Annotated in this window: 55 protein-coding genes (2 of these 55 cut by a window edge); 25 read left to right on the forward strand and 30 right to left on the reverse strand. The window is 60.6% G+C overall.

Translation table 11 applies throughout. From position 1 onward, the window contains the following. Positions 1–44 carry the beginning of a hypothetical protein gene (locus AC1DSF_RS01110; RefSeq protein ID WP_478182180.1) on the reverse strand. Its footprint begins 199 nt before the window's first position, so 44 of the gene's 243 nt are visible here — the first part of the coding sequence; its start codon is at positions 42–44; its stop codon lies beyond the left edge, outside the window. A 232-nt stretch (positions 45–276) separates the two neighbouring features. Between AC1DSF_RS01110 and AC1DSF_RS01115 the strand changes: the two genes are divergently transcribed. The 3 genes from AC1DSF_RS01115 to AC1DSF_RS01125 are packed head-to-tail and all read left to right on the forward strand — an operon-like array spanning position 277 to position 2,015. Next, positions 277–516, forward strand: a complete 240-nt coding sequence (locus tag AC1DSF_RS01115; protein WP_478182181.1) for a hypothetical protein — start codon at positions 277–279, stop codon at positions 514–516. Positions 517–531: 15 nt separating this feature from the next. Then, the gene (locus AC1DSF_RS01120; protein ID WP_478182182.1) at positions 532–804 is read left to right on the forward strand and encodes a hypothetical protein; all 273 of its coding nucleotides are present in this window, start codon (positions 532–534) and stop codon (positions 802–804) included. Positions 805–821: 17 nt separating this feature from the next. Then, positions 822–2,015: a tyrosine-type recombinase/integrase gene (locus AC1DSF_RS01125; protein ID WP_478182183.1), complete on the forward strand. Its 1,194-nt coding sequence runs from the start codon at positions 822–824 to the stop codon at positions 2,013–2,015. A 387-nt stretch (positions 2,016–2,402) separates the two neighbouring features. On the opposite strand, the gene AC1DSF_RS01130 is transcribed toward AC1DSF_RS01125, so the two are convergent. Then, positions 2,403–2,597 (reverse strand): hypothetical protein, encoded by a 195-nt coding sequence (locus tag AC1DSF_RS01130; protein ID WP_478182184.1) that lies wholly within the window; start codon positions 2,595–2,597, stop codon positions 2,403–2,405. A 429-nt stretch (positions 2,598–3,026) separates the two neighbouring features. On the opposite strand from AC1DSF_RS01130, the gene AC1DSF_RS01135 reads away from it, so the two are divergent. The 7 genes from AC1DSF_RS01135 to AC1DSF_RS01165 all read left to right on the forward strand — a co-directional run bounded on the left by AC1DSF_RS01135 (position 3,027) and on the right by AC1DSF_RS01165 (position 15,372). Next, the gene (locus tag AC1DSF_RS01135) at positions 3,027–4,481 is read left to right on the forward strand and encodes a class I SAM-dependent DNA methyltransferase (RefSeq protein WP_478182185.1); all 1,455 of its coding nucleotides are present in this window, start codon (positions 3,027–3,029) and stop codon (positions 4,479–4,481) included. Further along, the gene (locus AC1DSF_RS01140; RefSeq protein ID WP_478182322.1) at positions 4,481–5,752 is read left to right on the forward strand and encodes a restriction endonuclease subunit S; all 1,272 of its coding nucleotides are present in this window, start codon (positions 4,481–4,483) and stop codon (positions 5,750–5,752) included. The genes AC1DSF_RS01135 and AC1DSF_RS01140 overlap by 1 nt, the downstream gene beginning before the upstream one ends. Further along, positions 5,749–8,097 carry an EcoAI/FtnUII family type I restriction enzme subunit R gene (gene hsdR / locus AC1DSF_RS01145; RefSeq protein WP_478182186.1) on the forward strand — a complete coding sequence of 783 codons (2,349 nt, stop codon included), beginning with the start codon at positions 5,749–5,751 and terminating at the stop codon, positions 8,095–8,097. Before AC1DSF_RS01140 ends, hsdR begins: the two co-directional genes overlap by 4 nt. Positions 8,098–8,167: 70 nt before the next feature. Continuing rightward, positions 8,168–10,471, forward strand: coding sequence for an argonaute/piwi family protein (locus tag AC1DSF_RS01150; protein ID WP_478182187.1), 2,304 nt, complete (start codon positions 8,168–8,170; stop codon positions 10,469–10,471). Then, positions 10,468–11,673: a PD-(D/E)XK nuclease domain-containing protein gene (locus AC1DSF_RS01155; protein ID WP_478182188.1), complete on the forward strand. Its 1,206-nt coding sequence runs from the start codon at positions 10,468–10,470 to the stop codon at positions 11,671–11,673. The genes AC1DSF_RS01150 and AC1DSF_RS01155 overlap by 4 nt, the downstream gene beginning before the upstream one ends. A gap of 85 nt (positions 11,674–11,758) precedes the next feature. Continuing rightward, entirely contained in the window at positions 11,759–13,705 is a 1,947-nt protein-coding gene (locus tag AC1DSF_RS01160) for an ATP-dependent nuclease (RefSeq protein ID WP_478182189.1), read from the forward strand. Continuing rightward, positions 13,702–15,372: a UvrD-helicase domain-containing protein gene (locus AC1DSF_RS01165; RefSeq protein WP_478182190.1), complete on the forward strand. Its 1,671-nt coding sequence runs from the start codon at positions 13,702–13,704 to the stop codon at positions 15,370–15,372. Before AC1DSF_RS01160 ends, AC1DSF_RS01165 begins: the two co-directional genes overlap by 4 nt. Here AC1DSF_RS01165 and AC1DSF_RS01170 read toward each other — a convergent pair whose 3' ends face one another. Beyond that, the gene (locus AC1DSF_RS01170; protein WP_478182191.1) at positions 15,373–15,942 is read right to left on the reverse strand and encodes a hypothetical protein; all 570 of its coding nucleotides are present in this window, start codon (positions 15,940–15,942) and stop codon (positions 15,373–15,375) included. It lies immediately after the preceding gene. Positions 15,943–16,200: 258 nt separating this feature from the next. Here AC1DSF_RS01170 and AC1DSF_RS01175 point away from each other — a divergent pair, with 258 nt between their 5' ends. From AC1DSF_RS01175 to AC1DSF_RS01190, 4 genes are all read left to right on the forward strand, one after another. After that, complete coding sequence (locus AC1DSF_RS01175) at positions 16,201–16,395, forward strand: hypothetical protein (protein WP_478182192.1); 195 nt, start codon at positions 16,201–16,203, stop codon at positions 16,393–16,395. Beyond that, the gene (locus AC1DSF_RS01180) at positions 16,392–16,709 is read left to right on the forward strand and encodes a hypothetical protein (protein ID WP_478182193.1); all 318 of its coding nucleotides are present in this window, start codon (positions 16,392–16,394) and stop codon (positions 16,707–16,709) included. Before AC1DSF_RS01175 ends, AC1DSF_RS01180 begins: the two co-directional genes overlap by 4 nt. Positions 16,710–16,803: 94 nt before the next feature. Continuing rightward, positions 16,804–17,148: an H-NS histone family protein gene (locus AC1DSF_RS01185; protein ID WP_478182194.1), complete on the forward strand. Its 345-nt coding sequence runs from the start codon at positions 16,804–16,806 to the stop codon at positions 17,146–17,148. 11 nt (positions 17,149–17,159) lie between these two features. After that, entirely contained in the window at positions 17,160–17,780 is a 621-nt protein-coding gene (locus AC1DSF_RS01190) for a PIN domain-containing protein (RefSeq protein ID WP_478182195.1), read from the forward strand. Here AC1DSF_RS01190 and AC1DSF_RS01195 read toward each other — a convergent pair. The 3 genes from AC1DSF_RS01195 to AC1DSF_RS01205 all read right to left on the reverse strand — a co-directional run bounded on the left by AC1DSF_RS01195 (position 17,777) and on the right by AC1DSF_RS01205 (position 20,782). Next, positions 17,777–18,070 (reverse strand): hypothetical protein, encoded by a 294-nt coding sequence (locus AC1DSF_RS01195; RefSeq protein WP_478182196.1) that lies wholly within the window; start codon positions 18,068–18,070, stop codon positions 17,777–17,779. The genes AC1DSF_RS01190 and AC1DSF_RS01195 overlap by 4 nt on opposite strands. A 118-nt stretch (positions 18,071–18,188) precedes the next feature. Further along, the gene (locus AC1DSF_RS01200) at positions 18,189–19,475 is read right to left on the reverse strand and encodes a hypothetical protein (protein ID WP_478182197.1); all 1,287 of its coding nucleotides are present in this window, start codon (positions 19,473–19,475) and stop codon (positions 18,189–18,191) included. A 284-nt stretch (positions 19,476–19,759) separates the two neighbouring features. Continuing rightward, positions 19,760–20,782 carry a hypothetical protein gene (locus tag AC1DSF_RS01205; protein WP_478182198.1) on the reverse strand — a complete coding sequence of 341 codons (1,023 nt, stop codon included), beginning with the start codon at positions 20,780–20,782 and terminating at the stop codon, positions 19,760–19,762. A gap of 462 nt (positions 20,783–21,244) precedes the next feature. On the opposite strand from AC1DSF_RS01205, the gene AC1DSF_RS01210 reads away from it, so the two are divergent. Continuing rightward, positions 21,245–22,180: an ArdC family protein gene (locus AC1DSF_RS01210; protein ID WP_478182199.1), complete on the forward strand. Its 936-nt coding sequence runs from the start codon at positions 21,245–21,247 to the stop codon at positions 22,178–22,180. Positions 22,181–22,305: 125 nt separating this feature from the next. Here the strand turns inward: AC1DSF_RS01210 and AC1DSF_RS01215 are convergent, their stop codons facing one another. Further along, on the reverse strand, positions 22,306–22,830 hold the full coding sequence (locus AC1DSF_RS01215; protein ID WP_478182200.1) for a hypothetical protein: 525 nt from the start codon (positions 22,828–22,830) through the stop codon (positions 22,306–22,308). Between the two features lie 80 nt (positions 22,831–22,910). Here AC1DSF_RS01215 and AC1DSF_RS01220 point away from each other — a divergent pair, with 80 nt between their 5' ends. Next, positions 22,911–23,306: a hypothetical protein gene (locus AC1DSF_RS01220; RefSeq protein ID WP_478182201.1), complete on the forward strand. Its 396-nt coding sequence runs from the start codon at positions 22,911–22,913 to the stop codon at positions 23,304–23,306. A gap of 38 nt (positions 23,307–23,344) precedes the next feature. On the opposite strand, the gene AC1DSF_RS01225 is transcribed toward AC1DSF_RS01220, so the two are convergent. After that, positions 23,345–23,977, reverse strand: a complete 633-nt coding sequence (locus AC1DSF_RS01225; RefSeq protein WP_478182202.1) for a J domain-containing protein — start codon at positions 23,975–23,977, stop codon at positions 23,345–23,347. Then, on the reverse strand, positions 23,974–24,654 hold the full coding sequence (locus tag AC1DSF_RS01230) for a hypothetical protein (protein WP_478182203.1): 681 nt from the start codon (positions 24,652–24,654) through the stop codon (positions 23,974–23,976). Before AC1DSF_RS01230 ends, AC1DSF_RS01225 begins: the two co-directional genes overlap by 4 nt. Positions 24,655–24,740: 86 nt before the next feature. Between AC1DSF_RS01230 and AC1DSF_RS01235 the strand changes: the two genes are divergently transcribed. Together AC1DSF_RS01235 and AC1DSF_RS01240 are read left to right on the forward strand one after the other, a co-directional pair. Then, a complete protein-coding gene (locus AC1DSF_RS01235; RefSeq protein WP_478182204.1) occupies positions 24,741–25,580 on the forward strand; it encodes a hypothetical protein in 840 nt (279 codons plus the stop codon). Next, on the forward strand, positions 25,573–25,989 hold the full coding sequence (locus AC1DSF_RS01240; protein ID WP_478182205.1) for an ankyrin repeat domain-containing protein: 417 nt from the start codon (positions 25,573–25,575) through the stop codon (positions 25,987–25,989). The genes AC1DSF_RS01235 and AC1DSF_RS01240 overlap by 8 nt, the downstream gene beginning before the upstream one ends. Positions 25,990–26,009: 20 nt before the next feature. On the opposite strand, the gene AC1DSF_RS01245 is transcribed toward AC1DSF_RS01240, so the two are convergent. Then, a complete protein-coding gene (locus AC1DSF_RS01245) occupies positions 26,010–27,443 on the reverse strand; it encodes a type IV secretory system conjugative DNA transfer family protein (protein WP_478182206.1) in 1,434 nt (477 codons plus the stop codon). Positions 27,444–28,255: 812 nt separating this feature from the next. Between AC1DSF_RS01245 and AC1DSF_RS01250 the strand changes: the two genes are divergently transcribed. From AC1DSF_RS01250 to AC1DSF_RS01270, 5 genes are all read left to right on the forward strand, one after another. After that, positions 28,256–28,582 (forward strand): hypothetical protein, encoded by a 327-nt coding sequence (locus AC1DSF_RS01250; protein WP_478182207.1) that lies wholly within the window; start codon positions 28,256–28,258, stop codon positions 28,580–28,582. After that, complete coding sequence (locus tag AC1DSF_RS01255) at positions 28,579–30,117, forward strand: relaxase/mobilization nuclease domain-containing protein (RefSeq protein WP_478182208.1); 1,539 nt, start codon at positions 28,579–28,581, stop codon at positions 30,115–30,117. The genes AC1DSF_RS01250 and AC1DSF_RS01255 overlap by 4 nt, the downstream gene beginning before the upstream one ends. Positions 30,118–30,230: 113 nt before the next feature. Beyond that, positions 30,231–32,078, forward strand: a complete 1,848-nt coding sequence (locus tag AC1DSF_RS01260; protein ID WP_478182209.1) for a type II toxin-antitoxin system HipA family toxin — start codon at positions 30,231–30,233, stop codon at positions 32,076–32,078. 129 nt (positions 32,079–32,207) lie between these two features. Beyond that, positions 32,208–33,845: a peptide chain release factor 3 gene (locus AC1DSF_RS01265; RefSeq protein WP_478182210.1), complete on the forward strand. Its 1,638-nt coding sequence runs from the start codon at positions 32,208–32,210 to the stop codon at positions 33,843–33,845. Then, on the forward strand, positions 33,845–34,684 hold the full coding sequence (locus tag AC1DSF_RS01270; protein ID WP_478124900.1) for an HAD-IIB family hydrolase: 840 nt from the start codon (positions 33,845–33,847) through the stop codon (positions 34,682–34,684). The genes AC1DSF_RS01265 and AC1DSF_RS01270 overlap by 1 nt, the downstream gene beginning before the upstream one ends. Here the strand turns inward: AC1DSF_RS01270 and AC1DSF_RS01275 are convergent. From AC1DSF_RS01275 to AC1DSF_RS01300, 6 genes are all read right to left on the reverse strand, one after another. Then, positions 34,678–34,899: a SlyX family protein gene (locus AC1DSF_RS01275; RefSeq protein ID WP_478124901.1), complete on the reverse strand. Its 222-nt coding sequence runs from the start codon at positions 34,897–34,899 to the stop codon at positions 34,678–34,680. The two genes, AC1DSF_RS01270 and AC1DSF_RS01275, sit on opposite strands and share 7 nt — an antisense overlap. 156 nt (positions 34,900–35,055) lie before the next feature. Beyond that, positions 35,056–35,793, reverse strand: coding sequence for an amino acid ABC transporter ATP-binding protein (locus tag AC1DSF_RS01280; protein ID WP_478125278.1), 738 nt, complete (start codon positions 35,791–35,793; stop codon positions 35,056–35,058). A gap of 24 nt (positions 35,794–35,817) precedes the next feature. Continuing rightward, entirely contained in the window at positions 35,818–36,483 is a 666-nt protein-coding gene (locus AC1DSF_RS01285) for an amino acid ABC transporter permease (protein ID WP_478124902.1), read from the reverse strand. A gap of 1 nt (position 36,484) precedes the next feature. Next, positions 36,485–37,210, reverse strand: a complete 726-nt coding sequence (locus AC1DSF_RS01290) for an amino acid ABC transporter permease (protein ID WP_478124903.1) — start codon at positions 37,208–37,210, stop codon at positions 36,485–36,487. Between the two features lie 89 nt (positions 37,211–37,299). Then, entirely contained in the window at positions 37,300–38,202 is a 903-nt protein-coding gene (locus AC1DSF_RS01295; RefSeq protein WP_478124904.1) for an amino acid ABC transporter substrate-binding protein, read from the reverse strand. A gap of 322 nt (positions 38,203–38,524) precedes the next feature. Further along, positions 38,525–39,496, reverse strand: a complete 972-nt coding sequence (locus tag AC1DSF_RS01300; protein WP_478124905.1) for a LysR substrate-binding domain-containing protein — start codon at positions 39,494–39,496, stop codon at positions 38,525–38,527. A 58-nt stretch (positions 39,497–39,554) separates the two neighbouring features. Between AC1DSF_RS01300 and AC1DSF_RS01305 the strand changes: the two genes are divergently transcribed. Next, positions 39,555–41,009: an amidase gene (locus AC1DSF_RS01305; RefSeq protein WP_478124906.1), complete on the forward strand. Its 1,455-nt coding sequence runs from the start codon at positions 39,555–39,557 to the stop codon at positions 41,007–41,009. Here AC1DSF_RS01305 and AC1DSF_RS01310 read toward each other — a convergent pair. Then, on the reverse strand, positions 41,006–41,944 hold the full coding sequence (locus tag AC1DSF_RS01310) for a 2-hydroxyacid dehydrogenase (RefSeq protein WP_478124907.1): 939 nt from the start codon (positions 41,942–41,944) through the stop codon (positions 41,006–41,008). The genes AC1DSF_RS01305 and AC1DSF_RS01310 overlap by 4 nt on opposite strands. A gap of 22 nt (positions 41,945–41,966) precedes the next feature. Then, positions 41,967–43,802: an ABCB family ABC transporter ATP-binding protein/permease gene (locus AC1DSF_RS01315; protein ID WP_478124908.1), complete on the reverse strand. Its 1,836-nt coding sequence runs from the start codon at positions 43,800–43,802 to the stop codon at positions 41,967–41,969. A 40-nt stretch (positions 43,803–43,842) separates the two neighbouring features. On the opposite strand from AC1DSF_RS01315, the gene AC1DSF_RS01320 reads away from it, so the two are divergent. After that, positions 43,843–44,265 carry an acyl-CoA thioesterase gene (locus AC1DSF_RS01320; protein ID WP_478124909.1) on the forward strand — a complete coding sequence of 141 codons (423 nt, stop codon included), beginning with the start codon at positions 43,843–43,845 and terminating at the stop codon, positions 44,263–44,265. On the opposite strand, the gene AC1DSF_RS01325 is transcribed toward AC1DSF_RS01320, so the two are convergent. The 12 genes from AC1DSF_RS01325 to AC1DSF_RS01380 form a co-directional block, all read right to left on the reverse strand. Beyond that, the gene (locus AC1DSF_RS01325) at positions 44,266–45,030 is read right to left on the reverse strand and encodes an enoyl-CoA hydratase (protein WP_478124910.1); all 765 of its coding nucleotides are present in this window, start codon (positions 45,028–45,030) and stop codon (positions 44,266–44,268) included. A gap of 24 nt (positions 45,031–45,054) precedes the next feature. After that, positions 45,055–45,651 (reverse strand): DsbA family protein, encoded by a 597-nt coding sequence (locus AC1DSF_RS01330; RefSeq protein ID WP_478124911.1) that lies wholly within the window; start codon positions 45,649–45,651, stop codon positions 45,055–45,057. A 6-nt stretch (positions 45,652–45,657) separates the two neighbouring features. Further along, positions 45,658–46,488: an acyl-CoA thioesterase gene (locus AC1DSF_RS01335; protein WP_478124912.1), complete on the reverse strand. Its 831-nt coding sequence runs from the start codon at positions 46,486–46,488 to the stop codon at positions 45,658–45,660. A gap of 78 nt (positions 46,489–46,566) precedes the next feature. Next, positions 46,567–47,766, reverse strand: coding sequence for an acetyl-CoA C-acyltransferase (locus tag AC1DSF_RS01340; RefSeq protein WP_478124913.1), 1,200 nt, complete (start codon positions 47,764–47,766; stop codon positions 46,567–46,569). Positions 47,767–47,777: 11 nt separating this feature from the next. Next, positions 47,778–50,177 carry a 3-hydroxyacyl-CoA dehydrogenase/enoyl-CoA hydratase family protein gene (locus tag AC1DSF_RS01345; protein WP_478182211.1) on the reverse strand — a complete coding sequence of 800 codons (2,400 nt, stop codon included), beginning with the start codon at positions 50,175–50,177 and terminating at the stop codon, positions 47,778–47,780. 129 nt (positions 50,178–50,306) lie between these two features. Continuing rightward, positions 50,307–50,738, reverse strand: a complete 432-nt coding sequence (locus tag AC1DSF_RS01350) for a DUF2147 domain-containing protein (protein WP_478124915.1) — start codon at positions 50,736–50,738, stop codon at positions 50,307–50,309. Between the two features lie 5 nt (positions 50,739–50,743). Then, the gene (locus AC1DSF_RS01355; RefSeq protein WP_478124916.1) at positions 50,744–52,540 is read right to left on the reverse strand and encodes an acyl-CoA dehydrogenase C-terminal domain-containing protein; all 1,797 of its coding nucleotides are present in this window, start codon (positions 52,538–52,540) and stop codon (positions 50,744–50,746) included. A gap of 84 nt (positions 52,541–52,624) precedes the next feature. Continuing rightward, on the reverse strand, positions 52,625–53,314 hold the full coding sequence (locus tag AC1DSF_RS01360; protein ID WP_478124917.1) for a TetR/AcrR family transcriptional regulator: 690 nt from the start codon (positions 53,312–53,314) through the stop codon (positions 52,625–52,627). Between the two features lie 130 nt (positions 53,315–53,444). Continuing rightward, positions 53,445–53,966 (reverse strand): hypothetical protein, encoded by a 522-nt coding sequence (locus AC1DSF_RS01365; protein WP_478124918.1) that lies wholly within the window; start codon positions 53,964–53,966, stop codon positions 53,445–53,447. Continuing rightward, a complete protein-coding gene (locus AC1DSF_RS01370) occupies positions 53,963–54,493 on the reverse strand; it encodes a hypothetical protein (protein ID WP_478124919.1) in 531 nt (176 codons plus the stop codon). The genes AC1DSF_RS01365 and AC1DSF_RS01370 overlap by 4 nt, the downstream gene beginning before the upstream one ends. 167 nt (positions 54,494–54,660) lie before the next feature. Then, on the reverse strand, positions 54,661–55,509 hold the full coding sequence (locus tag AC1DSF_RS01375; protein WP_478124920.1) for a fumarylacetoacetate hydrolase family protein: 849 nt from the start codon (positions 55,507–55,509) through the stop codon (positions 54,661–54,663). Positions 55,510–55,534: 25 nt separating this feature from the next. Beyond that, positions 55,535–55,559 carry the 3' end of an SDR family NAD(P)-dependent oxidoreductase gene (locus tag AC1DSF_RS01380; RefSeq protein ID WP_478124921.1) on the reverse strand. Its footprint extends 722 nt past the window's final position, so only the last 25 of its 747 coding nucleotides appear in the window; its start codon lies off the right edge, out of view; its stop codon occupies positions 55,535–55,537.

Here is a 55,559-nt window from a genome sequence, read left to right on the forward strand (position 1 = left end):
AAGCGCTCGCAAAGATCCCGGGTCGAAAGATATGAAGTTGACATCGAGGCCTCCAAGGTCGTGGTCCGATGTCTGCACTTTAGGTTCGCCTGCCGGCGCCCTTCCTCTCCTGTTCCTCGCGCTGCGGGCGTGCCCGGACCGCAGCGGGCTGCCCCGGACTGACCACCTCGCTTTTCTGTTGTGCCATGCAACCAGAAATATGTGAAATTAAGGAATCCTCAACTTTCCACAGTCAGACTCAAATTAGATCAATGGCTTGGGAGGCGATGTCCTTAGATGCAGATCACGATACGCGGCGAGCTCACAATGGCCCAACTTCGGCAGGCCATCTTCGAACAGTTGGTAGAGCTGGAAAGCGTCCATGCGCTGGCGTTCTCGCAGGGTGCGACTCTTTATGTGAATCCAAGTGACGGCCGTGGTTCGCCTGTTGAGCTGAAAGCCAAGGACGGCCGCAAGCTCAGCAAGCTATTTAGCGACGGGCCGTACCGCAGCGCCGCTGAAGATTACAAAATCTGAGTCAGGGAGGACCGGATGAGCACACCAACGTATATCGGCATTGAAGGAGCGCGGCTCGCGCTCGCAGACATTGGCATCCATCTCACCTACCGGCAGATCAAGCGCGCCGCTGACCCGGACCCCAGCGGCAAACGAAAACTGCCCTTCTTCGTCGACCCGATCGACAAGCGTCTCAAGATCGACAAGAACACGCTGCTCGACATCTATATCCGCATGCAGGTCAACGCCGAAAACAACGCGAAGATAAGTGTCGCGACCTTGCGAAAAGGACTTGAACCGGGACTCTGAGGCAGGTATGCAGAATCATGTCCGACATCAGGAAGAAGACAGGCAGAAAAGGCGTCACGTACCAGGTCCGCTATCCCGATAGCGGCAGCAGCAACGGCTATTCATACAAGACCTTCGAGACGCTCAAGGAAGCGCGCGCGTTTCGTGAATCTCCGAAAGAAACCTCGGCCAAACCGCACTCGCTCACCATCCCCCAAGCTGTTTTGCTCTGGCTCGACGTGTGCGAAAAAGAAGGCCGTGACGGCCGCCCGCCTGTCACAAGAGCCACGCACAAGTACTACCGCTACGTCGCTGAAATCATGAAGGCCTACGAGTGGCCCGCTGATCTTCGTGGCCTGACCAAGCCGCATGTTGTTGCATTCAGATCCTGGCTCATTAAAGAGCATGGTCGCTATCTCGCGGCGAAGACGCTGACCTACTTCCATGGCGTTCTTTCCGAGATGGCGACGCGCGGCGAAGTCGACATCAACGCGGCAAGCAATGTGAGTGTTCGCAAGGAAACGCGATACGACGAGCCGGTTGCTATCCCGACCGAGGCCGAGATCGCCGCGCTGCTTCAGGCGGCGGACGATCTTGCCAACTCACCGAACCTACGCGTCGCCAAAACGTGGAAGCGTTATCGCCCCATGCTGTACCTCGCCGTGGACTCCGGCATGAGACCGCAGGAATATGTTGCGGTAGCCGCGAGCAGCTTCTTCGACGGTGGCGTGACGATCGAACGCGCAGTCGATAAAAGCGGAGACCTCACAGTCCCCAAGACGCTTGCGGCACGGCGCTTCATCGAACTCAGCGACGTAACGATCGAAATGGTCCGTGAGTACGTTGCCACATTAGACCAACCAAATAATCATAATCTGGCGTTCCCAACCGCCACCGGACATTGGCAGTCACAGGACAACTGGCGGAAGCGGTGCTTCGATGAAGTCTGCCGCAAGGCTGGCCTTGTGGAGGTCTCCATCGAGGCGGGGAAGGACGTCGTGCGGTCCAAGTACGCGCCATACGCCCTACGGCACTACTTCGCGTCGGTGCTCATTGCACAGGGAACCGACCTTGCCAAGGTCAAGACGCTCATGGGGCACACCGACATCAGCACGACCTTCGATGTCTATGCCCATCTCATACGTCGCGCCGAGGATAAAAAGAGCCGCAGGCAAGGGATGATCTCCACCATGAAGCGTGCGCCGTCCGAGTTGCTTGACTCTCTCGTTTAATTATCTGTAGGCTAATTGAAGATGCCCAATTCACGACCGGTATTGCCGGTTATGGCAAGGTCGCCCATTTTCTTGTGGCAAATCTGTGGCGAGACCCGGATAGAAGCCTGTAATTTCAAGTACTTATCTGGCTTCCCAAGCTGTAGGTCGCGAGTTCGAGACTCGTCGCCCGCTCCATTTAAAATCAATGGCTTAGCCCATGATTCTGGAAAGAAAATGGAGAAGTCAGCACTTTTTGCCACAAAAATGAGTCCGTTTTAATCCGCAGAAATCCGCCGTTTTCTCCAGTGGCATTTTTGGGCTTGTGGCGAGTTTGTGGCGAATCTGTCGTGCAGGCCATTGCCAGAAGTTCGCTTCGCATAGGGCTTCGATGCCGATCAGGCGACCTCAGATTTCAGGTTTATGTAGTGACTTCAGGGCCACCCGGCAGTTGACCGCCGTCTGGCGCGCTGCGTCGCATTCCTGTTCCTGGGTGCTGGTTTCCGCTGAAAAAGCCGCTTCGACTGCCTTGCGGAAAATCGCGTTCAGTTCGTCCGTCGTCTTGCCCAGCAGCGTTTCGATGGTTGGGATGTGGGTGTTCATGTCTTCCTCCTGTGTCGGAGGCCGCCCTGTGCGGCCTTGTAAGGCCGGTAGAGCTCCAGGCTGGATGCCGGGCACCCATGGGTCGAAACGGAGTGGAGAAGCGCGTCGCGCTTGCTGGCTCAAGACGGACTGGTGCTAGACCAAGGACAACAAGGCCCTCGGGCGGGCTGACGGCGGGAGGGCAGGAACGCCCTTCCGACCTTCTGAAAGCAGGTGCTGAGATGCGAACTTCGTCGCGTTTTCGCCGCGTTTGATAGGCAGGAATCGGCCCCAGGCCCATCCGGCGTTTTCGACTATCAACAACCGGTTACCCTCCCAAGCGACCGAAGGGCTCGAAAGCGCCTTTACACCTCCCCATCACCCCGATAAACCAGATGGATGGCGCTGCACCCGAAGCGGTGTCACAACCAGAGAGAGACTTTTCAGAGCATGTTTGAGCAGACCTTCAAGAACATCGACGACATCCTGCACAAGGATTCCGGCTGCACGAGCGAACTCGACTACACAGAGCAATCGTCCTGGCTCCTGTTCCTCAAGTACCTCGACGCCCTGGAGCACGACAAAGCGTCGGAAGCAGAGCTTGAGGGACGGACGTACAGCTTCATCCTCGATGAAGCTTTTCGCTGGGAAGCATGGGCTGCCCCAAAGAACGCCACAGGGAAGCTCGACCACAACGCCGCCCTGACCGGCGACGACTTGCGCGACTTCGTAAATCAGAAGCTTTTCCCCTACCTCGGCGGCTTCAAGCAGCGCGCCAGCGGCCCGAACACCATCGAATACAAGATCGGCGAGGTCTTCGGCGAGATCAAGAACAAGATCCAGAGCGGCTACAACCTGCGCGACGTGATCGAGCTGGTGGACGAGTTGCGCTTCCGGTCGCAGACCGAGAAGCACGAGCTGTCGCACCTGTACGAAGCCAAGATCAAGAACATGGGCAACGCCGGGCGCAACGGCGGCGAGTACTACACGCCCCGTCCGCTGATCCGCGCCATGATCAAAGTGACCGATCCGAAGATCGGCGAGCGCATCTACGATGGAGCATGCGGCTCGGCAGGATTCCTGTGCGAGGCTTTCGACTATCTGAGCCCGAAGGCGACCAAGGCCGACGACCTTAAGACGCTGCAGACGAAGACTTTCTACGGCAAGGAAAAGAAGAGTCTCGCCTATGTCATCGCGATCATGAACATGATCCTGCATGGCATCGAGGCCCCGAACGTGATCCATGCCAACACGTTGGCCGAAAACATTGCCGACATTCAGGAGAAGGATCGATACGACGTGATCCTTGCAAACCCCCCGTTTGGCGGCAAGGAACGGAAGGAAGTTCAGCAGAATTTCCCAATCAAAACTGGTGAAACGGCCTTCCTGTTCCTACAGCATTTCATCAAGTCACTGAAGGCTGGCGGTCGTGCGGCTATCGTAATTAAGAACACCTTCCTTTCTAACAACGACAATGCCTCTGGAAGCATTCGCAAGCTCCTGTTAGAGAACTGTAACTTGCACACAGTGTTAGATTGCCCCGGCGGCACGTTCCAGGGCGCTGGCGTCAAGACTGTTGTGCTGTTCTTCGAGAAGGGCGCGCCCACGCGCAAGATCTGGTACTACCAGCTCACCCCGGGCCGCAGCCTCGGCAAGACCACCCCAATCAACGATGACGACTTAGCGGAGTTCGTCACGCTCCAAGCCAGTTTCGCCGACTCACCCAAAAGCTGGTCGCTGGACTCAGCCGCCATTGACACGGCCAACTTCGACCTTTCGGTCAAAAACCCAAACGGCAGCGACGATGTCGAATTGCGAAGCCCGCAAGATGTCCTAGATGAGATCGCCGCACTCGATACGGAGAGCGCCGATGCATTGGCAACGATCCGGGAGCTCGTGGCGTGATGGACGGATGGAATCGAATTCGTTTAGAGGACCTCTGCTCAATTGAACTTGGGAGGACTCCTTCGCGAGATGACCCGCGCATGTGGGATAACTCTAGAACTAGCGGAAATATATGGCTTTCAATCGCTGATTTGCTAAACCAGGAGGACGGCTTTGTCACCGACAGCAGGGAATATCTGACGTACGCCGGGGCATCCGCTGGCAAAATTGTTCGAACCGGAACGTTACTTCTCAGCTTCAAGCTAACAATTGGAAGAACTGCATTCGCTGGCCGGGATTTATTTACGAACGAGGCAATCGCGGCAATTTCGGTGCGCGATCCAAATCTCATAGACGCCAGATACTTAAGATATTTCTTTGACGGGTTTAATTGGGAACTGGCGACACAAGGAGATCACAAGATCAAGGGCAGAACCCTTAATAAGGCAAAGCTAAAAGAGCTTGAAATCTCATTTCCTCCAATCAATGAACAGCGCCGGCTCGTCGCGATCCTCGACGAAGCCTTGGACGCAATGGGCATAGCTAAGGCGAATACTGAAAAGAACCGGCAAAGTGCCCGCGACCTTTCAACCGCTGGATATGGCAGCATCGTCGAGAAATACGACCGTTCGGCCTGGCCAATTCTCAAGGTCTCTGCCATCGCGGCTGCTCACAAAGGTGCCATGCGGACTGGCCCGTTTGGCAGTCAGCTATTGCACGGCGAGTTCGTAGAAGAAGGGGTCGCCGTTCTCGGCATCGACAATGCTGTTACCAATGAGTTCCGGTGGGACCGAAGACGCTACATCACGGCAGAAAAGTACCGCCAGTTATCCCGCTACCGTGTGCTGCCCGGTGACGTGTTAATCACGATCATGGGAACGTGTGGTCGATGCGCGGTAGTGCCTGACGACATTCCGCTTGCCATTAATACCAAACACCTTTGCTGTATCACACTGGATCAAACGACGTGCTTGCCGGATTTCCTGCATGCGTACTTTTTGCACGATCCGCGCGCCCGCGGCTATCTCAGTTCCCAAGCCAAGGGTTCGATCATGGAGGGCCTGAACATGGGGATCATCGCTGACTTGCCTGTCGTGGTGCCTCCACTTCCCATTCAAGCCGACATCATTCATCGGTTCGATCGGCTACGCCAAGAATGTACAAGACTGGCTGGGATTCAATCTCAAAAGCTCACCGCCCTTGATGAACTTAAGAAGTCACTCTTACATCAAGCATTCACCGGCAAGTTAACGGCTAGGGCGGCAGGCAAGCACTTGGAAGCCGTGGCATGAACGAAGCAGAGACCCGTGCCGAGTATATTGACCCTGCTCTAAAGACCGCTGGCTGGGGCGTCATCGAAGGCAGCCGGGTCCTGCGCGAACACGGCATCACACAAGGCCGTTTGCAGGGGGGCGGCAAGCGCGCCAAGGCTGAAATCGCCGACTACGTTCTTGTTTACCGCAACACCAAGCTTGCCGTGATCGAGGCCAAGGCTTGGGACAAGCCGTATACCGAAGGGGTCGGCCAGGCTAAGAGCTATGCGGCCAAGCTGGCGGTGCGTCACACCTATGCGACCAACGGCCAGGCCATCTATGGCATCGACATGCACACGGGCGTTGAGGGTGATGTTGCCGCGTATCCAAGTCCGGACGAGCTGTGGGAACTGACCTTCGCTGTCGATAACGTCTGGCGTGACCGCTTCGCGGCCATCCCGTTTGAGGACAAGGGTGGCACATGGCAGGGCCGGTATTACCAGGACATCGCCATCACGCGTGTCCTCGAAGCCATTGCTTCAGGGCGTGATCGCGTCCTGCTGACGCTCGCGACCGGTACGGGCAAAACGTTCATTGCGTTCCAGCTTGCCTGGAAGCTGTTCCAGAGTCGGTGGAATGTTGCTGATTGGAAGAGCGGGAGCGAGCCGACACGCCGTCCGCGCATTCTCTTTCTGGCTGATCGCAACATACTGGCCGACCAGGCGTACAACGCCTTCTCGGCGTTTCCGGACGATGCGCTCGTGCGCATCGATCCTGCCGACATCCGGAAGAAGGGGCGTGTGCCGAAGAACGGCAACATCTTCTTCACCATCTTCCAGACCTTCATGAGCGGCCCCGGTGGCGCGCCGTATTTCGGGGAGTACCCGCCGGACTTCTTCGACTTCATCGTGATCGATGAATGCCATCGCGGCGGCGCGAATGATGAAAGCACCTGGCGCGAGATCCTCAACTACTTCTCGCCTGCGGTGCAGCTTGGCCTCACCGCTACGCCGAAGCGCACCAACAACACGGATACCTATGCGTATTTCGGGGAGCCGGTGTATGTCTACTCACTGAAGGAAGGCATCAACGACGGCTTCCTGACACCGTTCAAGGTCAAGCAGATCGCGACCACGCTCGATGAATATGTCTACACAGCTGACGACGATGTCGTTGAAGGACAGATCGAGGTCGGAAAGCGATATGAAGAGAAGGACTTCAACAAAATCATCGAGATCAAGGAGCGAGAGGCGTACCGCGTCAAGCTCCTGATGGGAATGATTGACCAGCGCGAGAAGACCATCGTCTTCTGCGCCAACCAGGCCCACGCACTGGCCGTGCGTGATCTGATCAACCAGATGAAGACCAGCAGCGACCCGCTTTACTGCGTCCGGGTCACGGCCAACGATGGTTCGCTTGGTGATCAGCACCTGCGTGAATTCCAGGACAACGAGAAGACGATCCCGACGATCCTCACTACGTCGATGAAGCTCTCGACCGGCGTTGATGCCCGCAACGTGCGCAACGTCGTCCTGATGCGGCCCGTCAAATCGATGATTGAGTTCAAGCAGATCATCGGGCGCGGGACGCGGCTCTATGACGGTAAGGACTACTTCACGATCTACGATTTCGTGAAGGCTCATCATCACTTTAGCGATCCCGAATGGGATGGTGAGCCCATCGAGCCGGAGCCGCCGAAAGGTGGCGGGGGCGGAGGCGGAAATCCACCGGAGCTGCCTGGCCCTCTGCCGGAGCCAGAGCCGCCGCGTCAGAAGATCAAGGTGAAGCTGGCGGACGGCAAGTCGCGCAGTATCCAGAGCATGACGGCGACGACGTTCTGGAGCGCTGACGGTCGCCCGATGTCGGCGGCGCAGTTTCTGGAGGTGCTTTACGGCACCTTGCCAGAGTTCTTCAAGGACGAAGACGAGCTTCGGAGAATCTGGTCAGCGCCTGACACGCGCAAAGCGCTTCTCGCGGGTCTGGCGGAGAAGGGGTTCAGCAAAGAACCCCTCGCCGAAATGCAGAAGATCATCGAGGCCGAGAACAGCGATCTGTTTGATGTCCTGGCGTTTGTCGCCTTCGCTGCGGACCCCGTCACTCGTGCCGAACGCGCTGAGGCCGCCAAGGTCGCCAGCGCCGCCGCGTTCACTGACAAGCAGACAGCCTTCGTCGATTTCGTCTTGGCGCAGTATGTCGCGCAGGGCGTCGATGAGCTTGACCAGGAAAAGCTCTCGCCGTTGCTGAAGCTCAAATACAAGAACGCCCTTGCCGATGCTTTCGCAGAACTAGGCAAGCCGGAGCAGGTGCGGCGTGTGTTCGTTGATTTCCAGAAGTATCTGTACGCTGCCGCAGGTTCGGCAGGTCCAGAAGGCGGCATGCAATGACCGCAAATCACCTTAGTCGTAGCAATCTGCAACAAGGCAGTCGTATTTGACGTTTCGTGGAACCCCAACAATGCCAAAGCTTCTTCTCAATGCCGTATCGGTTTCCACACCGCCTGACGTGAAGGTGGTTGTCGGCCTACAACCGTACGACAAAGAAGCATTGACAGCGCTGCGGCGAAAGCACTGTGGTGACTACTTGTTCAAGCGCGGAGGGAAGACGGGAAACTTGATTCAGTCCGTCGCATTAAAAGCCGATCTTCCGATGCTCGGCACCGACACAGAAGAAGTGGTGCTGGCGGAATCGCCGTGGCTGTTGGCGCCCCTAACACTTGAGACCTTACTCCGGACGTTTGTGGAGCTGCAACGTCCCGTCTTGAAGGTTCATCCTCTGAGCGTCCTTTCGCAACGCCCGGCCAATTTGTTTCCACCCAATGACTTGCTTCCCCCTTGGCTCCAGCGACGGGTCGTGTTGGATTTCGAGACCCGAAGCACGCATGCAAGAAATGATCAAAAGGAAGTGGTCCTCGCATGCGGCGTTCGCACAAGAAACTTCATCGACGCTGACTGTGCAATATTGTTAGAGGCACAGGTGCCCCTTGTCGGTAGATATGTCGCAACAAGGCGTCCGGCGGATGACGTTCGGGTCCAAGGTCATCTGCGCCTGGCCGGACGTGTCACGCAATGCGTCGGGACCAGGCTAGAGCTTGAGGACTATGGCGATGGGCCCGCAAGTCTAGAAGCGGCCGAAGCCTATCTTGAGCCGCGCAAGGAGAACGTCGTTTGGTGTGCCCGCCATTTCCTCGGTGCAAATGCAGAACGTGTTCTAAACGACGCCGACAACGCCGCCGCCAAACATCTCGTCGGGCCCGAACGCCTTGGGCTTGTCCGCAGGATGTTTGACTACCTAAGGAGTCAAAACCTCCAACTTGCACCCGGTGCGCAACTCATTTTGGGTCCACTCGCAGGATCTGAAAAGGGCAGTTGGCCCTTTCGGACCGAAACGATCCAAAAGCCCTCACTCGTTTTTGATCCAAGCGGAACACGAACGGACAGGTGGAACGAACGGGGCCTCGACCAAAACGGCCCTTACGACCAGCGTACGTTCACTCCCAAGAAGCTTCGCATCGCTGTGGTCTGCCAGGCGCCTTACGAGGGACAGGTGGACGCCTTCTTGGCGAAGTTTCTTGATGGCCTCCCGGACGTGAAGAGTGGGTACGGCGACTTCGCCCGTGCGCCATATGGAAAGGGCTTTATCCGCCGCTATGGCCTGGAGACGCCAAAGGTTCAAACCTTCACATCGAGAGGCTCCAGTGCGCAAGACTACGCAAATGCTTGTCGTGAGGCAGTTGAAGCTGCAACGAGTGGAGGATTTGAATGGAATCTCGCCGTCGTACAGATTGATCAAGACTTTAAAGAGAGACCCGACGCTGCAAATCCATACTTTGCGACGAAAGCGGTCTTCCTGAAGCATCGCGTGCCGGTTCAAGAAATCACGCTCGAAACGATGCGTTTTGCCGACCAGCAGTTGGTTTTCGCTCTGAACAATATGAGCGTGGCGACCTACGCGAAAATCGGCGGGACGCCTTGGCTGCTCAAGTCCCAGCCGACTGTCGCGCACGAACTTGTGGTCGGTATTGGCTCTCAATCATTTTCAGCAGGCAGGCTCGGCGCGCGCGAGCGGATCGTCGGTCTTACGACGGTGTTCAGCAGCGATGGTAAGTACTTGCTGGATGACCGGACAGCTGCCGTTGACTATGAGCAATACGCAGAAGCACTCTTTAAGTCTCTGGAACGTTCGATCGAGGCTGTGAGGAAGGCGGACAACTGGCGAAGCTCGGATGCCGTTCGTCTCATCTTTCATGTCTTCAAGCAGGTGGCGGATCATGAAGCTGACGCCGTCGGGATGCTTGTCGAAAAACTTGGGCTAACAGAAGTGAGGTACGCCTTCCTGCATGTCGTCGATCAACACCCTTTTGCTCTCTTCGACGAGGCAAATCCGGGTTCAAAGAATCGAAGCGGTGGCGTCAAAGGGGTGTTTGCACCGGAACGCGGCCTCACGGTGAATCTTGCCTCCGACGAAACGCTTCTCTGTTTCACTGGAGCGCGTGATCTGAAGCAGGCACGGGACGGTATGCCATTGCCGACGCTGCTTCGCCTTCACCGCCGTTCGACCTTCCGGGACATGACGTATTTGACGCGCCAAGCGTTCGACTTTTCCTGTCATAGCTGGCGCATGTTCACGCCAGCGCCTCTCCCAATCACGATCCACTATTCGGAGCTCATGGCACGTCTTTTGACCGGGCTACAGCATGTTCCCACATGGGACCCAGACACGATGCTGGGACCGATAAGCCGAACACGGTGGTTCCTGTGACTGAGTTGAGCCATTGGGCGCTAAGGAAGACTTTGGCAGAGGCTGCTGCGGACACTTCCGGGCAACCACCGCATGCCCGGGCTTTTGCAGCTTGGGTTCAGAACGAAAAGCTTGTACACGGGCCGTTGCTCACGCAGCTCGCCGCTGAGGCTGCAGCCGCACTCGGGCCTGCGCGTCAAAGCGCGCACGCGGCAGTCCTTGGCTATGCGTTCAATTTTGATGTCTCGCATGAGGAATCTTTTGCTGACGCTGTCAAATGGCTTATGGAGCGGCAATATTTTGGAGCTGGCCGCCCGCTGACCTTCGAGGTTGACGGTCTCGCCCTGATGGGAATCGCAGTCGGGGTAGTGAGCATGGGCAAGGCGAACGCCTCAGCTCGAAGTTGGCTTCAAGACCTCCTGAGACAGTCACTTCGCTCGAACCGTCCGTTGGATTGGAACGAATCACTGATCAGGGCTGCGTACGCAGTGCTTTCCGATGATGGCAATGCGCCCGTCGAGCTAATCGCAGATGATCTGCGAGTAGCGCTAGCCGCGAAAGCGCTTTTGCCTGCTCCTGAGGCCTCTCGTGAAAACGCATGGGGCGTAATTTCGGGCCTGGGTGGAGTCACGGATGGAATGACGCGCGCGGCAGCTCAAATCGCGGCCCTGACGTACCTTTTGCGCGAAGCTTCGACCCTTCGCCTTGGATCGACATCGGTCGATGATGTCGCGCGACTGTTGGCGGGCATCGACCGCTCGATGAGACGGTGGAGTTGGGACGCCGCCCCTCGTACCCCCAACTCAGTCGCAGCTCGTTGGGAAATAGAGAACGAGTATCACGTCCAAGACATGCTGTGGGCCATTCTGGCTCCGGTGTTTCCTGACCTAGATGATGAGGAGTGGCTGAAATCGCTAGGTCATCACCATCCGCGCGCGGACCTGTCCATTCCTTCGCTTGAACTGATCATCGAGGTCAAATTCATTCGCAAAGGGGGGAAGTCCATTTTCTCGAAGGTCATACAAGAAGTTGCTGCCGATGCCAGCACCTACCTTCAGGCCGACAGTGGATACAGGCACATCATCGCCTTCATCTGGGACGACGAAGCCCGCACAGAAGAACACGCCGAGCTTCGCCAAGGCTTGATACGCATTCGCGGTGTTGCCGATGCAATCGTCTTATCTCGTCCCTCCAAGATGAATCGCGACCAGCGGGCGGCGTAACGGTAGGCGCTTGATTTACTGCTGAGTTGCTGAGCTACGAGAGTTGATAACAAGCCCATGTGGGCACATCCAATGGAGGAAACCAATGAAACTTGTCCGCGTGCGCCTGTCGAATTTCCGTTCGTTCGGTGCCGACACGACCGAGGTCGATCTCGACGACATGACCTTTCTACTCGGCCCCAACGGGACGGGCAAGACTGCAGTTCTTCAGGCGCTCGCCAGGATGTTCAGCTTGGACCCCGCTCAACGCAAGGTCAGGCGCTCAGACTTTCATGTGCCCGCAGACGAAGACCCGGCTGACCCGCCAGAAACCCGTGAACTGTGGGTCGAGGCGGACTTCGAATTTCCGGAGCTGGCCGAGGAGGATGCAGATGCAGAAGACTTCGCCGCAGTTCCGGGGAATTTTGCGCACATGCAACTTGTCGCCGAGGATGGCCCGACTCAGGTTCGATTCCGTCTGAAGGCAACACTTGATCAAGACGATGAAATCGAGGAGAACCTGACATACGTCATCAAGGTTGATGAAGACGACAAGCCGACTGAGGAAGGTCGAGTAGCGAAGCAGGATCGCAACGCGATCCAGGTTCACTACCTGCCAGCGCGTCGTGATCCAGCTGACCATATTTCTTACTCTGCCAATGCGCTGCTGGGACGAGCCCTGCGATCAGCAGATTGGAGCGCCGAACGCGCCCAGGTCAAGATTTTGACCGAGCAGATCAGTGAATCACTGGCGGGGAATGGTGCGATAGAAGGCGTTGCGGAAGCTTTGACCGGCCAATGGGAGGCTTTGCATAAGGGCGAGTACTATGCCAATCCCTCCATCTCGTTCCTGAGTAGCGAGATGGAAGGCTTGCTCAGGCATCTGAGCATCGGCTTCACGCCCGGCCACGCCGAATCTCTTGTGGACTTCTCCAGACTGAGCGATGGTCAGCAGTCATTGCTGTACGTGTCGCTCGTCCTCGCGATGCACGACATCGGCAGCAGGGTTCTGAGTGGCGAACTGGGCGACGCATTCGATGTCGATAAGTTGCGGCCGGCTGTTTTCACGCTCGTCGCGATTGAGGAGCCGGAGAACAGCCTGTCTCCTCACTATCTGGGGCGTGTCGTCAAAGCTCTGACGGCATTTGCCGAGGGGCGGGATGCCCAGGCACTTGTCGCGACACATTCACCCTCGCTTCTGCGCCGTGTTCCACCGGAATCGATTCGCTACCTGCGCCTCAACGAGAGCAGAGCGACCGTCGTGAAGCGCATCGAACTGCCCGAAGACGAGGCGGCGCACAAGTTCGTCCGCGAAGGCGTCCAAGCGTTCCCGGAACTCTACTTTTCGCGTCTTGTCGTGTTGGGCGAGGGAGACAGTGAAGAGATCGTGCTGCCGAGACTGCTGGAAGCAAAGGGCATCCTTGCCGACGACGCGTCGATCTCAGTGGTTCCGCTGGGTGGTCGGCACGTCAACCACTTTTGGCGCTTGCTCAACGATCTAGGGATTCCTCACGTCACGCTGCTCGATCTGGATTTGGCTCGGTATCAGGGCGGCTGGGGTCGGATCAAATATGCCGCAAGCCAGATGCTGAAATATTCAGAGGTCTCCGAGAACGACTTGACCGCAGATGAGATCGCCGAGATCCCAGCTTGGAATGGGGAGCAGGGCCTGATGTTGGACGATGACGGCTGGATCTCCCGGCTCGAAAACTTGGGCGTCTTCTTCTCGACCCCGCTCGATCTGGACTTCATGATGATGCAGGCGTATCCAGACGCATACAAGATCGCTGATGAAGATCTGGAGAGGCCTGACAAGGCCACTATAGTCGCCGTGCTCGGCAAGAAACACGACGCGCTGGGAAACCAGTACTCCGAAGACGAGCAAACCTACTTCGACGCCTACCACAGGATTTTCAAACTAGGCAGCAAGCCGACTGCGCACATCGAGGCCATGGCGACTATGGACGACGAGGATCTGGTGGCCGAAATGCCCGAGGTTCTCGCTCGCATGTGTGGTCGCATCGAGGCCGAGCTTGAGGATTTGCCTGAATGATCCGTCCCGATCAATGGGCACCATCGGACGGACTGTCCCTGGAGCCGAATGCGATGACGGCAGCGAAGGAAGTTGATCGCAATCTTGCGCTCACGGCCGGACCCGGTGCTGGGAAGACGGAGATGCTGGCACAGCGCGCAGACTTCCTGCTACGAACTGGTTCTTGCCGCTATCCCAAACGCATCTTGGCAATTTCGTTCAAGGTTGATGCGAGCCAGAATTTGCGGGCGCGCGTGAAGAAGCGCTGTGGCGCTGAGCTGGCGGCGCGCCTTGATAGCCACACGTTTCACGCATTCGCGAAACGCATCATTGATCGGTTTAGAACGGTCCTGAAGGGGCGGGACGCTCTCGATCCGGACTATTCAATCGGGCCTCACCGCGTTCAGCGAAAGTCGATCACGTTTCGCGACATGGTGCCCCTTGCCGTCGCGATTGTTGAGTCCAGCTTGATCGCACGGAACGCCATCAGACAGACCTATAGCCATGTGTTTCTCGACGAGTTTCAGGACTGCACCGATGAGCAGTACCGGCTTATTAAGGCCTGTTTTCATGAAACCAAAACAAAACTGACTGCCGTCGGTGATACCAAGCAGCGGATCATGGGCTGGGCCGGTGCACTTGAGGGCATCTTCGAGACGTATGCCGGCGACTTCGATGCTCTACCTTTGAACCTGTATCAGAACTTTCGCTCGAAGCCTCGACTTCGCCGCATGCAGAACGCAATGGTTCGGGTCATGGACCCTCCGGCAGCACTCCCCGACAATGAACTAGAAGGCGAAGAAGGCGAGATTGAAGTCCTGCGATTCGCTGACGACGACGAGGAAGCCGACCATCTTGCCGATGTCATAAGCAGCTGGATCGACGATGAGGGTGTTGAGCCATCCGAGATCGCGGTTCTCGTCAGCAAGCAACAAAACTTGTATTGCCAGAAACTCTGCGCAGCGCTCGAAGCGCGTGGCGTCCCATTTCGCGAGGAAGACGGAGTGCAAGACCTGGCCTCGGAGCCGGTCGCTTCGCTCATCGTGGACTTCCTTCTTGTGATTGCCGGAAACCGTCAACCAGACCCGTATCGACGGCTTTTGGATCTGGTGGTCTTCAACCATGGATTCGACGAAGAGCGCGAATACCAAGTGCGTTCCCGATGGGATCGCTTCATTGGCGATTGCAAACGAAGACTCACCGAGGAAGACGTAGACATCACTGATCGAGATGATCTTGCTGCCCTTGCGAACGGGCTCCTAGACCTCATCGGCAAGGATTCAATCGTCGCCTTGTCGCATGACTATGGTCACGGCGACCGGCTCCAGCAACTGGTAGGCGAAACCATCGACCGAGCGCATCAGCTAGTCAACGAAGGCGATGATGCTGCAAAGGCCCTTGCTCGCTTCTCAGGTGACCGTGCTGTGCGCATCATGACCATTCATAAAAGTAAGGGGCTTGAGTTCGATACTGTCGTGATCCTGGGTGTCGAGAAGGAAACGTTCTGGGGCAAACAGGACGAAGAGCGTTCGGCGTATTTTGTTGGCATCTCAAGAGCCAAGCGTCGCCTTTTTCTGACCACGTGCGAAAGCCGGGAATGGCCGCAGGGAGCGCCCCGCTGGAATACGGACAGGAACGAACACGACGAATTCCTTGGATACGCGACGCCCTATCTATCCGAAGTTTGATCAGCTCCAACCCAGCTCGGCGGCGATCAATTCTCGATACGCCGTATTGACTTGATGAGGCGTTTGGCGGACGTACTCTTCTGCGGCTGCGCGCTCCTCGCCTTCAAGGCCACGCAGATGCGCGACGATCTCTGCGCCGCCTGGCATGAGGCCGGGGCGAGCCTTGAATCCGCAGCCTAAATTCGTCCAGACGACGTCTTCAAGATCCCGCGTTTCGGCCCACGCGGCAATCGTGTCGGCACCTTCGCCGTGCGAGGTGCCGGTGGACTTGTCCCAGAAGCCGATATTCGCCTCGATCCATTTTGGCTTGGCTGCGTCGTATTCGCGCAAACCGAGGCGCTGTCTTGCGGTCGCGATGCCTTCGACATCCAGCAGCGTCCAAAGTGTCTGGACTTCCGGCACGTCCCCGCAGATCACCAGTGTGATCTTGCGACCAGCCGACTCCCTTGCAAACTCGACACGAAGCATCGGGCCGTCCCGGTGCCAATCGCCTTGGCGAGGGAGCGTTCCCGGGTTCCAGATCAATGATCCCCAGCCGATGCATGCAATCTTCTTCTGATGCGGTTTCATGAAAATCTTGTTAGCGCGTCTCCTCGCAGCTTGCCAGATTCCGGATTGGGTTTGGCGGTCGTCTTCCTCTTCTTGTCCTGATCGTTTGCGCGTTCCGGTTTTTGCCCCGGGGCGCGCGGACCGTCAACGGGCGAGCGCTTCGCATCGTCCTCGCTTCCGCGCCTTCGGCTTGTGCAGCTCCGGTGCGACCCATGAGGTCCTTGCTTGATCCGCGTGGCGACCCTTTCACGTCGCAACGATCAACAAAGGAGAAACGACATGACGACCAAACAAAAACCAAGCCTCATCGCCTACGCCGTCAATGGTGACGGGAAACAAGCCTTCTGGACCCGCATCGGCAGCGCCTGGCCGCACAAGAGCGGCGAGGGGTTCAGCATCGAGCTGAGCGCCTTTCCGGTCAACGGACGCATCGTGCTGATGCCGCCGAAGGCCGAGACGGAGGACGCATCATGATCAGCAGCGTGTTTGTCCAGCGCATCGACTGGCGCGGGATCGCCGTCGAGATTTCCTACGAGCCGAACTGGCTCGGTGGACTTTCTGAAGCCTTCGGTGAGCCCCTGGCCCATCTGCAAATCCGAAGCGTGTCGCCCGAGAGGGCGGCACTGCCGGTGACCGAAACAGGATACCGGTCAGCCTTCGTGGTTGGCTCGGTCGTCCGTGCGGAAGGCGGGCCGATCACGTTCGTTCGGGAATGGCTCGGCGAGGCGGCGCAGCTCGACGGGTGGCGCAAGCATGAAGAAGGCGCGCGCCAGCTGAGCCTCCTTTAACGCGGGTGCCCCCGCGAATTTCGCGGGGGTATTTCCGGCCTCGGCGGTGCCGCGCTCGCCCTTATGATTTCGGTTCACAAAACCAAAATCAGCAATGGCAACTTCTTCTCTCACCGACATCCAGGCGCAGATCAGGGCGCACGAGGAACAGCTCGCGCAGCTGAAGGCCACGGCAGCGGAGCTGCGCGCGGAAGAGATCGGCGCGGTCGTGCAGGATCTACGGTTGAAGATCGCCGAATACGGCATCTCTGCGAAGGAGCTCGGCTTGACCGGCAAGGCTGCGCCATCGCTGGCCCGCCGTGTCGCCGCCGCAGCCTCAGGCCCGACCTATCGCGGCCCGAACGGTGAGACCTGGATCGGCGGCACGCGCGGGCGCAAGCCGCGCTGGCTTGCCGAGGAGCTGGCAAAGGGCAAAACCCTGTCCGATCTCGCAGCGTAAAGCGGCGGTTGTTGCCTGATTGCACAGCCATGGGCCTGCGCGTCAATTACGTCCTCATCGACTACGAGAGCGTCCAGCCGGAGGCGCTGTCGGTTCTGCATGAGGATCATTTCAGATTGATCGTTTTCGTCGGTGCGACGCAGGCCAAGGTCGCGTTCGAGACCGCCGCCGCCCTTCAACGCATGGGCGAGCGGGCGTCGTACATCAAGATCGCCGGGAGCGGGCCGAACGCGCTTGATTTTCATATCGCGTTCTATATCGGGCAGCTGTCGCTCCAGGACTCGAGTTCGTACTTTCACATCATCTCGAAAGACACCGGGTTCGATCCGTTGCTTCAGCATCTGAAGGACCGGAAGATCCTGGCGGCGCGCTGGCGCGACGTGAGCGAGATCCCGCTGCTGAAAATTTCGAACGCGAAGCTGCCGGGCGAAAAGGTCGTCCTCATCGTCGCGCATCTGCAGTCGCGCGGATCGGCGAGGCCGCGCAAGGTCAAGACCTTGTCGAACACCATCAATGCGCTGTTTCAGAACCAGCTTGCTGAGTCGGAGCTCGTCGCGTTGATCAACGAGCTGCAGGCGCAGGCGCTGATCTCTATCAGCGATACCAACGTCAGCTATAGCTTGCCGGGCTAGCCCTGCTTCTTCGCCCAGAAGGGCTCGGCAATCTGTCGCCAGGTCTTGTAGGTTCCGGCAGCGCTGATGACGCTGCCGCGCTGCTTCAGGAATCCTTGCGCCGTGTAGATGTCGGCGAGCACCTCCGGGTTGCCGTAGTAGGGAGCCGGCCCCTTGGCTTCGCCAACGGAGATCACGCGGGCGCAGAGGTCATTCCAAGTCGTGCGCGTGATCCAGAGCGGGTTCGGCTGGTCCGCGAACCACATCTGGTACACGTTTGGCTGCGGGTCCTGTTTGAGGATGTAAAACATAGAGCGATCCTAATCTGGCCTGCCGGGGCTCAGCCGAATTGGGAGGAGTACACTTTTGCGCGATGGCCGACAGATAGAGCTTCGGCGTCAAATTTTTCTCCGGCACGAAGCGTTGAAGTCACGGAACTTCCAAGTCACCCATCCAAGTGAAGTTCGTCTTCGTGACGATTGGCGCTCTGCCGTCCGGCAGCTGCGAAAACACACGATCGACTCCCTCGCGCAGTCGCTTCAGATAGTTGCGACAACTGGCCTCATTTACCCCCGTCGTCGCAGTTGAACTGAGCGTCAAGGGGTCGATATCGGTCTCAAGCTCCTTCGCGTGCATGAATCCGTTCCGTGCAACTCTCACAGCATCCAGTGCATCGAAAGTCGGATCTCCGGCTTGCAGCGGCACATACACAACGCCGCCATTAGCGCAAAGTCGCGAAGCAGCGTCGTTAAGTTTGGCGAGAGGCGGACGTTTGTCGCTGTAGGTCGGATGTACGCCGCTTTGCAGGAAGACCAGCTTGTTCGCTATAGCCTCGATGCAGGCAGCAACCGCCACGACGCAGTAGACCCCGTTGCTGAAACTCTCGTCCAACTGGCCTTTGCTCTCGCAAGTCTTGAGGTCGTTGAAAAGAATTAAGGCCTTCTCGTAGTGCAGCAGTGCGTACGACACTTCGATCTTCGGAAGTCCCGAAGCATTGTGCGTGGGTCGATCGTACCGGGTCAGAACCGGCGCGCTGTAGTCGACTGAGGTCATTCCGCGCGACTGCATATCGTGGTACGTCGTTGCGGCGGCTAGGCTCGCCGCATTCTGGACGAAGGTGTCGTCAAGCAACGTCGAGAGCGCTTCCAGGTCGACATCTCCGTCCCTGCGCTGAAGGTATTCGGTGTTGTATCGATTGCGAAGCGCGACAAGTGCGGCGAAATCAAAGTGCTCAGAGCGCGGATGGCTCGGACCGTCGTTTGTGACAAGCTCTGCGAACGTGTGCTGGAACAAGTCATCGTCATCCACGAAGATGAAGTGAGTGCCCTCGGCACACCATGGCGTCGTCCCAATGGTCAGCGGGGCATTCCAGTTCATCATGAGCTTTGCCTTCGCATTTGCTTTGCCCTCAACGAAGGCGCGCGATTCAGGTCCGAACCCGGCATTCGTGCCTCCCCCTGCGATTAAGCCTATGAGGCGAGGGCCAAGGTCTTCGGAGCGAAGGTTCTGCCAGAGTTGGCCGCTCGAAAACACCGCAAAGCGCTGAAGCGCGCGGCCGTGCGCGTTGACGAGATCACCATCAATCGCGAGGTATGGCCAGCGTGGAATGACGCGCCATGCGGCACGCTCAGTTTGAAGAGCGAACTCGACCTTCAGCTGGTCCAGCGGAGTCGGCAGGGCGATCGTCGTCCCGGACGTTGACAGATAAGTATCCATTCAAACGATCCTCGGACTTCCGAAGAAAGTCGTCAATATGAATGTGACCGAAGGCGTTCGATGTCACCCCGTCCGAGGATCGCTCGATCGCAGACTATTGCCCTTCAAGAGGCATATGTGACGGTCCACCCCGGCCAGAGTCGCGGAGGCTCGGTTGTGGCTCGATGATGCCGCGCAGTCAACTGTATGGAAAGTCCGGCAGTATGCGATGCATCAGCTCGCGCAGTTCTGAAGAAGACGCCCTCATGCTCAGGCATGAGGGCGTTCTCTTGTCGCTTGTGCCGTTAGACGCCGAAGAAGGAGCACGGCATACCGGGGCCGAGGAAGGTCATTGGATTTTTCGGTCCGAGCACGTATTCGGGATAGCGGTCGGCGAGCACCTGAACCGTTGAGTCCGGCATCTCGTCGAGTCCAGGGGCAAGCGTGTTCATGGCCGCGTCGTGAAATCGCGCGACGATCTCTTTGACCTTGTCGGCACCGAGGCAGGCGGGCAGCGTGAAGCGGAACGACTTGCCTCCTCCATCCAGGCAGATATGCGCCACATGGCGATGATCGGCCCGCGTGGCCTCCAGAAGGCGTGGGAAGTGATGATGCCGCCGGCCGCGGGCGAAGATCATCACGTCGTACAGAAATCCCGGCTTCCCTGCGATGGGCGTGGCCCATTTCGCCCATGGCATGGCGAGCACCTCGATCGTCATCGTGATGCGCTCGCCCGGATCGACGCTCCCGAGCCGCGCCCACTTGCCATCGCCCGTTTCGCCCCAGGGGAGCAGGTCGAAGACTAGGAAGTGGTCGACGACCGGGTCATTGCTCTGCGGCAGCACCGGCGAAGGGTCGTTGTACGACGTGCAGAAACGCCAGAAGCCGTTGTCGATATCGCGCAGGAACTGCGTGACCCGCGCAAGATCGTCGCGGTGCAGCGACCGGAAGTGCGCCACGCGGTGGCGTATCGCCATCACCTCCGTGAGCTTCGCGTCCCAGATCGGTTGTGGCGGCAGGTATGAGGCGAAGAGGTTCCAGTGGTCCGCGACGACACGCTTCAGCTCCGAGAGTTGCACGAAGCTCAGCACATCGTCTTCGGACGTGGGCATGTGAGTAAGGTCCTTGTCGTGCTTCTTGGGGAGCTTGGCCTTCGCGGTTTCGATCTTGGTTTCCCAGGCATCGCCATCGAGCGCGCGCAGCTGGACGTAGACAAGGCGTCGGAGCCAGGTCTCGAACTGCCACAGGCGCGCATAGGTCTCCAGCACGCTGCCGGACAGCTCCGGGACGCCGAATGGGCGTTCATCGCTGGCAAGGTCATCTGACATGTATTCCTCCGGACATTCCGATCCAAGCACAACTATCACAGAAGACATTGAGGGGCGAGCCCGCTCGCGCATGCGCCAGCGGTCCGGGCTCTATGCGCTAGAAGCGCACCGGGCCTGATGGTCCCGGCCATCCGGTAACGATCCCTCTCGCGAATCCCGAAATCAGCAGCGTCGGGCCTAACGGCCCCACGCTGAGCACCTGACGTGCCGGGCACAGCCCGGAAGGATTTTCACTTCCTATGGCTAAGGGGCCAGCCCCTCGCGCTCTTCGCGGTAAAGCCTTCGCCCAGCCTGGCCGGTATCCCCATGTTTCGCTAAAGCTGCAACACGGCTTCGCCGCCCCTTCGGGGTGGGTGATCCCCCTCCGGCCAGTCTGCCTCTCCGATTGCGTCCCCGGTTTCGCCAACGGGCAGGGGTGATGCGCATTTGCATCGACCCCAAACCCGAAAAGGAATGAAGACCATGAAGACCGTTAAAGCAGACAAGCCAAAGCTGGATGTTTACGCCCGCGTGACAGACCGGATCATTGCAACGCTGGAGGCCGGCACCCGCCCATGGCTGAAGCCGTGGAGCACACCGCAAGGAACGGTGTCCGCGATCATGCCTCTGCGCGGTAACGGCACGCCCTATCGCGGGATCAATGTTCTGCTGCTGTGGGGCGAGGCGATGGACAAGGGCTACGCCTGCAACACGTGGATGACCTACAAGCAGGCCGAGGAGCGCGGCGCACAGGTCCGCAAGGGCGAGAAGGGCTCCATGGTCGTCTATGCTGACCGCGCGAGCACCACGGAGACCAACGACAAGGGCGAGGAAGTGGAKCGCGCCTTTGCGTTCATGAAGGCTTACACCGTATTCAACGTAGAGCAGATCGACGGACTGCCGGAATCGTTTTATGCCAAGGCGGAAGTGCGGGAAGAAGGCCAGCTGCTGGAGGCAATCGCCGAGGCCGAAAGGTTCTTTGAGAAGACCGGCGCCACGTTCCGCCACGGCGGCAGCCGCGCCTTTTACACGACAGGCGGTGACTTCATCCAGCTGCCGCCGCTGCAGGCCTTCCGCGACGCCGAAAGCTACACCGCAACCAAGGCACATGAGCTGGTGCACTGGACAGGCAACGAGACGCGCATGGCGCGGACCTTTGGCAAGCGCTTTGGTGATCAGGCCTATGCGTTCGAGGAGCTGGTCGCAGAGCTGGGCTCTGCCTTTCTCTCTGCGCTGCTCGGCATCACGCCGGAGCCACGCGACGATCACGCCGCCTATCTGGCAAGCTGGCTCAAGGTTTTGAAGGAGGACAAGCGCGCGATCTTTTCGGCTGCAGCGCATGCGCAGCGCGCCGTCGACTTTCTGGACGGGCTGCAAGGCCAGATCGCGGCAGAGGAGGAACTCCTCGAAGCAGCCTGATGCGGCTTCGCAGTCTCATGAAGTCGCCGGGCTCGCCCGGCGATTTTATTGCGCCCCTGGCCTTGCCGGCCACCCGCGCCCCCCACCCGGGGCAGGCGGCGAGGTCGCCGCGCCAAAGAGCAGGCTCAGAGCTCGCGCTCCCCGCGTTCCGGAGCGGAGGCACGCTCAATCGGCTCGGGGTTTTCTCTGGCGTTTTCTTCCCGTGCATCGGTTTGCTGTGCCGATTTTCCAGTGTCGCGCTCGCTCCCGTATTGACGGACATCTTCGCGAACGATCGCCATGACAAGGGATTCTTCGAGAAGGTAGGTCTTGCGGATTGCCCTCTCGTTGTCCTGATCGACGTTGCGCTCCGCCCGCTCGGTCAGCTCGGATTCCGATTCCAGCTGCGGACGATGTCCGCGCAGGAAATCCTCACCGGGCCTCGGCTCCGGCTGCTGCTTTTTCAGCAGCAGTCTTGCCTTCTCGTCCGCAACGTCCTTGGCCCAGTCTTGTTCCTGCTCTTCGCGCATGGTCCGACGCTCGCGCTCGGCCGCGATGTGGATCTCTTCAACGCGGCGTCTTGCCTCCTCTGAAACGTAGAGGCGGTCATGCGCGGACTGATCCCGCGCTTCGCGGAAGGCGGCCGCAGCCTGGTTGACTTGATTGTTCATAGGACAGCTTCAGTTTCGAATTTGCTGGACAGCGGAATCGCTCCATGCAAGGTTGAAAAGAACCTTGATGGAGGCAGACGATGTGGACCGAGGATCTTTCTCTTTTTATGCTGCGCGCCGATGGCGAGTGCCCGGACGCTGAAGACCGGCTGCGCCAGCTTCTCGTCCAAATGGAGCGCGACGGTATTCCGCCGCGCCAGATCGCCGCTGCGCAGGCGCGCATGCTTCTCGGCTTTTGCGCCGAGCATGCACGGGCCGACGAGCACACCGCATGGGCTCAGTTTTTCCTGGGCGCCGTCTCGTCGCTGATGCAAAAGCAGAGCGAGAAGCACCATCGCGATTGGGCCAAGCGCTTTCTCGCGCAGGCCCACCGGCTCTACGAAGTTGCACGGTTTCAGATGAAGGCTGACCGCGATCAGCCGCCGCCGCTGCCGCCCTTCGCCGTCGACATCGCCAAGCCTGAAGGGAATGCCTGAGCGCTTTCGCTGCAGGAGGGATTTCCTTTGCGCAGCCATCAGGCAACCCCGTGTTCCTTGCGCACGATCTCCATCGCTTCATTGACCATCTGGCTGAACCACCGGCTCGGCATGCCTTTGTCGGGGTGCACTACTGACTGAATCTCCCGGTAGCGCTTGCGCACGGCCGGCATCGAGGCGGCCTCGTCGCGGGTCAGGCCGAGGATGGCGAGCGCCCGGTCATAGGCCGGCAGGTCGTCGATGCTTGGACCCGCCTTGTGCGGCGGCTCGTCGCCCTCTTCGTCCTTCATCGCTGCGCGGTATTCCGCAAAGCTCTTGAATTCACGATAGCCGCTCCGCGCATAGTGGTTGAGCATCAGCAGCAGCTTCCCGACCTTACGGCAGTTCCGGGCGAGAGCCCGGCACGGCGGACCCGCTGTCACCAGCAGGCCCGTCCAGAGCACGAAGCTGAAAAAGCGAGCGCCAGTGATGGCAGCGCAGACCGAGGCGCTCCCGGCGCGCGCGAGAATCGCGGCGAGCGCGATGCAGCCCTTGCGGGATTGGATGGCGAGCTCGCGCAGGACGCTGACGGCGTAGGCGACCGCAGCCGCCATGATGGCAAGGCCTGCGATGATGAGGAGGGCCAACTGCCAGAGCGGCAACCGGACGAGCAGCTCGATGATGAATGTCATGCCAGACCTCCCGGATCGTTGGTCCAGTTGGCGTCGGAACCGCCGACCTTCCCGTTTCCCGATCGCGCGACGTGGTCGAGGGCCGCGTCCAGGTACTGCAGCCGCCGGATCACTGCATTGGCCTTCTTCGCGCCGTAGATGGTCGCAAGGTCGACACGCTGGTCGCCGTTGAAAAACACGACGTGGAACGAATCGCCGAAGAGAGGCTTCTTCCTCAGCACCTTGCCACGGTGTGCGGCTTCCGCCTGCGCAAGCTCGTGCGCCCGCTGCTCGTGAATGAGCAGGTCGTGGGCGAACATCGCGAAGCCGCCGTTCTTGCGGTCGTAGCGGCGACTCCAGAACGGGAAGGGGTGGGTCTTGACCTGGCCGACCGACAACGTCAGTTTCGTCCTTCGTTGAAGGACGAACTTGAGCGCCAGCGAGACGCTGTAGTAGGCGACAGCACCGGCAGCGCCGCCGATCGCCATCGTGTGCAGGTCGAAGTCCGTGCGAAGGGCGACCGCGCCGAACGCAACGGCAAGGCCTGTGCCCCAAACGTCGAGTAACGCGTCGATCAGCCTTATGCACCCCGGTGTCGGGGCGCGAAAGCTGATTTCGTAGGCTAGGCAATCGTCAGCGTCAGTGATCTGCCGGGTGGACGGATAGCCGTCGAGGGGAGAGATAGTGCGTGCGGGCATTTGAACCTCCATTGATGGTGGAGGTATGCTGGGTTCCGCAACAAGCGTTTCTCCACTCGCGTTCCACCCGCTCTCATGGAGGCACCGTGCATTTTTCGCCCTGGCAGATCGATCGCATGCGCCGGCAACTGAACCGCTACCAATACTATGGCGGTCCTAACAATTCCGCGTTGTCACTGACCAAGGTGTATCAGCGGCTCATCCAGTCGCCTGCCGTGGACCTCACCGGTAAGCACGGCAAAGCTCTTTATCAGTACGAGGCCTTTCGACGATTTTTGAATGAGGCCAAAAAGCAGGACTCTTTTGTCCTTGAGAATATATTTAAGTTTCTGGTTGCCGAGCGTTGGCTGAACCATGATGCATTTCTTAAAGAAGATGAGATAACAATGGAGATGCTTGAGGTCACCAAGCATCTTGCATTGTCTGATAAACAGACAAAAGAAATGCTTGCGGAACTCCCTGAAGGGTATAAGGCCCAAAAAACCTTGGGTAAGTCAGGCGGCGAGCCGACCAAATCAATATCAATCACGGTCGAGACCATGCTGAATGCAGATGGTTACAGCTTCCTTGCGGCGGAGCAGTACGCAGTCACAGACACAGACACAGACACAGACTCCGAGTCAGTTTGGATCAAAAAGGAAAACTACCGCGTTATTAATCCTCGGAGGCGTGGGTACGGATACTTCTTCGGTCAAATGAGGCTGCTGACAATAATCCTAGTCGGACCAACTGCTGATAGCCGGATCATATTTATTCAGTCTTACAGTCGACCAGTCTCTGGCATGAAATCGATATTCTTGCTGCGCATGGGAGAAGATATGGTTGCGTACCCGGAATCCCTTCTTGGCGACGATGACTCCTTAGAAATGGTGAATGCGTATCATCTAAAGGCATCAGAGTTGCTTGAGAAAGAACTCAGTGTCTGAGCAAGACCAACATCTCCGCGCTGAGCAGCGGGCGCAAGCAAAATCTAGCGACCTCGTGACAGAACATGACAGGCTGGATATCATGTTCCATTACGCCAAAGAAGGTGATGTGTTCATGCTCGAACACTTTGTCTCGACTGGGCGCGATGTGAATGCGACGGACAGCGACGGTATGACAGTGCTGCATCACGCCGTTGCGGTTGGGGCTCGCCCGTGCATTCGGATGCTGGTGCATCACAATAAATGCGATTATCTGATCCGAGACAATAAAGGGCGATTTGCCTCCGATATTGCGATGGAATGGAGCCAGGACTATGCCGTCGCCCGCCTTTTGTCAAAGCTCCAGAAGCGGCAGGCGCTCGCCAGAAATATTGATCTGTTTCCAACAGAGGACTCGCGCGACTTTTAACAAAGTCTACCGGCTTGTCCTCAAAGCAACTTTGCGAACGACGTTGAATAGTGTTCAACGCGCTCCAAGATCATCGGATGTCTGCCCGCCCAAAATACAAGCTGGCGTTTGTTCGGGTCTGACCGCGCAAAGGTGCGCATGATCTCGTCCGGTGTCATGAGATCGTACAGATTGACCGAGCGGTTTTTTCCGGTCATGCCCTTGGCTGAGTGATCGCCATCCACATCGCCCTGACTGAAGGTCTCGACCTGGGCCTTTCCAAGGCGACGGGAAATGTATTCCGCTGTCGCCATGTCATTGTTGCCGAAGAACTGGAGCACGCCAGCATTGCCGGCGAACGTCTCCCAGCGGTCGCCGTAGAGGGCTTTGCCCTGACTCCAGTCCTGAAGGATGAACCAGAGCTTGACGCCGAAAGAGGCGATCAGGCCTGCGGCGGTCTCAAGCTGGCGCATGTGCCCGAGCACCGGAAACTCATCGAGACACGCCAGGACCGGCACATCTGGAATAGTTTCCTCGCGCTCCATGGCGTCAAGGAGCTGGATGACAAAGAGGCGCATCCATCTTTTCGACAGCTCGGCCCGGGTCGCCGGGAAACAAAGATAGACGCTGACGCCCTTCGGGTTCGTCTTCAGATCGCCAAGCTTGAATGTGCTGTTGCGCAGCACGCGGCGAAACGCCGGGTAGTCCAAAAACTTCGTGTGGCGCGCGATCGTTGACTGGACTGAGGCCAGCTCATTGCCAGCCTTGCTATAAAAGTCCTGCGCCGCCGTGCGCAAGGCGTAGGCGACTGGCTCGGCCTCCGGGTCCATCGCCAGCATCTCGGCGTTGCGCAGCATCGCCGCGCCAAGCGGGTAACGTGATGGGCCTTTTGTCGCGGTGCCCTCATCCTCGCCAGAGAGGATGAGAGCGCCGGCCAGAAGCTTGCGGACCGTGATCAGATCACGTGCCTTTGCGTGCTCCCCATCAGTGGCCACGTGGATGATCACGCCCTCAATGAAGTTGCGGGCGCTTTCGTCCCAATGAGGGTCGCGCTGGTCGGGACTTGTCACGACCACCGCGTCCGCAATCTGCGCTGCATCCTCAAGAAAGGTCTCACCGTCGAGATCGAGGATGTCCATCGGGTTGTATGCCGCGCTGAATTGCTGGAGCCGGGCAGGCAATCTGCGGAAAGGGTCAAGCACGTGAATCGTCTGGCCGAGCGTAGCGCGTCTTTCTGCCGTCAGCTGTGCGAGCTCACCTTTGGGATCAGTCGCAAGAATGCTTCCTGGATAGAACATCAAATTGCTGATAAGTCCCACGGACTTTCCGGTGCGCGACCCTGCCACCGTCATCATGTGCCGGTTGTCGCTGATTCCCAGCAGCTGATCTCCAACCGCTCCGATCAAGACCTTGTCGCCGGGCGCCTTGTGGTCGAAGGCGAGAAGTTTTGATGTCACGATCTGCTCATAGTCCATCCAGCGTGCCGATGGTGCACGTTGTTCGCCTAAGGGCCTTCTCATAACGCCACGGCCCACGTCATCGAAAAGACGCGCGTTGAGAGCCTCTGCAGATCCGGTTGATTTCGTTGCCATGATGGTCCTCGGAAGAGTTGACGATGGAAGAGTCGTCGATCCTCCCATGTCCCTATCGTCTTCGGGAATCCTCGTGGCTACAGACCATCGCGGATAGCAAAAGGCCGCTGCGGATTCGCTGTTCGAGATTCTTCGTCCTCTTAGCAAAGCGTTAAGCCATCGCGGCGTAGCGTGAAGAGAGGAGGAAGAAAAATGCGAGCGAAGCGAGCCACAAGGTGTGCGTGGTGTCACCTATTCGGTGACCCCACGCGCACCTTGCTGGGGGTACTTCCAGTCCCCCGCAGACCCCCCTCGGAACTCCGTCCGTCGACCCGCTTTATTGCGGTTCTTTGGGCCGAAGTTGCAACGGTTTCGCCGTTCCTATCACGACCAAAGGAGACTGCGCTCTCCTCTGGACACCATCGCGCAGGGGCACTTCGTAGCCCCGTGCACCCTCGACCATGGGCTGTCGCGCCCCTGGACCCACGACCGGTGTTCGGCACCGGCTTCGACCAAAGGGCGACTTCGCTCTCCCTTTGGAAACCCATGACCAGGAGCTCGTCGCGCCCCTGGACCCTGCGACCGGCGTTTCGTCCCCGGCTGACGACCATGGGGCATTTCGCTGCCCCCTGGACCCCATTCGACCGCCCACGCACGGGCCGGACCGCGAGGAATGGGAGAGGAGCGCGCAGGGTTTGCACGGCTACGGTGACACCATGACACCCAAGGACCGCGAACCTACGATTTCAGTCCGGTTGCCGCTTGGCGGGCGCACCGATCTTGATGCTCGCGCGCGGGCCGCAGGCAAGACGCGCAACGCCTATATCGTGGAAGCCGCGCTTGGGTCGTCGCCTTCCAAGCGCCGGCCGGTGCCGTCCGTGCAGCAACGCATGTTCGGACTGATCGTGGCACGGGCGGCCCGCGCAAAAGATCTTGGGAAGCAGCTGGCTGCAGTTGACGAAAGTCCGGCTCTGGGGGAATTTCTGCAGCTGCTCGACGATATCGGAAGCTGTGCTTTTATTGGTCTTGGAAAAGACCCATGATCCCATTCGCGTCACAGCGCGGCGGTGGACAGGATCTGGCGACGCATTTGCAGAATGCCTACGACAACGAATTGACGGAGGTTGTCGAGCTGCGCGGCGCAATCGCTTCTGACTTGCATGGGGCTTTCAAGGAATGGGAGGTCCAGGCCGAAACCCTCACGCGCTGCCAGAAATACCTCTACAGCCTTTCGATCAATCCGGATCCTGCACAAGGCGAAATCACCCGCGCGCAATACAGCGATTACATCCGCCGAGCCGAGGAGGCGCTCGGGCTGACAGGACAGCCGCGCGCAGTTGTATTTCATATCAAACACGGCCGTGAACATTGCCACGTTGTCTGGTCGCGCATTGATGCAGAGCGGGGCAAGGCGGTCCATATTGCCTTTGACCGCGACAAGCTCATGCAGGTCACGCGCTCCTTTGCCAAAGAACATTTTCTTGATCTTCCTGCCGGCTACGACAAATCAAGAAAAATTGGCCAGGAAACCCTTTATGAAAGAGCCAAGCAAAGCCAGACCGGGCTTTCCAAATCCGATCATGCGCGGCAAATAACCGATGCCTGGATAGAGAGCGATAGCGCGAAGGCGTTTGTCAATGCGCTGGCGGAGCGGGGCTATATTCTGGCGCGCGGCAAGCGTCCCTATGTTGTCGTCGATTTCTACGGTGATTCACATGCGCTGGCCCGGCTTATTGACGACAAGACCGTCAAGACACGGGATGTGCGGGCCTTCCTGGAAAAGGATTTCCCTGAGGATAGCCTGCCGACAGTTGCGGAAGCACAAGACCTTATTGCAAGCTATCGCAAGACCAGTGAGCGAAATCTTCAAGAGGAGCGTATTGCGGCACCTCTTGCCGCGCTGAAGCATGCGCAGAAGCTGCGCCGCCTTGCGTTGGATCAGGAACGGATTGCGCTAGAGCGTCGTCACGGTCAGGCGCGGGGATCTCTCATCGCGCAGCAACGTGATGAACGACACGTGCAGCGCCGGTCGCATTTGGGGCGCATGTCGACGCTGCGTCAGCAGCGCTCGGAATTGCGCGTGCATGGACTTGCAGGATTTCTCGGCCGGGTGACTGGCGTCAGCGCCATTCGGCGCGCAGTTCACCGGTATAGGGACCGCAAAATTCTGGAAGAACAAAAAGTTCAAAGGGTTGCGCTTCAGGCAAAGCAGCTCGCAGAAAAGAAAGACCTCGCGGAGCATCAGGCGCTGCAGTCGCGCACTCTGGACCGAAAGCTTCGGTCGTTGACAAAGGTGGAAGACCGCGAGCTTGCCGCCCTGAAACGGGACGGACTCAAAAATCAGCGTGTTCAGGAGCGCGAGGGTTATGAAGCAATGCCACCGCTCGATATCGCGCGAAGCAAAGTCGCGGACAAGCCGCTCGGGCCTGAATTCGAAGCGGCCAAAGAGCGCGGGGCGCAGCCCCCGCCTGATCCTGTCCGGGATTTCAACCAGGCGGCCAGCGCGCGGGAGCCTGAGCGCCGAGACGACGGAGGCCGGGCGAAAGCCCCGGAAAATGGCCCGGAACGCGAGCGATAGGCCGTCGTTTTCTAACTTTCCCGGACTTGAAGTTCGCGAAAGTTCGTTGTTCCTTGAAAGTGAACGCCGACTTTGCTAACCTTCTCGCATCTGAGATACGGGAAAGTTAGAAAATGGCACTTCATCTGGTCGGCGAGACGATTGACAAGACCCGCAGCCACTATCTGGCTGAAACGGGAAAACTGCTGCAGCTGATGCGCGGAATCTATGTCGATGCCGGTGACGATGTCGACCAGGTCGTGATGGCGCACGCGGTCCGCATCGCTCGCTACCTCTATCCGCGAGCCTATCTTTCGGCCGCCAGCGCCGTGCTCCTCGGGCCGACGCGTGACGGACGCCTGTACTTGAGCGGCAGCCGCGCTCAGCGGACACGCATTCGCGGCCTTGAGATCGTTCAGAACAGAGCACCGGACCGGCCATCGGTTGCCGGTGCGGTCGTCGCCGACAGCCTTGGCGAGTTTCCGGTGTCCGCATCGGCACCACGGCAAAGGCTCCTCGAAGCGTTGCGCCAGCGCAGCGAGCATGCAGCGTCGATCGACGCCGACATGCGGGAAGCCATCGCGGCGCGATTGATTGAAGAATATGGCGATGCACGCGGTGCCGCCGATGCGGTCTGGGCTCTGGCCAAAGAGAACGACTGGTACAAGGAAGGCGAAGGGGCGGAAAAATATCTGCTGCGTCGACCTGGCGCTGGCGAGCCGCCGCGCAACGAAGCAGCGTTCGCTCTTCAGGTGGCGTGGCACAAGCTGCTGATCGGGCAGCTTTCTCACGATGGCTTTGAATGGCGATGGACAAACACCGTGCGCGAGCCAAAGCTGCCGCCGCTTGTCCGCCAGATCACGCCGGGGCGGCTGCCGCCCTTCATCGTGTCGCTGCTGCCAGAAGGATGGCTGGAACATGTCCTGAAGGAGGCCGACGAGCGCACCGTCCTGCGCGAAGGCAAGCGCTACATGTCCAACATCACGATCTCGGAACGTACCGAAGAGCTTGAGGCTTTGCCTGCCGACAGTCTTTCCACGCGCCTTGCGTCATTCGCCGGTGACGGGGTATTCACCGGGACCTATGCCGGTCCCGGACGCGGTGCGTTCGAGAGGGACTTCGAGCAGCGCCTCGCGCGCCTGTATCAGAGTGCCGACACACCGCGTCTCTCCGGTGTGCAGATCAAGGCACCAATGCACTTAGGCGTGGACGGCATTCTTGCGCCAGCCACAGCTGTACCGTTTACCCACATCCTCAAGCCGGCAGGGACCAGCGGGTTCGAGGCGCTGCCCGTTGTCGAATGGATCGGACTCGGCCTGGCGCGCGCCGTCGGGTTCGAAACACCGGATCACGCGCTGGTTCCGATGCCGGGTGACCTGCCGCCCGCGCTTCTCGTCGAGCGATTTGATATCCGGAACCAGGACGGCGATGCACGCCTCATCGCCATGGAAGACATGTGCTCGGTGCTTGGGCTCGGCCCCGAGGACAAGTACACCGGCACCATGGAACGCATCGCCAGGGCGCTGCGTCCGCTCTCAACGGATCCTGAAAGCGACCTGCGCACGCTGATGCAGCGCGCCTTGTTCGCATGGCTAATCGCCGATGGCGATATGCATCTGAAGAACATGGCGCTTCTCAAGATCGCGCGCGAAGGCGAAGAGAACTTCCAGTCGGTGCAGATGGCTCCTGTCTACGACACCGTCACCACACGCGTCTTTCCAAATCTTGCGCATGACCGCATGGCGCTCAAGCTCAACGGAAAAGACGAGCGATTGCGCCGCGCCGACTTCGTCGCCCTCGCAACCCTTGCCGGCCTGCGCGCGGGCGACGCCAACGAAGACATCGACAGGATGCTTGAACGGCTTGGCGCTGCGCTCGATGCTTTGGCGGTTCCGCGCATCGCTCTGGCGACCGCGCCGACCGCTGAGACTGCAGAGCGGACGCTGGCGCTCTGCCGCGAGCGCCTGGGCGCATTCAGCTAGATCAGCCACTACCCTGAGACAATTGACCCAAAGTGGCAGTGCCCGCAGGCGCGACGAACGGCTCCCCGGGTTTCTCTGCCACGCTCTTGATTTGCGTACATAAACGCGTACATATTCGTCGATTCCCTCATGTCATCCGATCTTTTCCTCAAAGAAACCAAGCGCCGACGCACTTTTGCTATCATCTCCCACCCCGATGCCGGCAAGACCACGCTGACCGAAAAGCTGCTGCTGTTCTCCGGCGCGATCCAGATCGCCGGTTCGGTCAAGGCGCGGAAGGCGACCCGGCATGCCACCTCCGACTGGATGGAGATCGAGAAGCAACGCGGCATCTCGGTCGCTTCTTCTGTGATGCAGATGGCGTATCGCGAGCACGTCATCAACTTGCTCGACACGCCCGGGCACAAGGACTTTTCCGAAGACACCTACCGCGTGCTTACCGCGGTCGACTCCGCGCTCATGGTGATCGACGCTGCCAACGGCGTCGAAGCGCAGACGCGCCGCCTGATCGAAGTGTGCCGCCAGCGCGACACGCCCATCATCACGTTCGTCAACAAGATGGACCGAGAGGTGCGCGAGCCGCTCGAGCTGCTCGACGAGATCGAACGCGAACTGGGCATGCCTTGCGTGCCGATGACGTGGCCAGTCGGCCAGGGCAAGTCCTTCGGCGGCATCGTCAACCTGCGAACGCACGCAATGACCGTTTTCGAATCCGGCAGTGAGCGCCTTCCCCAGGATTTCGAAACCATTCCATTGACCGACCGCGAGGCGCTGCAGAAGCGCTTCGGCCATGAATTCGACACCGCCATGGAAAGCATGGAACTCGCCACTGGCGCGTCGCCCGCCTGGGACCGCGAGGCCTTCCTCGCCGGCAAGCAGACGCCTGTGTTCTTCGGCTCCGGGGTCAACAACTTCGGCGTGATGGAAGTGCTCGACGCCTTGGTCGACCTCGCGCCGCCGCCGCAACCGCGCATCAGCACGACGATGGTCAACCGCCAACCGGTCACGAAAGAGATCCTGCCGGACGACAAGGATTTCGCCGGCGTGGTCTTCAAGGTCCAGGCCAACATGGATGCCAACCACCGCGATCGCATCGCTTTCGTGCGCATGGCTTCCGGCCGATACACGCCGGGCATGAAGCTCAAGGTGCAGCGCACCGCCAAGGAACTGCGGCCGACCAGCGTGGTGACCTTCATGAGCCAGCGGCGCGAGGCCGTCGAAGAAGCCTATGCAGGCGACATCGTCGGTTTCACGACCCATGGCGGCGTGCAGTTGGGCGACACCATCACTGATGGCGCTTCGCTGCAGTTCACCGGCCTGCCCTTCTTCGCGCCCGAGTTGTTCATGACCGTGATCCTGAAGAACCCGCTTCGCACCAAGCAACTGCAGCAAGGCCTGGCGCAGTTAGGCGAGGAAGGCGCGATCCAGGTGTTCCGGCCAGAAATCGGCGGCCCGATGCTGCTCGGTGCGGTCGGCCAACTGCAGTTCGAGGTCGTGCAGCACCGCCTGAAGACCGAGTACGACGCCGACATTCGCCTCGAAGGCTGCCAGTACACCGGCGCGCGATGGATCACCGCCGATACGCCTGCCGAACTGCGCACCTTCGTCGATGCCTATCCGGCACGCATGGCGCGCGACGCGGCCGACACGCTCGCCTTCCTGTGCACTTCGCCCTATGACGTTCGGCTCGCGCAGGAACGCTTTCCGAAAATTCATTTCCACCCCTTGCGGGAGCATGCCGGCCTCGCGCTGCAGACGGCGGGCTGATGCGCACGCCCACATTGGATGCTGCCCAGCAGCGGATGCAGCCACTGAATCAATGGCCCCGGCAACCGCGGCGACAGTTGGTTGGCGTGTTCACTGACATCGACGACACGCTGACAACGGAAGGCGCGATCACGCAAGACGCCTTGCGGTCCATGGCCGCACTGAAGGCCGCAGGATTGCATGTGGTGGCGGTGACGGGCCGCCCCGTCGGCTGGAGTGAGCCTTTCGCCACTGCATGGCCCATCGATGCGATCGTTGCTGAGAACGGCGCGGTCGCTCTCGTGCCGTCTGCCACTGGCGAACTTGAAAAGCGCTACCAGCAAGACGCGGCCACGCGCGAGCGCAACTTCAAGCGCATGCAGGACGTGCTGGCGCGCATCGAGCGTGAAATTCCGGGCGCGCAACGAGCCACGGACTCCGCCGGACGCGAATGCGACATTGCCATAGACCACAGCGAATTCACAAGTCTCAGCGATTCGCAAATTGCCTCCGTCGTCGCACTGATGCAAAGCGAGGGCATGCACGCGACGGTGAGCAGCATTCACGTCAACGGCTGGTATGGCGACCACAACAAACTGGCCGGCGCCCGCTGGATCGTGCGCGAACTCTGGAACCGCAGCCTGGACCTGGAGATGTCTCGCTGGGCCTATGTCGGCGACTCAACCAACGACGCACTCATGTTCCAACACTTTGAACACAGCATCGGCGTCGCCAACGTCCGACGCTTCGAGGCCGCATTGCCGCATCTCCCCCGCTACGTCGCAACTCACGAGCGAGGCGCCGGCTTCGCAGAAGCCGCGGCCGCAGTGCTCAGCGCGCGCGACACCACCCTTCAGTAGTGCGGCGGTAACTCGTCCCGCAGGTTGCGCGATCCACCCCCTGCGCTCCCCTCCGGAATCTGTTGCCGAAGCTGCGCCACCTGCAGCAATAGCGCATCGATCTGTTGCTGTTGCCGATAAATAGTCAGATTCAGCTGATCCAGCAAATCCTCAGTAAAGCTGGCCTTGATCTCCAACTCGTCCAGCCGGCGGTCCGCATCGCGCAAATTTTCCATTCCGCCATTGGACCTGAAATCTCAAGCGCTCCGCCCCCTCTGGAGGCACAGCCCCATCCCAGAGCCGCCGCGGAACCGGCTCCGCCGGGCCGCCAGCGGCGCCCCCGGTAGGGGGTAGGCGAAGCGACACGAAGTGCGCGCAGCCTGGGGGCGAGCTCAATGCGCCAGGATCTTGTTCAAGAAGTCCTTCGTTCGCGACTGCCTGTTTTCCGGATGCCCGAAGAACTCGTCCTTCGAGCAGTCCTCAAGGATCCTGCCACCCACGTCGATGAAGATCACGCGGCTCGCAACCTTGCGGGCGAATCCCATTTCGTGCGTGACCACCATCATGGTCATGCCTTCCTTGGCGAGCGCGACCATGACGTCGAGCACCTCGCCCACCATCTCCGGGTCGAGCGCGGAGGTCGGCTCGTCGAACAGCATCACGATCGGATCCATGCTCAGCGCGCGGGCGATCGCCACGCGCTGCTGCTGACCGCCGGAAAGCTGACCCGGAAATTTGTCCTTGTGCGCCATCAGGCCCACGCGGTCCAGCATCTTGAGGCCGCGGGTCTTTGCTTCGTCGGCGCTTCGGCCGAGCACCTTGATCTGCGCGATCGTCAGGTTCTCGGTCACCGAAAGGTGGGGAAAGAGTTCGAAGTGCTGGAACACCATGCCGACCTTCGAGCGCAGTTGCGGAAGATTGGTCTTGGGGTCATGAAGCGGAATGCCATTGACCGTGATCTCGCCCTTCTGGAAAGGCTCCAGCGCATTCACGGTTTTGATCAGCGTGGACTTGCCGGAGCCCGAAGGGCCGCACACCACCACCACGTCGCCCTTGGCGATGCTCACGGAGCAGTCGTTGAGCACCTGCACGGGCCCATACCACTTAGAGACGTTCTTGATTTCAATCATTTTGTCGGGCATCTTTTTTCTCCTTCAGCGGATGATGGCGATCTTCTTGTGGAGCATCTTGACCAGACGCGAGAGCGAATAGCAGAGCACGAAATAGACGACCGCGGCCAACAGATAAGACTCCACGGGCCGCCCGAAATTCTTCGCGACGGTGTCGAAGCCCTTGAACAGATCGTAGGCGCCGATGGCATAGACGAGCGAGGTGTCCTGGAACAGGATGATCGTTTGCGTCAGCAGCACCGGCAGCATGTTGCGGAAGGCCTGCGGCAGGATCACCAGCTTCATGTTCTGGCTGTAGGTCATGCCCACGGCCTGGCCTGCGAAGACTTGGCCGCGCGGAATCGACTGTATGCCGGCGCGCATGATTTCGCTGAAGTAAGCAGCCTCGAACGCAATGAACGTGATGATGGCCGAATATTCGGCACCGACCGGTCGTCCGATCATGTTCGGCACCAGCAGGAAGAACCACAGGATCATCATCACCAGCGGAATGCTGCGCATGCCGTTGACGTAGATGGCTGCGGGGACGTCCAGCCATTTCTTGCCCGAAAGCCGCATCAGCGCCAGCAAGGTGCCGAAGACGATGCCCCCGGCAGTCGAAACGACCGTCAGGAACACGCTGAAGTAGAAGCCCTTGAGCAAATAGCTGCTGACGGTGGCCCACGTAAAGAATGAAAGATCGAGATTCATCTCAGTGGCCTCCCGTTCCGCCGGCCACCACGAAGCCAGGCACGCGGACCCTCTTCTCGACCCAGGCCATGATCCGGTTGATGATCATTGCCGAGATGATGTAGAGCACCGTCACCGCCAGGTACATCTCGGACACGCGCGAAGTCTCTTCGCCGGCCTGCATCGCAAACTGGATCATCTCGGGAATCGACACCGCGAAAGCGACCGACGAATTCTTGAAGATGTTCATCGATTCGCTGGTGAGCGGCGGAATGATGATGCGATATGCCATCGGCAGAATCACGTAGCGGTAGTACTGCGGCGTGGTAAAGCCCATCGCCATGCCCGCGTAGCGCTGCCCCTTCGGCAGCGCCTGGATGCCCGAGCGCAACTGCTCGGCGATGCGCGACGACGTGAAGAAGCCAAGCGCGAAGACCACCAGCAGAAATGGCGGTACGCCCGCAAAGACCGGAAAGATCTTCGGCACCACGTGGTACCAGAGAAAGATCTGCACCAGCAGTGGAATATTGCGAAACAGTTCGACCCAGGCGTTGCCGATGCGGACCAGCCAAGGGCTGTTCGGCAGCGTGCGAATCACGCCCACGATGGAGCCGATCACCAAGGCCACGACCAAGGAGCAAAGCGACACTGCGACCGTCCAGCCCCAGGCGGAGACCAGCCATTGCCAATACGTCGGAATCTTGCCGCCCGGGTCTTCCAGGAATACTTGCCAATCCCAATTTCCCATCGGACCTCCTCAGGCCTTTATTGCCAATTTGATTCTTGAAAACAAACGCCCGCCGCAAGGGGCGGGCGTCTGATGTCAGTGCATGCCGATCACTTGGCGACGTACGCTTCCATCGGCTTGTTGTTCGGGTTCGCCCAAGCGTTCTTGGTCGCTTCCGACATCGGGAGGCCGACCTTGGTGTTGGTCGGCGGGATCGGCTGCATGAACCACTTGTCGTACAGCTTGGCCAGCGAGCCGTCGGCGATCTGGCGCTTGATGCTGTCGTCGACCGCCTTCAGGAAGGCCGGATCATCCTTGCGGACCATGCACGCGATCGGCTCGACCGACAGCGCTTCGCCAACGATCTTGAAATCGGCTGGGTTCTTCGACTTGGAAATGTTGCCGGCGAGGATCTGGCCATCCATCACGAAGGCGTCGGCGCGGCCGGATTCGAGCAGCAGGAAGCTGTCCGCGTGGTCCTTGCCCATCACTTCCTTGAAGTCGATGCCCTGTGCGCGTTCGTTCTTGCGCAGCGTCTGCACCGACGTTGTGCCGGTGGTGGTGGCCACGTTCTTGCCGTTCAGGTCCTTGATCGAGTTGATGCCGGAGTTGGCCTTGACGGCGATCCGCACTTCCTCGACGTAGGTGGTCACGGCGAAAGCCACGTCCTTCTGGCGGGTCGCGTTGTTGGTGGTCGAGCCGCATTCGAGATCGACCGTGCCGTTCTGCACCAGGGGGATGCGGTTCTGCGAAGTGACCAGTTGGCGCTTGATGTCCAGCTTGGGCAGGCCCAACTGCTTCTGGATGTCGGCCAGGATGCGTTCGGACATCTCGGTGTGGAAGCCGACGAACTTGCCGTCGCCGATCGTGTAGGCCAGCGCACCGGACGAGTCGCGCACGCCCATGGTGACAGTGCCGGTCGACTTGATCTTCGCGAGGGTGTCATTGGCCTGTGCGAACGCTCCGCTCATGGCGAGCGCCAATGCGGCCAATGCCAATACCTGCTTCTTCATAGAAATACTCCTGAGTGCTTAAAGGTAGGTCGGGATTCTAGACATTCACATTCTGCGGGATACCGGGACCAACCCGGTGCGCGACGCACCGGCGTCGAACGCTTCCAGCGTGCAGGAGTGCCGCGTTGGTGCGCCCAACGCGTCGCGCATCGGCACTCTTGCTTAAGCAGCCTTTGTGCCCAGTTCTGCGCCGGGACTGTAATGGAGCCGGATATCTCGCGCCAATGCCGTATGCGGCTGCCGACATGCCTCGGGCTTATAGATTTGTGCAGCGCACAACAACGCACAGCCGTGCACAACCGACGGGCCCCTGGGGCAGGTCTCAACGCGGCTGCGTACCGACCAGGTAAGCCCAGAGCGCTTCGACCGTGCCCTTGGCCTGCGGCGAAGGCGCGTCATTCTTGCCGTTGCGGCCGACGGCCTTGGCAGGTGCGGCGGGGCGCTCGCGATAGGCACGGATCTCCATGGTGGCTTCGAGCCGATCGATTTCAGGCGGCAGCGCACTCACCAACGTGCGGGCACGGGCTTCTTTCCGGACCGCACTCTGCGGCAGGAAGGCAATGCCGTGACCTTCCAGCGCCATGACCTTGAGCCCTTCGGCCATGTCGGTTTCGTACACCCGATCGAGATGAATGGCCGTGCCGGATTCCTTGAGCAACTGGTCGACCACGCGGCCCAGGTACGCACCCGGCGCATAGCCGAGATACGGCAGCGGCTGCCCGGCACGCCCCGGCAGGCGAAAACGCGGTGCGCCGTCAGCGTCCGGCTTGACCCATGGCGCGACCACCTCCTCACCAAGGCTCACCATTTCATAGCGCGTGGCATCGAGCGGCAGGGGTTGCGAGGGATGGTGATAGGCGATCAGCAGATCGCAGCTGCCCTCCACCAGCCGCAGAACGGCGTCGTGCACATTCAGAGCGATCAGCCGGCTCTTCATCGGCCCGAACTGTTCGCGCAGGCTCGTGACCCAGGACGGAAAAAAAGTGAAGGCCAACGTGTGCGGAACGGCGAACTCGATCACATCCTGGCCCGCCGCCGAATGGCCTCGCAACATGGCGCGCGTGCTCTGCAAAGCCTGCAGCATCTCGATGGCTTGTCCGTACAGCGTCTGCCCTGCGGGCGTCAGGCGCGTCGGGTAGGAACTCCGATCGACGAGGTCGGTGCCGGCCCAACCTTCCAGCGCCTGGATGCGGCGGGAAAAGGCAGGCTGTGTCACGTGGCGCAACTGCGCCGAGCGGCTGAAACTGCGCGTCTCGGCCAGGCTGACGAAGTCTTCAAGCCACTTGGTTTCCATGATTCCATTATGCGAGCGCTGCGACATACTTCGGCGCTCCACTCCTATCACGCTTGCCATGAAACCCAACGAGATCCTCGAAGTCGATGCGACGAGTCTCTCGCGTCGGATAGCAGCGCGAGAGGTGTCGTGCCGCGAGTTGATGGCGGCCTCCCTGGCGCGAATCGACGCTTTGAATCCGCGCTTCAACGCCATCGTTTCGCTGCGCGATCCGGAGCAGTTGCTTGCCGAAGCGAACGAGCGGGATGCCCAACTCGCGCGCGGCGAACGGCTCGGCTGGATGCACGGATTTCCGCTCGCCGTGAAGGACCTGAGCCACGCAGCGGGGCTGCCGACCTCCATGGGCTCGCCGTTGGCGCCGCGTTCGCCATCGCGAGTGGACAGCCTGCACGTGGCACGCGCCCGCAGCGCCGGCGCCATCGTGATCGCCAAGACGAACACGCCGGAATTCGGGTTGGGCTCGCACACCTACAACACAGTTTTCGGAACAACGCTCAACGCCTATCAACCCACGCTGTCCGCCGGCGGCAGCAGCGGCGGCGCGGCCGTGGCGCTGGCGCTGGGCATGCTGCCGGTGGCTGATGGCAGCGACATGGGCGGCTCTCTTCGCAACCCAGCGGCCTTTAACAATGTGATCGGCTTCCGGCCCTCCCGCGGGCGTGTGCCGGGGTCGCCCGACGACGAACTGTTCATGCAGCAACTCGGCTGCGAAGGGCCAATGGCGCGCACTGTGGAAGACGCCGCGCGCCTTCTCGCCGTGCAGGCGGGCTTTGATAATCGCGTTCCGCTGTCATTGCAAGACAAGCTCCCTTCACCAGACACTCTGCAGCTCGAAGGAGAAGTGAAGGGTCTTCGCATCGGCTGGCTAGGCAGCGTCTGGCCCGATCTGCCACTCGCTCCCGGCGTACGCGAACTCTGCGAGCATGCGCTGCAGACCTTCCATGACCTTGGCTGCACCGTCGAGCCGCACCAACTGGATGTGGCGCGCGACCAGAACTGGACCGCATGGCTGCGCCTTCGCCAGTTGCTGGTGGGCGGCAAGCTGGGCGCGGCGTTCGCCGACCCGGCGTTGCGCGAAAAGCTCAAGCCCGAAGCGCAATGGGAAGTCGAGCAGAGCTTTCAGCTCGATGCTGCGGCGCTGTACCAGGCGTCGTTGTATCGATCGAACGTCTACCGCGCGTTCGTCCGCGCCTTCGAGAGTTTCGATTTCGTGGTGGCACCGACAGCACAGGTCTTTCCCTTTGACGCCAAGCTTGCGTGGCCCGCCCAGGTCGGCAACGTGCAGAGCGATACCTACCACCGCTGGATGGAAATCGTCACGCCTTTCACGCTCGCCGGGCTGCCCACGCTCAATGTCCGCGCAGGTTTTGGCGAAGGCGGTCTGCCGATGGGCCTGCAGATTGCCGGGCCGATCCACCGCGACCTTGCGGTGCTGCGGCTGGGCGACGCCTATGACAAGGCATGCGGCTGGGGCGCCATCCGGCCCTCCGCCCTGGACGAGCTGCCGACTTAGATCGGCGAAACGACGCCCCGCCCGGCGAAGTGCCCTTCGGCGTTTTCCATGAAGCGGTTGACCGATGCTTGCGTCGCCTCCGGCGACCAGCCGGCCATGTGCGGCGTCAGCAGGACGTTCTCGAGCCCGACAAGCGGTTCCGGGCGCTGCGGCTCGCTCTCATAGACATCCAGACCGGCGCCGGCTATGCGGTTGTCCCGCAGCGCCGCCGCTAGGGCTTCGGTGTCGACCACGCTCCCACGCGAGACGTTCACCAGGAAGCCTTGCGGGCCGATCGCATCGAGGATCCGGTCATTGACCAGATGCCGCGTACCCGGGCCGCCGGGGGTGGCGACCACCAGCATGTCCGCCCATTCGGCCAAAGCCTGAAGGCTGTCGAAGTAGCGGTGGTCCGCGCCTTCTCTCGGCTTGCGGTTGTGATAGCCGATCTCCATGTCGAAGCCCGCGGCGCGCTTGGCGATCTTCTGGCCGATGGTGCCGAGGCCGAGGATGCCCAGCTTCTTGCCCGACACATTGGGTGGATGCGGAATCACCTCGCGCCAGACGCCTTCGCGGCACAGCCGATCCAGGGTGCGGATGCGGCGCACGATGCCGATGAGCAGCCCGAACGCGTGGTCCGCCACACAGTCGTCGTTGGTGCCGGCGCCGTTGGCGGTTGCGATACCGCGTGCGCGCGTGACTTCGAGTGGGACGCCTTCGTAGCCCGCGCCCATGCAACAGACGAGTTCGAGCTTCGGCATCGCCGCAATTTCCTCGGGCGTGATGCCGATGACGCCGATGGTCAGCAATGCGCGGAACTTGCTGCCGTGCGATGCGATGGCCGCGGCGCGCTGCTCCGGAGTGGGCGCGTAGGTCAGGTCGTAGACGGCTCCAATCTGCGCTTGGTGGGCACTCGAAAGGCTGTTGAGCACCAAAAGAGGAATCTTCCCGGACATTCAAATCACTCCTGAAAACAAATCACAGCACGGGCTCCGCCGCCTCGATTTTTTGCAATCTCCACATCTGCGCGTACTTGCCCTGCTTTGCCAGCAAGTCGGCATGCGTGCCGCGCTCGACGATCACACCGCTTTCGAGCACGAGAATCTCATGCGCATCGACCACTGTCGAAAGCCGGTGCGCAATCACGAGCGTGGTCTTGTTGCGCGCGGTGCTCTTGAGTTCGGACTGGATCGCCCGCTCGTTGGCCGAATCCAGCGCGGAGGTCGCCTCGTCAAAGATCACGATCGGCGGATTCTTCAGCAGCGTGCGCGCGATCGCAACGCGCTGCTTTTCGCCACCCGAGAGCTTGAGCCCGCGTTCGCCCACGGGCGTTTCATAGCCCTTGGGCGTGTGCACGATGAAGTCGTGGATCCGTGCGGCGCGCGCGGCTTCTTCCACCTCCTCGCGACTGGCGCCCGGCCGGCCATAGGCGATGTTGTATTCGACCGTGTCATTGAAGAGCACCGTGTCCTGCGGGACGATGCCGATCGAATGCCGAACGCTCGCCTGGGTCACCTGGCGAATGTCCTCTCCGCCTATCGTGATGCGGCCCTGCTGCACGTCATAGAAGCGATAGAGCAGCCGTGCCATCGTCGACTTGCCCGATCCCGAAGGTCCGACCACCGCCACGGTCTGCCCCGCCGGAATTTCGAAGCTGACGTTCTTGAGGATCGGCCGCGCGGGCTCGTAGGCAAAGCTCACGTTTTCGAAGCGCACGGTCGAATCGAGGCCCGCCAGCGGCTTCGCCCCGGGCGCATCGCGCACTTCGCGCTCTTTTTCAAGCAGCACGAACATCTTGTCGAGATCGGTCAGGCTCTGCTTGATCTCGCGATAGATCACGCCCAAGAAGTTCAGCGGGATGTAGAGCTGGATCATGAAGGCATTGACCATCACCAGGTCGCCCAGCGTCATGCGTCCGTCGACCACGCCCTGCGTCGCACGGTAGAGCATCGCGACGAGGCTGACGGCAATCAGGCACTGCTGCCCTGCATTGAGCATGCTCAGGGTGGTCTGGCTCTTGACCGCCGCCTTGCGGTAGCGCTCCAGACTCTCGTCGTAGCGTCCGGCTTCGAAGTCTTCGTTATTGAAGTACTTGACGGTCTCGTAGTTGAGCAGCGAATCGACCGCATGGCTTTGCGCCTTCGAGTCGAGTTCGTTCATCGTCTTGCGGAACTTGGTCCGCCACTCGGTCACCGTGACGGTGAAGGCGATGTAGACCACCAGTGCAGCCAGCGTGATCCAGACGAAGCCGGAGTCGAATTTCACGCCCAGCACCGACAGCACGAGCGTCAGTTCGATGATGGTCGGCACGATGCTGTAGAGCGACATCGAGATCAGCGAATGCACACCGCGCGTACCTCGCTCGATGTCGCGCGTCATGCCGCCGGTCTGGCGCTCCAGGTGAAAGCGCAGGCTCAGCGCATGAAGATGGCGAAAGACTTCGAGCGAAATGCTGCGCGCCGCGCCCTCGGTGGCCTTGGCGAAGACCAACTCGCGCAGTTCATTGAAGACTGCCGTCGAGAGCCGCAGCAGTCCATACGCCAGGAGGAGCCCCATGGGAACCACCAGCAGCGACGCGGCGCTGCCGGGCTTGATCGACATTGCATCGACCAGGTTCTTGAGCAGCACCGGCACGCCGACATTGGCAACCTTGGCGCCGATCATGAAGGCAAGCGCCGCCATGACCCGCCATTTGTAGTTCCAGAGGTAAGGAAAGAGCCTTCGCAGGGTCGCCCAGTCAGAGCGATCGCTGCGGGCCGGCTGGCTGGCCGAGACGTGGTGGTGTGAAGAAATGGCTTCGCCGCTTCGGCGCATGGGAGACAATCGTGGCTGTTATTTGATCCAGATTGTGCCCATGTCCGCTTCTTCCAGTGCCAATGTGGCTGCCAAGCTCAAAAGCCTTCCGGCCGACATGGAACTCGTGCTCAAGGTCATCCCGATGCCGGCCGACTGCAACGCCAATGGCGACATCTTCGGCGGCTGGGTCATGGCGCAGTGCGACCTTGCGGGTTCGGTCATCCCGGCCCGCTATGCCAAAGGCCGGATGGCGACCGTCGCCGTCAATGAATTCGTCTTCAAGCAGCCGGTGCGGCTGGGCGACATCCTCTCGTTCTATTCGAAGCTGGACCGTATCGGACGCACTTCCGTCACCGTGACAGTCGAAGTCTTTGCCGAGCGCTTCAAGGCGCAGGGCGAATACATCAAGGTGACCGAGGCCACCTTTACCTATGTCGCCATCGACGACAACGGCCGCCCACGGCCCATCGCCACGGACTGATCAAAGGTCCTTGAAATCAGGGCGGCGCTTTTCCATGAAGGCGCTGAACGCCTCGCGCGCCGCGGGTTCGCGCAGCATGCGGCCGAAGCTCTGGGCCTCCTCGCCGATGCGCTCCAGCAGTGCGGCCTGCTGCGACTTCTTCATCAGGCGCTTGGTTTCGATCAACGCGCTCAGAGGCTTCGCCGCCAGTTTGCGCGCCTGTGCCTGGGCAATGCTGTTGGCTTCGGTCGGCGGCACGACGCGATTGACCAAGCCGACCTCGAGCGCCGCTTCGGCCATGAAAGGCTCTCCCAGCAGCAATGCCTCGGCGGCGCGGTGATATCCAAACATCTGCGGCACCAGCAAGCTCGATGCCGCTTCGGGGCACAAGCCGAGGTTGACGAAAGGCATCGAGAACGCCGCGTTGTCGCCGGCATAGACGAGGTCGCAATGGAACAACATCGTCGTACCGATGCCCACTGCCGGACCGCAGACGGCGGCCACGATCGGCTTCGGGAAAGCCACGATCCCGCGCAGGAAGCGGAACACCGGCGAGTCCTGCGTCGAAGGCGGCGCATTGAGAAAGTCGCCGATGTCGTTGCCGGCACTGAAGATGGTGGCATCGCCCTGGATCAGCACGGCACGCACCGCGCTGTCCTGCTCGGCCTTGGCCAGCGCGTCGGCCAGTTCGCCGTACATCGCGCTGGTGATCGAATTCTTCTTGTCGAGGCGATTGAAGGTGAGTGTCATCACACCGGCTTCGGTGTGGACGAGGATGTCGCTCATGATGGGTCCTTGCAAAAAAATGGGTCAGGCGGCGAGCGCCTCGCGCACGAAATCGAGCCTGTCCTGGCCCCAGAACATCTGGTCGCCGACGAACATGGTGGGCGCGCCGAACACGCCGCGCTCCACCGCCTCCTGGGTGACCGCCTTGAGGCGGTCTTTCACGTCCTGCGCGTTGGTCAGCGCGAGCAGTTTCGCAGCGTCGAAGCCCGCCTCCTGCAACACGGCGCCGACGATTGCAGCGTCGTTCAGGTTGCGCGGCTCGACCCACATGGCGCGATAGACCGCATCGACATAGGCCTGGAAGCGTTCCGGCTCATGCATCTGCATGCCCGTGGCGCCCCGCATCAACACGAGCGTGTTGATGGGGAAGTGAGGGTTGAACTTGATCGGCACCTTGTAGCGACGCGCAAAGCGCGCAAAGTCAGTGAAGATGTAGGGCGCCTTGGCCGGGATCGTTGCCGGCGAATGATTGCCCGTGGCCTGGAACACGCCACCCAGCAGCATCGGCTTCCAGACCAGTTCCGCACCTGCATCGGCGCAAATTTTCGGCAACTGCGTGGCCCCGAGGTAAGAGGCCGGGCTGCCGAAGTCGAAATAGAAGTCGACGGATCGCGCGGTCATGTTCGATCACTCCTTGAAGTAGACGATCTGGTTGCTGGTAGCCAGCAAGGCGCCCGTTTCGCTCCAGAGTTGGGCGGCCTGATCGAAGTAGCCATTGCGAAACTGCTGTCCGGTGGCGCGCCCCAGCAGGTAGCCGCTGCCGACCTGGTCGAGCAACGCGGAATCGGTGTGGAAATAGGTCGTGATCGATACCGTGCCGATCGGCACCGGCGTGGCACGCCGAAGCCAGACTCGAGGATAGAACGTATCGCTCAATGCGGCGAGCGATGCGAAATCCAGCGGGCGCGGTGCATCGTCGCGCAGCCACATCAGCGTTTCACTATGGTCACCGGTACCGTCCCATTTCGTGGGGATGACGCCCTTGATGGGGCGCATCTCATACCGCTGGAGCCATTCCACCTTGGCTGGACCGATGGTGAGGCGCGGCACCGCCTCCGGAGAAGGCACGTCGGGCATCGGCAAGTCGTTGGCACCCCAAGTCTCGCGGCGCACTGCCGTGACCACCGTCCCTGTCGTCGTGACGTGCCGCCTGCCGTCCGTGTCGGCCTGGGTCATCTCGACGGTCCAGTGCTGCGTCGAGCGATTGGTGCGCACTGGAATGGCAAGCACCTCGAACTCGCCCGCACCTGACGCGGCGGCATAGTTCACCGTCAGCGCGACGGGCTCGCCTAGCAACTCAGGATGCCGCAACACGGCCTGCAGCATCACCGCTGCGGTCGTGCCGCCGAATGGCCCGACCATGTTCCAGTAGTCCTGGCTGGTCGCGCCGGTGAAGAGCCCCGCGCGGATGTCGCTGTGCGTCAGCGCGAGGGCCTTGTCGAGGGGATGTGTGTTCATGGCGCGAGTTTGCCTCCGTGTCAACGAGTCGTGCAGTCGTGTGGGAGACGCCTGCTACTGCTCACAAACCCTCAGGCATCAGACGCGCTCGAAGATCCCTGCCGCGCCCTGCCCCATGCCCACGCACATCGTGACCATGCCGTACTTCAGCTTGTTGCGCTGCAGCGCGTGCACCACGGTCGCGGAGCGGATAGCGCCGGTCGCGCCCAGCGGATGCCCGAGCGCAATGGCGCCGCCCATCGGGTTGACCTTGGCCGGGTCGAGGCCCAGCGTGTTCATCACGGCAATGGACTGCGCCGCGAAGGCTTCATTGAGTTCGATCCAGTCGATGGCGTCCTGCGTCAGCCCGGCGTAGCGCAATGCCGCAGGGATGGCCTCGATCGGGCCGATGCCCATGATGTGCGGCGGCACGCCCTTGCTCGCAAAGCTTACAAATCGCGCGAGCGGTTTCAGGTCGAACTGCTTGCAAGCCTTCTCGCTGGCCAGGATGAGCGCGCCGGCGCCATCGGAAGTCTGCGAACTGTTGCCAGCCGTCACCGTGCCGCGTGCAGCAAACACGGTTCGCAGCCTGGCGAGGCCTTCGATCGACGTGTCGAGACGCGGACCTTCGTCGAGGCTGACCGTGCGGGCCTTCGAGATGACTTCGCCCGTCTCGAGGTTGGGCATGCGGTCGGTCACTTGGATCGGGGTAATCTCGGCGCTGAAATCGCCAGCCTTCTGCGCAGCCAGCGCGCGCTGGTGCGATTGCAGCGCGAACGCATCCTGCGCTTCGCGGCTGACCTTCCATTGCTGCGCCACTTTTTCTGCCGTGAGGCCCATCCCGTAGGCGATGCCCACGTCGCCGTCGCGCTCGAAGATCGACGGCGACAGCGAGGGCGAGTTGCCCATCATCGGCACCATGCTCATGCTTTCGACGCCGGCCGCGATCATCAGCTCCGCTTCGCCGACGCGGATGCGATCCGCCGCCATCTGCACGGCCGAGAGGCCGGATGCGCAGAAACGGTTGACCGTGATCCCGCCGATGCTGTTGGGCAGGCCCGCGAGCACCGCGCCGATGCGCGCCACGTTCAGGCCTTGCTGCGCCTCGGGAATCGCGCAACCGCAGATGATGTCCTCGATCGCCTTCGGATCGAGCCCCGGCACGGCGGCGAGCGCTGCCTTCAGCGTGGTCGCGAGCAGGTCATCGGGACGGTAGTTGCGAAAGTACCCGCGATGCGATTTACCGATTGGCGTGCGGGTGGCGGAGACGATGTAGGCGTCTTGAATTTGTTTGCTCATGATGTCTGTCCTTAGTTCCGCACGGGCTTGCCGGTGCTGAGCATGCCCATGATTCGCTCTTGCGTCTTGGGATGCACGATGAGCGAGCAGAAAGCCTTGCGCTCGAGCGTCATCAGGTATTCCTCGGTCACGAGCGAGCCGGCGTCGACGTCGCCGCCCGTCACCACTTCGGCGATCAGGCTGGCGATGTGGAAGTCGTGCGCGCTGATGAACCCGCCGTCGCGCATGTTGACCAACTGGCCCTTGATGGTGGCTGCTCCACTGCGGCCCGCTACCTTGAAGGTGCGGCGCAGCGGCGGGCGCCATCCGGCGTCGGCCATGGACCTGGCCTGCTGCAAGGCGACGTAGAGCAGTTCATCCTTGTTCGGCACGATGATGTCGCTGTCCAGCAGATAGCCGAGCTTCTTCGAATCGAGCGCGCCCGTGCCGACCTTCGCCATGGCCGCTGCTGTGAAGCCTTCCGTCAGGAAGGGCAGCAAGTCGGTGCCGGTCGAGGCTGCCGCGTTTTCTGCGGCGCGGCGTGCGATGTAGGTCAGACCGCCCGCGCCCGGGATGAGGCCGACACCCACTTCCACGAGCCCGATGTAGCTTTCCATCGCTGCGACGCGCTTTGCCGAGTGGACCGCGAGTTCGCAGCCGCCGCCCAGTGCCATGCCGCGAACGGCGGAGATCACCGGCACGCTGGCGTAGCGAATCTTGAGCATGACGTTCTGGAGTTCTTGCTCGGCCGATTCGACCGCACCGATGCCTGCGACCACAAAGGCGGGGAGCATGGCTTGCAGATCGGCGCCGACAGAGAAGACCTCGTCGGGCGACCAGATGACCATCGCCTTGTATTCCTTCTCGGCAAGCTCGACGCCCGCGGCCAAAGCTTCGGCGACGTCCGGGCTGATGGCGTGCATCTTCGAATGGATGCTGGCGATGAGCACTTCGCCGTCGAGCGTCCAGAGGCGCACGTCGCCTTCGTCCTGGATCGTGGTGCCGGCCTGGTTCGCGTCCGGAGCATTCGCGCCGAGAACGCTTTCAGGGAACAGCTGCCGCGCGTGCACCGGCAAACGGCGCCGCGCGACGAAGCGGCTCTGCGAGGCACTCCACGAGCCTTCGGGCGTATGCACGCCGCCGGCTTCGGCCACCGGGCCCTCGAAGACCCACTTCGGCAGCGGTGCGGTCGACAGCGCCTTGCCTGCATCGATGTCTTCCTGAATCCAGGTGGCGACCTGCTTCCAGCCCGCTTCCTGCCAGAGCTCGAACGGCCCCTGCTTCATGCCGAAGCCCCAGCGCATGGCGAAGTCGATGTCGCGCGCGCTTTCGGCGATGGTCGCGAGGTGAACCGCCGCATAGTGAAAGCTGTCGCGCAAAATCGCCCACAGGAACTGGCCCTGGGCGCCTTCGCTCTCGCGCAGGAGCTTCAGTCGCTCGGGAGCCGGTTTTTTGAGCATGCGTCCGTAGACTTCGTCCGCCTTGTCGCCCGAAGGCACGTATTCGCCCTTGGCAAGATCGAAGCGCAGGATGTCGCGACCGGCCTTCTTGAAGAAGCCGGCCTTGGTCTTCTGGCCGAGATTGCCGAGTTCGAGCAGCTTGGCAAGCACTGGCGGCGTCGCGAAGTTCGCATAGAACGGATCGCTCTTTTCGTCGAGGTTGTCTTGCAGCGTCTTGACCACGTGCGCCATCGTGTCGAGGCCCACCACGTCCGCCGTGCGGAAGGTACCCGAGCTGGCGCGGCCGAGTTTCTTGCCGGTGAGGTCGTCCACCACGTCGGACGTGAGGCCGAACTTCTCGACTTCCTTCAGCGTGGCCAACATGCCGGCGATGCCGACGCGATTGGCGATGAAGTTGGGCGTGTCGTGCGCGCGCACCACGCCCTTGCCGAGCGTGCTGGTGACAAAGGCTTCGAGCTCATCGAGCACCCTCGGCTCTGTGGTCGGTGTGTTGATCAGCTCGACCAGGAACATGTAGCGCGGCGGATTGAAGAAGTGAATGCCGCAGAAATGCGGCTTGAGCGCTTCCGGCAGCGCTTCGCTGAGCTTCGTGATCGACAGGCCCGATGTGTTCGAAGCAAGGATGGCGTGCTTTGCCACATGCGGCGCGATCTTCTTGTAGAGATCGAGCTTCCAGTCCATGCGCTCGGCAATCGCTTCGATCACGAGGTCGCATTCGCCGAGCTTGGCAAGATCGTCCTCGTAGTTGGCCTGTTCGATCAGGCCAGCATCGGCCACGTCGCCGAGCGGCGCAGGCTTGAGCTTCTTGAGATTGTCGATCGCACGAGAGACGATGCCGTTCTTCGGGCCCTCCTTGGCAGGCAGGTCGAACAGAACGACGGGCACGCGTACGTTGACGAGGTGGGCGGCGATCTGCGCCCCCATGACACCGGCGCCGAGCACGGCGACCTTTTTCACTTGGAATCTGGACATAGCTGGACCTAAAAAAAGGATCGATTGGTTGGTGGAACACCGTGGAACCGGCTCCGCCGGGCCACCGGTGTTGCCCCCTCGAGGGGGGAGGCGGCTACACGAGGTGAGCAAGCAACGGGGGTGGGCTCCTCACATGCGGTTCCAGGTTTGCGTGCGCCAGAACGGCCCGAGGTAGCCGCGCACTTCCAGTTTCTTCCCGCCGTCGATCGGCGTGAAGCTCGCGCGATATTCCTTGCCGTTTTCGGGGTCGAGGATTTTTCCGCCTTCCCACACGTCCTTGCCCTCGGCTTTCTTGCCGCCCCGGATGATCTCCAGACCAGCGATCGGCTTGCCCTTGCGGTCATCGGTGCACTCCTCGCACACGGCGTCAGGCTTTGCATCCTTCCTAAGCGTCTTTTCGATGCGGCCTTGCAGTGCGCCGCCTGATTCGCTGATGCGGATTTCAGCCTTCGCCTCGCCAGTCTTGTCGTCGACGCTGCGCCAAAGCCCGACCGGGCTGACCTGCGCCAATGCCGACGCACTGCCGGCCACGAGGAAAATCACTGCGAGCAGGGATCTCATGGCGTTCAAGCCAGTGCGGCGTCCGTGTTCATGAGCGATGCGGCGCCGGCGCGCGCGGTACGCATCAGGGACGCTGTCTCGGGGAAGAGCTTGGCGAAGTAGAAGCGCGCCGTCTGCAGCTTGGCCTGGTAGAACGGGTCGGTGTTGCCGGCGGCGATCTCGCGCAGCGCCGTGCGCGCCATCAGCGCGAAGAGGTAGCCGAAGACGAAGTGACCGGCAACGCGCAGGTAGTCGACAGCCGCCGCGCCAACTTCGTCCGGGTTCTGGAAGCCCTTGAAGCCGATCTCGGTCGTGAACTTGGTGAGCTGCTCACCTAGCACCGCCACCGGCGTGATGAACTCGCTCATCTTTTCGTTGACGCCCTCTTCTTCCACCAGCTTGCCCACGAGCTTGCCAAACTTCTTCAAGGTCGCGCCGTTGTTGCCCAGCACCTTGCGGCCGAGCAAGTCGAGCGACTGGATGGTGTTGGTGCCTTCATAGATCATGTTGATGCGGTTGTCGCGCACGAACTGCTCCATGCCCCATTCCTTGATGAAGCCGTGGCCGCCGAAGACCTGCATGCAGGCGTTGGTGGAGATGTGCCCGTTGTCGGTGATGAAGGCCTTCACGATGGGGGTGAGCAACGCGACGATTTCTCCCGAGTCCTTGCGCACCTTCTCGTCTGGATGGTTGTGCTCCTTGTCGAGCAGCAACGTGCAGTAGATGGCCAGCGCGCGGCCGCCTTCGGCATAGGCCTTGGCAGTCATCAGCATCTTGCGCACGTCCGGATGCACGATGATCGGATCGGCTTCCTTGTCCTTGGCCTTGACGCCCGAGAGCGAGCGCATCTGGATGCGGTCCTTGGCATAAGCCAGCGCGTTCTGGAAAGCCACTTCGGTCAGGCCGAGCGACTGGTTACCCACACCCAGGCGCGCTGCGTTCATCATCACGAACATCGCGGCCAACCCTTTGTTGGGTTCGCCGACGAGCGTGCCGCTGGCGGCTTCGAGCACCATCTGCGCCGTCGCATTGCCGTGGATGCCCATCTTGTGTTCGAGGCCGCCGCAGTAGATACCGTTGCGGCTGCCGAGCGAGCCGTCGGCGTTCACGTTGAACTTCGGCACCACGAAAAGGCTGATGCCCTTGCTGCCCTTGGGCGCGTCCGGCAGGCGGGCAAGCACGAGGTGGATGATGTTCTCGGCCATGTCGTGTTCGCCGGCCGAGATGAAAATCTTGTTGCCGGTCAGCTTGTAGGTGCCATCGGCCTGCGGCTCGGCCTTGGTGCGCAGCATGCCGAGGTCGGTGCCGCAATGCGGTTCGGTCAGGCACATGGTGCCGGTCCATTCGCCGGTCGTGAGCTTGGGCAGGTAGGTCTTTTTCTGCGATTCAGTGCCGTGCGCCACGAGGGCTTCGTAAGCGCCGTGCGACAGGCCGGGGTACATCGTCCACGCCTGGTTGGCCGAATTGAGCATTTCGTAGATGCACTGGTTCACCACGAAAGGCAGGCCCTGGCCGCCGTAGGCCGGATCGCAGGACAGTGCCGCCCAGCCGCCTTCGACGTACTTCGCGTAGGCGTCCTTGAATCCCTTGGGCGTCCTCACTTCGTGCGTGGTCTTGTCGAGCACACAACCCTCTTCGTCGCCGCTGATGTTGAGCGGGAAGGTCACTTCGGACGCAAATTTGCCGCCTTCTTCGAGCACTGCGTTGATGGTGTCCGCATCGACTTCCGCATGCTTGGGCATCGCCTTGAATTCCTCGGTGACTTTCAGCACCTCGTGCATGACGAATTGCATGTCGCGAAGAGGTGGGGTGTAGGCGGGCATGTAGAGATCTCCGGATTTGAAAGAAGGATTGAAAGAAGGAATTGAGAGAAACAGGAACTGAAAGAACGATGCCGAGCTTGCGGCTCAGGGAACCGTCTTCAAGCGACGCCGCGCCGGGCGGGCGTTCGCGGCGGCAGTCGGAGCGTCGGACGATGCGCAGCGTGCCAGGATGTTGTCGAAACCGACGTTGGCTCGCGCGAGCGAATCGGGAGAGCGCAGAAAGCGCGCTTCGTAGTGCAGCGCCAGGATCAGTGCGTGGATCTCGAATGCGATCTGCTTCTCGTCAGCGTCCTCGCGCAGGTGGCCTTCGGACTTGGCCTGCACGACCGCTCGGTACATCGCGCCAAGCCACGTGTTGACCGAATCAGCGAGAGCGTCGCGCACCGGTCCGGGCCGATCGTCGAATTCGACCGCGCCGCTGATGTAGATGCAGCCCGAGTCGATCTCGGCAGACGTGCGCTTCATCCAGTTGGCAAAGAGCGCGCGCAGGCGCGGCAGTCCGCGCGGGGCATGCAGTGCTGGGTAGAAAACTTCCTGTTCAAAGCGCGAGTGATATTCGCGGACGACAGAAATCTGGAGTTCCTCGCGCGAGCCGAAGTGGGCGAAAACGCCCGACTTGCTCATCTGCGTCACTTCGGCAAGAGCGCCGATCGAAAGCCCTTCGAGGCCGATCTGGGCGGCGAGATTCAACGCCGCATCGATGATGACGGCCTTGGTCTGCTGTCCCTTCTGGGGCGCACGGGCGGACTTGGCGGAAGCGGAGGACACGGGCATTGCGTGGCTTGCAAAATAAAACGAACGATCGTTCTATTTTGCAGGACTTTTCTGTCCTCCGAAAGTGCAAAGACCCGCAACAGTCGCGGGTCTTTTTCTCATCCTGCCCCATTCCATCCTGCTGCTTGGCCTATTGCAGCGTTCCCCAACGCGAAACCGCCGGCTCGGCAGTTGCCCATTTCCAGCCATTCGCGCCTTGGCAAGCAAAGGTCACGAAGCGGGGCTGCGGGATTCCGGCGCTCTTCGCGTCCGCGTCGTCGACCGAAAACACCGCCTCCTTGCAAGCAGCCAGAGGTGTCTTGAAAGCTCGGGCGACGGTGACCTCGCCTTGCGCATTGCCGTAAGGCACGGAGTGCCGAATCTCCCAAGGGCGGCGCTCTCCGATTTCCATCTGGCCGACCACGGACGCGATCTGCGCCTGCTCTTCCTGGCTCAAGTGGCGCATGAACCTGTTGATGGATTCATTCACGCCCGCCTGCACGCCAATACCGACGGCCACGCCCACAGCCGGATTCGAAGCCGCAGCGCCGGACGCCACGCCTGTGACCGCGCCGGCAATGCCGCCGACAGATTTGCAGGCACTCAAAGCCGCAAGACACGCCATCACGGCGGCCAGCTTCAATCCCCCACGCGCAAGGACATCGATGGTCACTGCAACGATCCCCAGCGCTCTGTCGCGGGCTCGGCTGATGCCCAGGCCCAGCGGCTGCCGTTGCGGCAGATGGACGCCACATAGAACTCACTGGCCGGCAGCGCGTTCCTGCCGCTCTGCTCTACCGAAACGACGATCTCCTTGCAGTCGAGCTCGCCGGTACTGATGACACGGCTGACCGTGACGCGGCCGGCTTCTTCGGGTTCGAGCGGAAGCGAAAGCTTCGTCTTCCAAGGCTTGACCTGGCCGATCTTGAGCGGCCCGGCGATCTGCGCAATCTGGTGCTGCGCCTCTGCGTGGATCTTTCGCTGTCCGTACTGAACGCCGGAGCGCGCGATCGCCTGTACGCCGATGCCAATGCCAGCTGCGACGCCAGCGTTGTCCGTGAGCGCACCGGCGATTGCGCCGCCGGCAATACCGGCTCCGGCCGAAGCGCTTTCGCTCAGCAGCGAACCACACCCGCTCAGCGCCATTGCCGAGCTGAATGCGATGAGGCCCGCCAATGCGAGCCGATGGGAATAGAACATTTGAGCGCTGATCCTGACCGAAGAGACTTGGAATCCCGCAAGCGCGACAGACGCGGTTGGAGCGGAATTTCAAGTCTCGTCGATAGAACCAGCGACCTGTTCTCGACAGGAGCGCGACCTTTCTGATTTATCAGTAGGCCATCGCCATACGTAGCGCGTTCAGACGTTCAGAGCTTGAAGGGGACGACTTCCTGCCGTTGCTCTCCGAGACCCTCGATCCCCAGCGTCATGACGTCGCCCTTCTTCAGGAAGAGCGGCGGCTTCATGCCGAGGCCGACGCCCGGCGGCGTGCCGGTCGTGATCACGTCGCCGGGCATCAGGGTCATGAACTGGCTGAGATAGCTCACGATCTTGGCGACGCTGAAGATCATCGTCTTTGTGCTTCCGGTCTGCATGCGCTTGCCGTTAAGGTCGAGCCACATGCCAAGCTTCTGCGGGTTCGGAACATCGTCGCGCGTCACCAACCACGGACCGATCGGGCCGAAGGTGTCGCAGCCCTTGCCCTTGTCCCAGGTGCCGCCGCGCTCGATCTGGTATTCGCGCTCGCTGACATCGTTGATGGTGCAGTAGCCGGCCACGAAATTCAGCGCGTCCTTTTGCGACACATAGCGTGCGCGTGCGCCGATCACCACGCCCAGTTCGACTTCCCAGTCGCTCTTGACGGAGTTCTTGGGCAGCATGACGGCATCGTCAGGACCCTGGATGCAGCTGATGGCCTTCATGAAGACCACCGGCTCAGCCGGAATCGGGAGGCCCGATTCGGCCGCATGGTCGGCATAGTTGAGACCGATCGCGATGAACTTGCCGACGTTCGCAACCGGACAACCCAAGCGTGGCTTGCCCCTGACCAGCGGCAGCTTGTCGACCTTCGCCCGGCGCAGCTTGGCGATGGCGGCGTCGCCCAACTGCTCCGGGCCGATGTCCTTGACCAAGCCGCTGAGATCGCGCAGTTTGCCGTCTTCATCGATGAGGCCCGGCTTTTCCTTGCCCGGATTGCCATAGCGAACGAGTTTCATCAGTCAGTCCTTTCAGTTGCATGCATCAATAGGTCGAACGGCCACCCGAG

This window comes from Variovorax sp. 01N429, from assembly GCF_056399425.1.

What these genes read in the sequence shown, in the direction of transcription:
- AC1DSF_RS01115 (WP_478182181.1), top strand. Translation starts at nt 277, where the DNA reads ATGCAGATCACGATACGCGGCGAGCTCACAATGGCCCAACTTCGGCAG.
- AC1DSF_RS01120 (WP_478182182.1), top strand. Translation starts at nt 532, where the DNA reads ATGAGCACACCAACGTATATCGGCATTGAAGGAGCGCGGCTCGCGCTC.
- AC1DSF_RS01125 (WP_478182183.1), top strand. Translation starts at nt 822, where the DNA reads ATGTCCGACATCAGGAAGAAGACAGGCAGAAAAGGCGTCACGTACCAG.
- AC1DSF_RS01130 (WP_478182184.1), bottom strand. Translation starts at nt 2,597, where the DNA reads ATGAACACCCACATCCCAACCATCGAAACGCTGCTGGGCAAGACGACG.
- AC1DSF_RS01135 (WP_478182185.1), top strand. Translation starts at nt 3,027, where the DNA reads ATGTTTGAGCAGACCTTCAAGAACATCGACGACATCCTGCACAAGGAT.
- AC1DSF_RS01140 (WP_478182322.1), top strand. Translation starts at nt 4,481, where the DNA reads ATGGACGGATGGAATCGAATTCGTTTAGAGGACCTCTGCTCAATTGAA.
- hsdR (WP_478182186.1), top strand. Translation starts at nt 5,749, where the DNA reads ATGAACGAAGCAGAGACCCGTGCCGAGTATATTGACCCTGCTCTAAAG.
- AC1DSF_RS01150 (WP_478182187.1), top strand. Translation starts at nt 8,168, where the DNA reads ATGCCAAAGCTTCTTCTCAATGCCGTATCGGTTTCCACACCGCCTGAC.
- AC1DSF_RS01160 (WP_478182189.1), top strand. Translation starts at nt 11,759, where the DNA reads ATGAAACTTGTCCGCGTGCGCCTGTCGAATTTCCGTTCGTTCGGTGCC.
- AC1DSF_RS01165 (WP_478182190.1), top strand. Translation starts at nt 13,702, where the DNA reads ATGATCCGTCCCGATCAATGGGCACCATCGGACGGACTGTCCCTGGAG.
- AC1DSF_RS01170 (WP_478182191.1), bottom strand. Translation starts at nt 15,942, where the DNA reads ATGAAACCGCATCAGAAGAAGATTGCATGCATCGGCTGGGGATCATTG.
- AC1DSF_RS01175 (WP_478182192.1), top strand. Translation starts at nt 16,201, where the DNA reads ATGACGACCAAACAAAAACCAAGCCTCATCGCCTACGCCGTCAATGGT.
- AC1DSF_RS01180 (WP_478182193.1), top strand. Translation starts at nt 16,392, where the DNA reads ATGATCAGCAGCGTGTTTGTCCAGCGCATCGACTGGCGCGGGATCGCC.
- AC1DSF_RS01185 (WP_478182194.1), top strand. Translation starts at nt 16,804, where the DNA reads ATGGCAACTTCTTCTCTCACCGACATCCAGGCGCAGATCAGGGCGCAC.
- AC1DSF_RS01195 (WP_478182196.1), bottom strand. Translation starts at nt 18,070, where the DNA reads ATGTTTTACATCCTCAAACAGGACCCGCAGCCAAACGTGTACCAGATG.
- AC1DSF_RS01200 (WP_478182197.1), bottom strand. Translation starts at nt 19,475, where the DNA reads ATGGATACTTATCTGTCAACGTCCGGGACGACGATCGCCCTGCCGACT.
- AC1DSF_RS01205 (WP_478182198.1), bottom strand. Translation starts at nt 20,782, where the DNA reads ATGTCAGATGACCTTGCCAGCGATGAACGCCCATTCGGCGTCCCGGAG.
- AC1DSF_RS01215 (WP_478182200.1), bottom strand. Translation starts at nt 22,830, where the DNA reads ATGAACAATCAAGTCAACCAGGCTGCGGCCGCCTTCCGCGAAGCGCGG.
- AC1DSF_RS01220 (WP_478182201.1), top strand. Translation starts at nt 22,911, where the DNA reads ATGTGGACCGAGGATCTTTCTCTTTTTATGCTGCGCGCCGATGGCGAG.
- AC1DSF_RS01225 (WP_478182202.1), bottom strand. Translation starts at nt 23,977, where the DNA reads ATGACATTCATCATCGAGCTGCTCGTCCGGTTGCCGCTCTGGCAGTTG.
- AC1DSF_RS01230 (WP_478182203.1), bottom strand. Translation starts at nt 24,654, where the DNA reads ATGCCCGCACGCACTATCTCTCCCCTCGACGGCTATCCGTCCACCCGG.
- AC1DSF_RS01245 (WP_478182206.1), bottom strand. Translation starts at nt 27,443, where the DNA reads ATGGACTATGAGCAGATCGTGACATCAAAACTTCTCGCCTTCGACCAC.
- AC1DSF_RS01250 (WP_478182207.1), top strand. Translation starts at nt 28,256, where the DNA reads ATGACACCCAAGGACCGCGAACCTACGATTTCAGTCCGGTTGCCGCTT.
- AC1DSF_RS01255 (WP_478182208.1), top strand. Translation starts at nt 28,579, where the DNA reads ATGATCCCATTCGCGTCACAGCGCGGCGGTGGACAGGATCTGGCGACG.
- AC1DSF_RS01260 (WP_478182209.1), top strand. Translation starts at nt 30,231, where the DNA reads ATGGCACTTCATCTGGTCGGCGAGACGATTGACAAGACCCGCAGCCAC.
- AC1DSF_RS01265 (WP_478182210.1), top strand. Translation starts at nt 32,208, where the DNA reads ATGTCATCCGATCTTTTCCTCAAAGAAACCAAGCGCCGACGCACTTTT.
- AC1DSF_RS01270 (WP_478124900.1), top strand. Translation starts at nt 33,845, where the DNA reads ATGCGCACGCCCACATTGGATGCTGCCCAGCAGCGGATGCAGCCACTG.
- AC1DSF_RS01275 (WP_478124901.1), bottom strand. Translation starts at nt 34,899, where the DNA reads ATGGAAAATTTGCGCGATGCGGACCGCCGGCTGGACGAGTTGGAGATC.
- AC1DSF_RS01280 (WP_478125278.1), bottom strand. Translation starts at nt 35,793, where the DNA reads ATGATTGAAATCAAGAACGTCTCTAAGTGGTATGGGCCCGTGCAGGTG.
- AC1DSF_RS01285 (WP_478124902.1), bottom strand. Translation starts at nt 36,483, where the DNA reads ATGAATCTCGATCTTTCATTCTTTACGTGGGCCACCGTCAGCAGCTAT.
- AC1DSF_RS01290 (WP_478124903.1), bottom strand. Translation starts at nt 37,210, where the DNA reads ATGGGAAATTGGGATTGGCAAGTATTCCTGGAAGACCCGGGCGGCAAG.
- AC1DSF_RS01295 (WP_478124904.1), bottom strand. Translation starts at nt 38,202, where the DNA reads ATGAAGAAGCAGGTATTGGCATTGGCCGCATTGGCGCTCGCCATGAGC.
- AC1DSF_RS01300 (WP_478124905.1), bottom strand. Translation starts at nt 39,496, where the DNA reads ATGGAAACCAAGTGGCTTGAAGACTTCGTCAGCCTGGCCGAGACGCGC.
- AC1DSF_RS01305 (WP_478124906.1), top strand. Translation starts at nt 39,555, where the DNA reads ATGAAACCCAACGAGATCCTCGAAGTCGATGCGACGAGTCTCTCGCGT.
- AC1DSF_RS01310 (WP_478124907.1), bottom strand. Translation starts at nt 41,944, where the DNA reads ATGTCCGGGAAGATTCCTCTTTTGGTGCTCAACAGCCTTTCGAGTGCC.
- AC1DSF_RS01315 (WP_478124908.1), bottom strand. Translation starts at nt 43,802, where the DNA reads ATGCGCCGAAGCGGCGAAGCCATTTCTTCACACCACCACGTCTCGGCC.
- AC1DSF_RS01320 (WP_478124909.1), top strand. Translation starts at nt 43,843, where the DNA reads ATGTCCGCTTCTTCCAGTGCCAATGTGGCTGCCAAGCTCAAAAGCCTT.
- AC1DSF_RS01325 (WP_478124910.1), bottom strand. Translation starts at nt 45,030, where the DNA reads ATGAGCGACATCCTCGTCCACACCGAAGCCGGTGTGATGACACTCACC.
- AC1DSF_RS01330 (WP_478124911.1), bottom strand. Translation starts at nt 45,651, where the DNA reads ATGACCGCGCGATCCGTCGACTTCTATTTCGACTTCGGCAGCCCGGCC.
- AC1DSF_RS01335 (WP_478124912.1), bottom strand. Translation starts at nt 46,488, where the DNA reads ATGAACACACATCCCCTCGACAAGGCCCTCGCGCTGACGCACAGCGAC.
- AC1DSF_RS01340 (WP_478124913.1), bottom strand. Translation starts at nt 47,766, where the DNA reads ATGAGCAAACAAATTCAAGACGCCTACATCGTCTCCGCCACCCGCACG.
- AC1DSF_RS01345 (WP_478182211.1), bottom strand. Translation starts at nt 50,177, where the DNA reads ATGTCCAGATTCCAAGTGAAAAAGGTCGCCGTGCTCGGCGCCGGTGTC.
- AC1DSF_RS01350 (WP_478124915.1), bottom strand. Translation starts at nt 50,738, where the DNA reads ATGAGATCCCTGCTCGCAGTGATTTTCCTCGTGGCCGGCAGTGCGTCG.
- AC1DSF_RS01355 (WP_478124916.1), bottom strand. Translation starts at nt 52,540, where the DNA reads ATGCCCGCCTACACCCCACCTCTTCGCGACATGCAATTCGTCATGCAC.
- AC1DSF_RS01360 (WP_478124917.1), bottom strand. Translation starts at nt 53,314, where the DNA reads ATGCCCGTGTCCTCCGCTTCCGCCAAGTCCGCCCGTGCGCCCCAGAAG.
- AC1DSF_RS01370 (WP_478124919.1), bottom strand. Translation starts at nt 54,493, where the DNA reads ATGTTCTATTCCCATCGGCTCGCATTGGCGGGCCTCATCGCATTCAGC.
- AC1DSF_RS01375 (WP_478124920.1), bottom strand. Translation starts at nt 55,509, where the DNA reads ATGAAACTCGTTCGCTATGGCAATCCGGGCAAGGAAAAGCCGGGCCTC.